Source organism: Polynucleobacter sp. TSB-Sco08W16, assembly GCF_018687455.1.
In the GTDB taxonomy this organism is placed as follows: Bacteria; Pseudomonadota; Gammaproteobacteria; order Burkholderiales; family Burkholderiaceae; genus Polynucleobacter.
Genome location: NZ_CP061291.1, coordinates 688,498 through 746,168, shown reverse-complemented (window position 1 = coordinate 746,168; position 57,671 = coordinate 688,498). Strand labels below are relative to the sequence as shown.

Genomic DNA, 57,671 nt, shown 5'->3' with positions numbered 1-57,671 from the left:
GCAGTACTTAAACTCCGGGATCTTGCCAAATGGATCCAAAGCTGAATTAGTAATCAAGTTTGCTGCAGCTTCATAGTAGGCAAAAGGAATGAAAATCACACCTCTTGGAGTACCGTCATCTCTACGTACATGAATACCTACCTCACCACGACGAGATTGAACGGTAATGACATCCCCAGCAGTAACGCCTAACTGGGTCATATCCTCACCATGCATAGATACAGTAGCCATTGGTTCAATAGCATCTAATACGGTTGCACGACGAGTCATGCTGCCGGTATGCCAGTGTTCAAGCTGACGGCCTGTAATGAGAACAAATGGGTACTCAGTATCTGGACGCTCATTTGCTGGAATGATGTCAGCAGGAACCAGTTTCACCTTACCATCCGGAGTATCAAAACTATCGTCAAATACGATCGGGCGACCCGGATCTTCTGCACTTAAGCATGGATAAGTCACACTCGATTCTTTTTCAAGACGCTCCCAAGTAATGCCATTGATAGCAGCGTGCATGGCTTGGCGCATTTCGTCATAAACGGCTGCAACGCCATCATCAGAACCCTGGTAATTCCAGTTCAAACCCATACGCTTGGCAATTTCTTGAATGATCCACAGGTCTGCCTTAGCATCACCTGGAGGATTAATTGCCTTCTTGCCCATCTGCACCATACGGTCGGTGTTGCTTGCTGTTCCCACCTTCTCTGGCCATGCACTTGCTGGCAATACAACGTCTGCCAGTAGTGCGGTTTCGGTCATGAAGATGTCTTGCACTACTAAATGCTCTAAAGACGCCAAAGCATGACGTGCATGATTTAAATCAGGATCGCTCATGGCTGGGTTTTCACCCTCAACATACATGCCGCGAATTTTGTCTGGATCACTATCGGGTGCAGTGATCTTATGCATGATCTCTACCACGGTATAGCCAGGCTTCTTATCCAGTGGTGTATCCCAGAACTTTTCAAACCAGGCATGCGCCTCTGGATTATCAACGCGTTGATAGTTCGGGAACATCATCGGAATCAAACCAGCATCACTGGCACCCTGCACATTGTTTTGACCACGCAATGGATGCAAACCTGAGCCAGGCTTACCAATTTGACCGGTGATGCTGACCAAGGCAATTAAGCAACGTGCATTATCAGTACCGTGCACGTGTTGGCTAACACCCATACCCCACAAAATCATCGCTGACTTAGTAGTAGCAAATTCTCTGGCGACTTCGCGCAAGGTCTCTGCCGGAATGCCACAGATCGGTGCCATTGCTTCTGGACTGTAGCCTTTAATATTTTCTTTTAAAGCCTCGAAGTTATTAGAGCGGTTCGCTATAAAGTCTTTATCCGCCAAGCCCTCTTCAATAATCGTGTAAATCAGGGCGTTCAGCATTGCCACATCAGTGTCTGGCTTGAACTGCATCGTACGCCAAGCATGCTTACTAATCTCAGTCTTACGCGGATCACACAACACAATCTTGGCGCCGCGTTTAGCAGCGTTCTTAAACCAGGTAGCAGCCACTGGGTGGTTGGCTGTTGGATTTGATCCAATCAAGAAAATCAAGCTAGAGTGCTCAACGTCATTCACCTGATTACTTACCGCACCAGATCCCACGCCCTCTAACAAGGCCGCTACGGATGAGGCGTGGCAGAGACGGGTGCAGTGATCAACGTTATTGCTACCAAATCCAGTACGGACTAATTTCTGGAATAAATAGGCTTCTTCGTTGCTGCCTTTTGCAGAACCAAAACCAGCAAGCACTTTATTGCCATACTGATCTTTGAGAGCCTTTAATTTGCCACCAGCAAAATCGAGCGCCTCTTCCCAAGTCGCTTCACGGAAAATGTCAGACCAATCTTGCTTCCCTTCGAGCATTGACTCATCTTTAGGAACGCCAGGCTTACGAATTAGCGGCTTAGTTAAGCGCTGTGGATTATGGATATAGTCCATACCAAAGCGCCCTTTTACACACAGACGATTGTGATTGGCTGGGCCATCACGACCTTCTACGCTAACAATCTTTTCATCCTTAACGTTGTAAGTAATTTGGCAACCGACACCGCAGAATGGGCAAACAGAATCAACCTTACGATCCACTGTTTGTGAGCCAATTAATCCTTTAGGCATTAATGCACCGGTTGGGCATGCCTGCACACACTCGCCACAAGCAACACAAGTACTCTCGCCCATAGGATCATTTAGATCGAACACGATCTCGCTATGAGCGCCACGCATCGCATAACCGATCACATCATTGACCTGCTCTTCACGACAAGCGCGTACACAACGATTACATTGAATACAAGCATCTAAATTTACAGCCATTGCTGGATGAGAAATGTCATTGGCAACCTTCTCACGACGTAAAGCTTTGAGTTCTGGGCGCACTGTCACATCCATACGGGTAGCCCAAGTACTCAGCTCACCATGTTGATTGTTTTGCTCCTCCTCTTTGCTATCCCCCACCCACTTAAAGCCTTCATCTGGCATATCAGAGAGCAACATCTCGAGAACAAGCTTTTGGCTCTTTACAGCGCGTTCGCTATTGGCCTTCACTTCCATGCCTGGCGTTGCGCTCCTACAGCAACTAGGTGCCAAGGTACGCTCGCCATTGATTTCGACTACGCAAGCACGGCAGTTGCCATCAGCGCGGTAGCCGTCTTTAAAGCATAGATGTGGAATATCAATACCGTGGCGTTTTGCAGCCTTCAGAATTGTTTCACCTTCATAGGAAACAATGGTCTTGCCGTCTAATTTGAACTCAACGGTTTGCAATTCGAGTTCTTTTGGATTGGTTGGTGCGTTCATATTTGTCTCGTTCTTCCCTGATCTCTGATTAAGCAACTTCTTGCGGGAAATATTTATGAATACAACGAATAGGATTTGGTGCGGCTTGGCCTAGGCCACAGATCGAAGCATCCACCATTACGGTAGCTAAGTCTTCAAGTGTTTCCTGATCCCAAGATTTGGCTTGCATCAACTTAGCGGCTTTTCCTGTACCAACACGGCACGGCGTACATTGACCACAGCTCTCATGCTCAAAGAAGTGCATCACATTCAAAGCCATATCGCGAGCTTTGTCTTTATCACTAAATACCATGACAGCTGCAGAACCAATAAAGCATCCATAGGGTTGCAAGGTATCAAAATCTAGCGGTATGTCATTCATGGTTGCAGGCAAAATACCACCCGATGCTCCACCAGGTAAGTAGCCATAGAAGTGATGACCCTCTTGCATGCCGCCACAATATTCATCAATCAATTCTTGAATGGTGATACCAGCGGGAGCCAACTTCACACCAGGCTTTTTCACGCGCCCGCTCACGCTGAAGCTGCGCAAGCCTTTGCGGTCATGGCGTCCATAAGAGCTAAACCACTCTGGTCCACGAGAAATAATGTCACGTACCCAATAGAGGGTTTCAAAGTTGTGCTCGAGAGTTGGTCTACCAAATAAACCCACTTGAGCAATATAAGGAGGACGCATCCGAGGCTCACCACGTTTGCCCTCAATACTTTCGATCATGGCGGATTCTTCGCCGCAGATATATGCACCTGCACCACGACGCAATTCAATATTCGGAATGGGGAATGGTGGATTTGCTTGGAGCTTCGCCAATTCTTTTTCAAGAAGCTCACGGCAACCATGATATTCATCGCGCAGATAAATATAGCAAGCATCAATGCCCACAACATTAGCTGCAATTAATAAACCTTCTAAAAAACGATGTGGATCGCGCTCAAGATAAGTACGGTCTTTGAATGTACCTGGCTCACCTTCGTCAATATTGACTGCCATCAGCTTAGGAGCTACTTGATCTTTAACAATACGCCACTTACGACCTGCTGGGAAACCTGCACCACCCAAGCCACGAAGGCCAGAGCTTTCCATTGCTTTGATGATGCTTTCAGCATCACGCTTTCCATCAACAATTTCTTTTGCCAGACTATAGCCACCTTTAGCGCGATAGACTTCGTAACCGACATAGTCAGGCGAAACCGCTTGATTCTCGCCCTGCTGAGATATGCCCTGCTCCGCCAACAATCCTGGCTCAAAGGCTCCATCATCTTTTGCCAAAGGTTGAGTGGTTAATTTATTGCTGACTGCGGCCTGAACTTTGTCAATACTTGCAAATAACACTGGATATTGATGTACTACAGCTACAGGAGCTTGCTCGCAACGACCTACGCAAGGAGCAGCAATCACTTTGACATTTGGGTTCCCTAAGATTGCAGGTAATTTAGTGAGCAGGTTTTGTGCGCCAGCTAATTCACAGGCAATGCCATCACATACGCGGACGGTGATATCAGCAACTGGATCATTGCCACGTACAACTTCAAAGTGGTGATAGAAAGTAGCTACTTCATATACCTCAGCCATTGGCAAATTCATTTCTTTTGCCAATGCAACTAAGTGACGATCATGCAATGCACGATATTCATCATTTAACTTATGCAGGTTTTCAATTAACAAATCACGACGATGTGGTGCATTACCAATCAGTTGTCGCACTTCGGCAACTGATGCGTCATCCGCCTGACGACCTTTAAGCTTGCTCTTACGGCGAATGGTCTCCCTTAAATCATCTGCAGTAGCAACCGCAACCGCTTTGACTTCTCCGGAAGGCTTTGGGTGATTCATAGTCTCTAGTCTCTAATTTTTATTCGTTTTTGTTGCATGCGGATACGCTGCGCCATTGGCGCAAGCGCAAAATAACAGTTAATTTTGGGTTATTTCCCAGTACATGTCCTTGACGGCGCTCAAGGACTTAAATTAAGGGTTAACCCTTATATTAAAGCAGGGATGGCGAAGGCTTGTCACCAGGCGGAAGGGAATAATCCAACTTACGCTCATAAAGCCTGGCCTTATAGCAATCCTGATAGCCTTTACTACCGATTTGCCAGCCTATCGAGGTGCAGTCATCTTGGGCAGCTTGCTCAATAGAGCCGCAGCCGACCAGAGATCCCGCAGCAAGGATGATGGAGATCAGGGAGAGGCGCATTTTTGGTGAATTCATGCCTCAAGTCTACTAGATTCTGAGCCCAACATCGAGGGAATGAAATACCGCCTTATTGCCGCATTTGAGGGAAAGCCTCTACTTGTATTTAGGGGTCAATATCAGCAACAATGAATTTCCTAAAAAACTATACAAATTGAATGGAGACCATGATGAGATCTACTAGATCATCTTTCAAATTCCTAAGCGCACTACTCTTTTGCATTCAAGCAGCCCTCTTCAGTGGTTCTGCTGCCGCTCAAAATCAAGATGGTTTTGTAGATCTCATTGATGGCGTCAGTTTGTCTGGCTGGAACATTATTGGCAATGCCAGCTGGGTGATTGGCAATGGGATAGTTGAGGGCAATAAACCCAATGGTTTTTTGGTTAGCACCAAGTCTTACAAGAACTTTGTAATCAAGGCAGAGTTCTGGGCAGACTCTGACACCAATAGCGGCATCTTTATACGCTGCCAAGACCCTAATAAAGTTAGCGCAAGTAATGCCTATGAAGTCAATATTTGGGATACACGTCCTGAGCAAGCTTATGCCACTGGTGCAATTGTCGATGTCGCCAAAGTTGACCCGGTTCCTAAAGCGGGTGGGCGCTGGAACACCATGGAGATCGTAGCCAATGGTTCACACTTTAAGGTCACGCTCAATGGCGTAGTCACTGTTGCTGATGGGCAAGACAGTAAATTTGCTGATGGTCCGATTGCACTGCAATCGGCTGGTGGTGTGATTAAATTTAAGAAGGTTCAAATTAAGCCAATTTAATGGCTAGATGATGGATCCAAAAAGCCACCCAAGGGTGGCTTTTGTTTTGCTCTGTGTTTCTTGTGAAAGCTGGGGCACTTACGCTGGTGGAAAGCCTGCCTTCTGTGCCCACATATTCGTAAACACATGAATCACTGGTTTTTCATAAACACCAGCTTTAGTGAATGGTTCATTGCTAAGCCATTCATCTACTGCTGCTCTGCTTGGGAAATCCATTGCCAACAAACTTCCAACAACAGTCTGGCCATCCTCTGAGGTCAGCGGCCCAGCAAAGGCCATACGGTCAGCTTGCTGAGCTAAATAAGCGCGATGCTCTGGGCGAATCTGCACACGCAGCTCGGCTGTACCTGGACGGTCCATTAATAGAATTGCAAAAATCATGTCTTCTCCACGTCTTTCTGTTTTGATTGTGAAATCTTACGCTAGAACTTTTACCAGGCTTGCTGCTTGCCGTCGATCCAAGTCTCTTTCACCTTAATGTTGCGAATTTGCTCAACAGGAGTCTTTCTTGGATTGGCTGATAGCACGACCAAGTCAGCCTGTTTACCTACTTCCAAGCTTCCCAATTTGTCGTCGGAGAACATTTCATAGGCAGCATTGATAGTCACTGCACGAATAGCATCATCAACAGTTACGCGCTCATCAGGACCCAATACTTTGCGAGGTGCTTTTTGCCATAAGCGCCCTGCACCCTCTGTGATGTAGTTTAAGGGTCCTACGTTCGATACAGGGGAATCGCTGTGATAGGCAAAGCGCGCGCCCTCCTTCTTAAATGAGGCAGAAGGGTCGATGCGATTAGCACGCTCTGGACCAACAATGTGATTATGAAATGCTTCACCCCAATAATCGACGTGGCCAATCGTGAATCCCGGTATTACCCCCATTTGCGCAGCTCTTTTAACTTGCTCGGGAGTATTGATTGTGAAATGCTCAATGCGCAAACGACGAGCCTTGGGATCAGGATTGCCGGCTAATAATTTGGCATAGTTATTTAATGTTTGCTCAACTGTGCGATCGCCATTGGCATGGATTGCTAGTTGCCAGCCTTGATCATAGAGTGGCTTCATTTGATTAAAGATCTCTTCGTCTTGGTAATCTAGATTGCCACGAAATTGAGTGCCCTTTGGATAGTCATATGGTTGATTTAGTGCGGCAGTAATTCCTTGGGTAGAGCCATCAGATACAAATTTGATTCCCACAAAACGAAGGCGATCATCGCCATCATTTGGCTTAATCGTATTGAAGCCTTTACTTAGTAAAGGGCCGTAAAGATAGGCCCTGACTCGAATTGGAAAGCCATCGCTGTGCGTAACGGCATTAAACAACTTCAACTCGTTATCTAAACCGAGCATCAGGCCTAAAGTAATTTCAGCAGAGGTAGTGACACCTTTAGAAGCAATGTACTTTGCTGTTTTTTGCATCGCTTTAGCTAAGTCAGCATCGCTGGGTGGTGGCATCTTTTTTACCAAGGACAAAATGGCAGAAGGCTCTACAACTACTCCCGTGAGTCGCCCTTGAGCATCTTTCATGTAGATTCCGCCGTTACCCGGATTTGGGGTCTTATCGTTAATGCCAGCAAGCTCAAAAGCCTTGTGATTTACGTAAGCAATATGCCCTGATTGATTCATGACCAGAATCGGAACATCGGTAGAGACCTTATCCAGAACATCAGCGGTCAATTCCGCCATAAAAGGTTTTGTACGCGAAGGGTCTACACCAAAACCAGCCAACCACTGTCCTTTTGGCAAGGTCTTCAGAGCAGCTTTTAGTTTTTGACTAAGTGTATCTAAGGTGTCATATTGATCTGAGAAGTTTGTTAGGTTCAGCCACATTTCTTCAGTAATCGCGGTCATCAGAATATGGATATGGGGCTCGACAAAACCTGGCATCAAGGTTTGACCTTTGAGATCAACTACCTTAGTGGTGCTTGCTTGCCATTCCTTAAGGACAGCATCTTTTTTACCAACAGCAACAATCTTTCCGTTTTGCACAGCAAGCGCTTGGACTTCCTCGTTCTTGGCATTGACTGTAACAATCGGCCCGCCATAAAAAATGGTGTCAGCAACCTGGACTGCAGATGCAATATGTGGCATCACGACCAATCCAGCTGAAATAATTGCTATTTGGATAAAACGTTTCATTGATAAAACCCCATTTGAAATTAACTCTGAGAAATAAAGCTTATCCGATATTTAGAACAATACCTATCAATGAATGCCCAAAATAAAAAGCCACCCGAAGGTGGCTTTTTTGATACTTGGCGGAAGAGGCGGGATTCGAACCCGCGGTAGGCTATTAACCTACGCACGCTTTCCAGGCGTGTGACTTAAACCGCTCATCCACCCTTCCGGAACCGTTGATTATACGATTGCCGAAAGGGCTTTGCCCTAAATGCCTGCAAAGTACCTTAGAGAGACTCTTTGAGTTGCTCCAAGATATGTGGATTTTCCAAGGTAGAAGTGTCTTGAGTGACCTCTTCACCCTTGGCAATAACGCGCAAGAGGCGGCGCATGATCTTGCCGGAGCGGGTCTTAGGCAAGTTATCACCGAAACGAACATCCTTAGGTTTAGCAATTGGGCCAATCTCTTTACCTACCCAATTGCGTAGTTCCATTGCCAGCTTTTTAGCTTCATCACCTGTTGGACGTCCGCCCTTCAGAACCACGAATACGCAAATTGCCTCACCAGTCAGCTCGTCAGGACGACCTACTACTGCAGCTTCAGCAACCAATGGGTTGGCTACTAAGCAAGATTCGATCTCCATAGTTCCCATGCGGTGACCGGACACGTTCAACACGTCATCGATTCGACCAGTAATGGTGAAGTAGCCAGTTTCTTTATTGCGAATTGCACCATCACCAGCCAGATAAAGTGTGCCACCTAATTCTTCTGGGAAATAGGATTTCACAAAACGATCTGGATCATTCCAAATGGTACGAATCATTGATGGCCATGGGCGTTTTACAACCAAAATACCGCCGTTACCATTCGGTACATCAACACCCGCTTCATCCACAATCGCCGCCTGAATACCAGGCAATGGCAAGGTGCATGAGCCAGGAATCATGGGGGTTGCACCTGGCAATGGGGAGATCATATGACCACCCGTTTCGGTTTGCCAGAAGGTATCAGCGATCGGGCAATTGGAATTTCCGACATGCTCGTAGTACCACATCCATGCTTCTGGATTAATTGGCTCGCCAACAGAACCCAAGAGTCGCAGTGAGGACAGGTCATAACTCTTTGGATGTACCGCCTCGTCATTGCTTGATGCTTTGATCAAAGAGCGAATTGCCGTTGGTGCGGTATAGAAAATGGTTGCATTGTGTTTTTGGATCATGTCCCAAAAACGGCCAGCATTAGGATAGGTTGGAACACCTTCAAACACAATCTCAGTAGCGCCAACTGCGAGTGGCCCATAAGTAATATAGGAGTGACCTGTTACCCAGCCAATATCAGCAGTACACCAGAACACATCATCAGGCTTGATGTCAAAAGTCCACTTCATTGTGAGAATCGCCCACAAGAGGTAGCCGCCTGTAGAGTGCTGAACTCCCTTTGGCTTACCAGTTGAACCGGATGTATACAGAATAAATAGAGGATGCTCAGCGCTTACCCACTCTGGCTCGCAAGTAGATGCTTCATTGGCAACAATTTCTTGCATCCAAACGTCACGACCTGCAGTCATAGGGATATCAGCACCAGTACGCTTGCTGACGATGACATGCTTTACGTTGCCGCACTCACCAGTAGATAGCGCTTCGTCACAAATCGCTTTTAATGGCAATGCCTTGCCACCACGAAATTGGCCATCGGCAGTAATCACTGCAACTGCGCCTACGTCGACAATACGATCACGCAAAGCTTGGGCAGAGAAGCCACCAAACACGACAGAGTGAATTGCACCAATACGAGCACAAGCTTGCATAGCGACAATACCTTCAATGGTCATTGCCATATAAATAATGACGCTGTCACCAGACTTGATGCCCATTTTGCGCAATGCATTTGCCATTTTGCAAACGCGTTCGAGCATCTCTTTATAGGAGACTTTAGTAACTGTTCCGTCATCAGCTTCAAAAATGATTGCCGTCTTATCGCCCAGGCCAGCTTCTACTTGGCGATCTAAACAGTTATAGGAAGCATTTGTAGTGCCATCTTCGAACCATTTATAGAAAGGCGCCTTAGATTCATCTAAAACTTTAGTAAAGGGCTTTTTCCAATAGATGTTCTCTTTGGCAAGACGACCCCAAAAACCGTCATAATCTTTTTCAGCTTCAGCGCAAAGCTTGTTATAGGCGTCCATCCCTGGAATGGCGGCATTCTTAACAAAGTCTGCAGGTGGATTAAAAACGCGGTTTTCTTGCTTCAATGGTTCCATGCTTCAAAGCCCTCTATCAAATAATCAGCGATCTTTACGGCTCAAAATGCGCAAAATGTCGCAAAATGGGTCATTTAGACTCTTTAGACCTTCGAAGATAAGTGAAAACACTCGGGATTTGCTCTATGGCAAACCCTTAAAATAGGGGAAACCTTACAAATTATGTGGAAATTAGCCTGAAACCATGACCAAAATTAAACAAAACGACCTCATTCAAAGCGTAGCTGACGCATTCCAGTTCATCTCCTACTATCACCCTAAGGACTTCATTGATGCCATGGGTAAAGCCTATGACCTTGAAAAAGGTGAGGCTGCTAAGGATGCAATTGCGCAGATTTTGACCAACAGTCGCATGTGCGCCGAAGGTCATCGTCCACTTTGTCAGGACACTGGTATTGCAGTTGTATTTCTGAAGATCGGTATGAATGTGCAGTGGGCCGATGCCACGATGAGTGTGAGCGAGATGGTAAATGAAGGTGTGCGTCGTGCTTACTTAAATCCAGAAAACATGTTGCGTGCATCAGTATTAGCTGACCCAGCAGGGAAGCGAAAAAATACTGGCGATAACACCCCTGCCGTGATTCATTATGAAATCGTTCCTGGCGATGATGTTGAAGTAATTTGCGCTGCTAAAGGTGGCGGCTCTGAAAACAAAGCCAAGATGGTCATGCTGAACCCTTCAGACTCTATCGTCGACTGGGTGGTAAAAACTGTTCCCACGATGGGTGCTGGCTGGTGCCCTCCTGGCATTCTGGGCATCGGTATTGGCGGCACCCCTGAAAAAGCAATGTTGATGGCTAAAGAAGCCTTGATGGGCCCAGTCGATATTCAGGAGCTCATTGAGCGCGGTCCCAACAATCGCGTTGAAGAATTACGTCTTGAGATCTATGACAAAGTGAATAAGCTCGGCATTGGCGCTCAAGGTTTAGGTGGCCTAGCCACTGTTCTCGACGTCAAGATTTTGGATTACCCAACACATGCTGCTTCATTGCCTGTTGCCATGATTCCAAATTGCGCTGCAACGCGTCACGTCCACTTCCATTTGCATGGCGATGGTCCAGCAAAACTAGAAATACCTACCTTAGCTGATTGGCCAGCAGTGACCTGGACACCAGATACCAAGAAATCCAAACGAATTAACTTAGATGCCCTTACTGCTGAAGAAGTGGCCAGTTGGAAACCGGGCGAGACTTTACTGCTCAACGGCAAGATCCTAACTGGTCGCGATGCTGCGCATAAGCGTATTCAAGACATGCTCGCCAAGGGAGAAGAATTACCCGTGAGCTTTAAAAACCGCGTCATTTACTACGTGGGGCCAGTCGATCCAGTGCGCGATGAAGTAGTTGGTCCAGCAGGCCCAACCACCTCAACTCGTATGGATAAATTTACAGAGATGATGCTGGCTCAAACTGGCTTAATTTCCATGATTGGTAAAGCGGAGCGTGGTCCTATTGCGATTGAAGCAATCAAGAAACACAAATCTGCTTATCTGATGGCTGTTGGTGGCGCCGCTTACTTGGTCTCTAAAGCTATTCAGCACTCTGAGGTAGTTGGTTTTGCTGACCTCGGCATGGAAGCAATTTACGAATTTGATGTGAAAGATATGCCTGTGACCGTAGCCGTGAATTCTGAAGGAATCTCAATGCACGAAACTGGTCCAAAAGAGTGGCAAGCAAAGATTGGCAATATTCCAGTCAAGATTGCGTAACTATCTTGTCATTGGCACTGACTTGTCACTCATAGGCGTTTTTGATTCTGGCGTAGGTGGCTTATCCATTTTGGATGAGGCTCTGCGCCAGCTTCCACAACATGACTATATCTACTTAGCTGATTCTGCCAACGCGCCTTATGGTGAAAAATCAGGCGAATGGATTACTGCCCGCAGTCTGAGTCTTTGTCGATATTTAGCAGACTCTGGGTGCGATGCCATTGTGGTTGCTTGTAATACCGCCACCGCAGAAGCGATTAAGCAAATTCGTGATGCATTAGCAGTACCGGTGATTGGGGTTGAGCCAGGAATTAAACCTGCAGCCATGCAATCTCAAAATGGCATTGTGGGTGTCTTAGCTACTGAAGCCACTCTCAAAAGCGATAAGTTCAACGCCCTATTAGCTACGCTGCCCAATCATTGTCAGTTCATCAAACAAGCAGGTGCGGGCTTAGTGCCGCTGATTGAAGCTGGTCATGCTGATAGCGAAGAAACCTTAGATCTTTTGGCAAAACACCTTGAGCCCATTCAGGATGCCGGTGCTGATACGATCGTTTTAGGATGCACCCACTACCCTTTTTTGCGTAAGTCCATTCGTAAATTGTTAGGTGAGTCAATTACCTTGATTGATACAAGTGAAGCAGTTGTAAGGCAACTCAAACGCCAATTAGAACTGCAAGGTCAAGCTCTGTTGGGCGATAGCCATGGATCGGTTAGTTTTATCAGTAGCAAAGATGATCACACCTTGCTGAATATGGCCCAAGATTTAATGCATAGCGATCTCAAAATACATCAAGTCAGTTCAGGCTTATTGGGCGCTATTCGATGAGCACTTTTTTACAAAAGATGGATGCTCACCTGCCGTTTAATAAGACTGAACGCATCATTATTGGCATCGTTCTTTTGCTGCATGCATTGCCTGCGCTGGATCTTTTGCATTGGACCTCGCCACCGCCAAAGATGGATGATGAACGGGTAATGGCAAATTTAGTGAGCCCTGAGGCAGCTGCTCAACAAGCACCATCCGCACCAAAGGCGCCACCACCAAAACCAAAAGAAGAGCCTAAGAAAAAGACGGTTCAAGAAAAGTCTTCTCAAGCACCAAGCCCAAAGCAGACGCAAGAGAAGCCGACACCCCCAAATCAGCAACAAAGCAAAAGTGAATCATCTCAAAGTCAGATGCAAAATACTGCCGTAGCACCGGCTACCAGCGGTGGTGCAAGTGGCACACCCATTCAGACGGACATTGGTAAACTAGTGGTCGTATACCAGCCAGATGCTGATGCCTACTACCCATCTTTCTCAAAGAGATCTGGCGAACAAGGTACTGTCGTTGTGCGTTTGATTGTTTCTGAAACAGGGGATGTTGAAGATGTGACTATATTGCAGTCAAGCTCCTTCCCTAGATTGGATCGCGCAGCAACGGATATTGGCAGACGTTATCGTTTTAAACCTTTTGTAGTAAATGGCTCGGCCCAAAGAATTTCTACTAATCTTTTAATTAAATTTAATCTCAAGAATTAACGACTATGAATACACCATTTGGAATTGCAAATCTTTGGCTTGAGGGCGATGCAATTACGCGCTTTGTAGCATTAGCTTTGCTCACCTGCTCAATCGTGACTTGGGTGATTTTGCTTACTCGCGTTTGGGAGCTGCGTAATTTGCGCAAACTGAAGCCTGAGCTAGAGCAATTCTGGCACGCCACTTCATATGAGCAAGGTCTTGAGGTATTTAGTAATCACGCATCTAACCCCTACTATCAGATCGCTAAATCGGCTAGCGGTGCCTCGGTTCATCACCAAAGTCAGTCAAATAATCACCGTGAACTTTTACAAACCCTAAACTACTCAGAATGGATGGCTCGTAGCATTAAGAACAGTATTGATTCTGTTGCAGCTAGTCTGCAAAAAGGTCTGACCTTCTTGGGCTCTACTGGTGCAGTTGCGCCATTTATCGGATTATTCGGCACTGTCTGGGGCATCTATCACGCCCTCATCTCTATTAGCAGCTCTGGTAGCGCCCAGATTGACCAAGTGGCTGGCCCCATTGGCGAAGCATTAATCATGACTGCATTAGGTTTAGCTGTTGCGATACCTGCTGTGCTGGGATTTAATGCCATCAATCGTGGCAATAAATTACTGGTAGCCGAACTCAATCGCTTTGGTAACGACCTACTTGCTTACTTTGTGACCGGCGCACGTGTGAAATCTGGAGAATAAGAATGTCCTTTCATATTCAGGACGATCAGAACGAAGACGCCATCATGGCGGAAATCAATATGACGCCAATGGTGGATGTTATGTTGGTGCTCTTGATTATTTTCATTATTACGCTGCCCGTAATTCAACAAGCAGTCAAGGTAGAGCTTCCAAAAGCCAATAGCGTTCGTAATGAAGTAAAGCCGGAATCCGTACAGCTTTCGATTGATGCTAAAGGCCAGATCTTCTGGAACAGTACCCCGATTGATTTAAAAACCTTTGATGGCTATGCTGAGAAAGCCGCACAAAAAGATCCGCAGCCAGAAATCAATTTACGGGCAGATAAGTCAGTGAAGTACGAGTATGTTGCACAAGTACTAGCCGCATCTCGCCGTGCTGGCTTAACCAAATTAGGCTTTGTTACTGAGCCTGATTAAGCTCAGTTAGCACTCTTACTTGGTTCTGTAAGGCATTTTTGAAGGTAGACAGAGCTCTTCGCTCACGTGAGTTCCATTACCCATTGCCTCACCCAAAATCCCGCCTTGGATTTTTTCTACCTTTTTTAGCTTGCCGCTTACTGGATCAAGCGTAATTTGCGTTGAAACTGTACCAGCTGGGTAAGAGACGCCCATGACATTTTCGGGATCAAAACTAGCCTCAACAAGTATCAAGATATTTGGGCGAGCTAGAGTGACACTCTTAACCACTTGCTTGCCATAAGCATCAGACTGATCTAGATCGCGATCATCTAAATACACTTTTGCTTTTTGCGTGCCAGAAGCAAGGGTGATCTTCATCTCGTATTCTTCGGTATACCCTTTTTCTGAACGCTTACAATTAAATTCCATCACATCAACACCCCAGGCAATAGCAGAGGTAGAGAGTAAAAAAGTACAAAGTAATAGCTTGAGTGTATTCATAATTAATACATTAAAGTGGGCTGGAGCCTATCCTAATCGGTGTTACAGGCGCCAATCTGATTTATATCTTTTGCGAACCACGCCATCATCACCCTCTTCACCCTCTTCGTCCTCTTCTGAGTCATCGGGTGATTTAAACCACTTGAAGACCACCAGCGCTACAGACAGCAAAGACATGATGAGACCGAATGCACCCTTGATTTGATCAACCATTTGCGCACTTATTAAGGGCTGCTTACTGGCGAGATACATTTCTGTTCCATCAGAAATGGGGAAACCAGATGGAGTCAAAATTCTATCTTCAGTAATAGGGAAACTAAAACGAGAGGCTACTTGAGGGCTATACAACACTGGCAACAATGCTGAGATGGCTCGAGGATCAACATTCTTGTTTGCTAGCAAATTGAGATTGACACCTACTACCCGAATATCAGTAGCAGGTACTGGTGGAGAAATTTGGTACATATACGCCAGTATCTTGGCATCTGCCACCCAACCCATACGCATCGCTAGTGATGGAGGGAAAGACATTTCTAGTAATTGATATCCGCGTTTCTGCACCAAGAAATCGACCGTAACCGAAGGGGCGTAAGAGACTTGCACAATAACATCCGGAAGCTTTTCAGGCTTCATGCTGAGCAATTGCTCATCGCTGTAGTTCGATTCTACGTAGTCGACTTCAGGAACCAAGCCAGAGAAGTGCAGGATTTGATTGGAAACAATACTAGGGCCACCATTTTTCTCGCCTAGATTTATTACCTTCCCACGAATATCCCGAATGGACTTCACGTCGGGTTTCACTAAAAACTGGATTAATTGGGGTGCGATTGACGCAACCTGTCTGACATCCTCATAGCCAATCGCATCTATCCCGCCCTGAACAAAGGCTAGATCTAATTTGCCATCATTGAGTTCATTAAGCGCTTGAAATGATCCAGCAGTAGGAACAATGCTCAAAGAAACGTTCCGACGAGCAGCTTCTTCTTGCAGCACCTTTGCCAAACGATGACTTTTGGTGAGCATGCCGCCACCACTAATCGTCAGTTCGTAGTGACGGGGAAATAAGTCATAGGCGAATTTTCCTGCCAAACCAAGCAAGAGTGCGATGACCACCAATGCCAAGCCTTTACGAATGTGATGCCTGCTTCTGAGCCAATCTAGGGCTGCATAGAGATATTCTTCTACTTCGTTAGTTGGGTCTGGATTTCTCATAACTTATATTCCTGCTGAGAAACCTGCGTGAGACCATACTTCACAAAAATGTCTTGTGCAGGGCCACTTAGACTGTAATGCACAAAATCTCTGGCTATCTGGCTCGATGTATTTTTGCTAACTAAGAACATATCCCTACAAAGTGGATAGAGCTTGAGCAATATAGTCTTATCGCTAATTTCCACACCATTAATAGCAATCGTTTTAAGCTTATCGCCCAAGTTACGCATGGTTAAATATCCAATACCATGCTGATCTTCTGCGATCGCATTAACAACTTCAACGGCGCTATCGCATAACTTTGCATCGTGACGGAATTTTGAACCCCGCAGAACCAAGTCCTCAACAAATGCCCTAGTGGTTGAGCCTTCATTTCGGTTATACACATTGATTTTTTTATTGGGGCCGCCCAATTGATCCCAATTATTAATGGAGCCTTGAAAAATGCCATCCAATTGCTCAAGCGAGATACTCTTAACGCTGGAGTTGGGGTGAACCACAATGGCAACACCCTCAATACCGATGAGATGGCTGTGTAGATCTAAATTAAATTCTTCGAAATTGAGATCTCGTGACATCATCGCTAGATCTATACCGCCGTTGTCCAAGGCCACTAAACCAGCGAAAGAGCCGCCCCCTTCAATGTCGATCTTGGTATGGGTAAATTTTTCAAGAAACGGGGGGATTAATAAGGCAACAAAACGTGATACGGCAACAGACCCTGAAATCATCAGCTCTTTACGTGCCTTGGCGATTAAAAAGGGATAAGCAACAAAACCTGTTGCTGCTGCGCCAGCAATGCCAGCAGAAATGATTCCTACATTACGGAGTAGTTGTCGGCGGTTCATCATCATTCACCTACCGCAGGGACTAAACCCATTTCTTTAATCATCATTTGACCCATGTTAGGATCTAAACAATAAGCAATGAAGTTATGAACCTCTTTGTGCGCTGAAGATTTAGATAATAGCTGCAGCTGATTGCGAATAGGATAGTGCTGCTGCTTGATATTGGTGTAGGTAGGCAAAAATCCGTCTATCGCCAAAGCCTTTACTTTTCCCTTACCTAGGAAAGTAGTGCCCACATATCCTATAGCCAAAGGATCAGAGCTAACAGCTTGCATCAAACTATCAAGGCCATTAACAACCTTAGCCTTTAAAGTAATGTGATCTTTCCCAGCAACCTGTCTCTTCCAGGGCTCATACGTTCCCAATTGGGGATCGTGACTCACTACATTAATAGCGCCCGAGAATTTACCCAAAGCATTCCAATTAGTAACGCTGCCGGTGAAGATGTCGTGGAGCTGCTCCAAAGATAAGTCATTAATTGGGTTAGCAGGATTGACAATGGCAGCAATACCATCAGTAGCGATACTCACTTCATCTATCGCTAATTTATGCTTGCTTGCCCATAATTGAATATTCTGAGGAATCTGCCCTGATGCCATACCAATATCAGCTGTGCCATCTAGGGCCGACTTATAGCCCATTGCAGTGCCCCCACCTAACAAAGGCAAACGAATATTGGGATGCTCATCCATATATTTCAAGCCAATGCGTTGCATCACCTTCATCACGGTACTGGAGCCACGCAACTGAATGAAATGAACTGCGTTTGCTTCTTGGGAATTACTGGACATCGTCACGCACCCAAGGAAGGCAATATATGAACAATGGCCTCTGGAGTGACTGAGCTCTCACCCAAAAACAAACCCTCTAATGCAATGACTAAGGTGAACAATACAGAGATACCAATTGTCACCCCACCTACATAGGCAACCATCTTTGGCAATGGATTTTGCAGCCATCCAAAGACGATCAACAGTGACACTGAGACAGCTAAAGCTTGCCACAGATATGAGGGTAATTGAAGTCTGGCCGCCGAAAGTCGGGCCTCTCTGACATCAGATAATTGATTCAGGGTTGTAACGATCTCAGCCCTCGCCATTTGTTGAACTGGATTTTTGGGATCTAAAAGTCGAATACCCTGAGTCAAGTCTATCAATAGATTGGAAGCCTCTTCACTTCTTTGATTCTTTGCCATCAGAGGCCACTCATCATCCACTACTGCGGTGGCATAGTTTTTTAAGTCCCCTTGCAGCTCTGCTGCATGAGCACCACCAAAGGCAGCAAGCGATCTATTGAGCTTCAAAATCAGGGCTGCTTCGCGAGAAACTAAATCCTCGACATTGCGATGATCGCCTTGTACGCGCACCAAAGAAAAAGCAATTAACAGTAAGGTAATTGAGGTAAATAATTTAAAGCCCTCTTCAGCACCTTTTGCAAGGTGTTCGTCTGGATTTAAAGAATACTTCCAACGAATATAAAAAGGAATGCCGGTAGAGAGCAACAAACCGAAACACATGATGCTAAGCCCAATCACCATATTGGGCAGAGTATGCAAGAAGTGAATCATGTATGACAAATCCTTAGATCAATTAAGGGACAATAAATAAATTCAGAGTAGACATGAGATTAACGGACTCAAGACTTTCATGATAATTTTCGGTATTCCGTGAGCGCCCTACATTTGCAACGCCCGAATTACGTATCGATGGTACATCATCATAGGACTGTGCCAAGCTATCCCCACCCCTGAGAGCGATGGGTGCAACCACTACATTAGCTGGACCTGGGGGAAAAGCAGAAATGTTTCCAGCAAATGGATTTTGCGCCATAGACGCAAGCATCGCTGGATTATTGTTCATCGCGTTAATCCGACTACTGTACTTGCCTTCCCTTGGGGGATTGGATTTGTTATCAGCCGTTTTGGTAGGGGCATCTCTGGGTGCCGGTTTATCACCATCACGGAACCCATTGGCGTATTTGCTGACATATTTTGATGGGCCTTCAACTGGTTTGGCTGGTCGATCGTTGGAATCAGCCTTCACCACTCCGTCTCTAGGAGCATCGCCTCTTCTCGCCTCTGAATTATTAGTGCCGTCTTTACTCGACCTCATAGATTCAGGCTTTCCGTTTGCATCCCTTGGGGAATCACCCCTTCTTGCCTCTGAATTATTGGCATTCTCCCTCGTTGCTGATGGGCGATCGCTTGGTGGAGGATTAACTCCTGATGGTGGAGGTTGATTTGATGAGGAGTTAACGCTTCCGGGCGGTGGAGGTGGAGGCGTAAATTGAATACTGCCGTCAGCCATAGCCATTAAAGGCGGGGTTCTAGCTGATGTTGATGTGGGTAGGTCTCCACCCATACTCGGAGGCGGCGGAGGCAATCCAACTGGTGGAGGCAATCCAACCGAAGACGTCATACCCATTCCAATTTCAGATTTTGCTGGGGGAGGCAACATCAGTGGCGAGCTAAATACCGAGGGTGGAGGTGGTGGCGGAGGTGGCGGCGTGGGCATGGTGGCGGTTGACGTGCCTGCAACTACAGTTCCAGATTGTGCAGCATCCACCATAAGGGCTGCGGGTACTGAGACGAGCATAAAACGGCCAGCATCTGCGCCACCCAATACTAAGCCGGTAACAAGTAAGTTTGAATAGCTACCAACACCCGTTGAATTCGTAATGGCACTGGCATTGCTACTATAACTAGGAGAGCCACTAATCGAAATATTTTTATAGTTTCCAACCCCAAGAGTAACCGGTGTACCTGAGATGTCCACTATTTCATAAGCTAAATTAAGAGATCCTGCGGTAGCAGATCTGACCGACTCTCTTATAAAAAGAATATTGCTGGCATCAATACCGCTGCTACTGATTCCACTTGTCAAAGCAGTGTTAGCTATCAACGATGACATTCCGGGCACTTGTGCACTTAAAGTGCCGCCTGAGCCAGTCCCTCCATTAACTGAAATAAGTCGACTCTCTAAACTCAAAAGAGTAGAGTTTGTAATCAATGAAATAGAACCGCCATCCGTAGCTCCATCTGCCGATACTTGGCCACCTATTGAGATGCCATTTGCCATCATCGCAATTGAGCCACCGACCCCAACCGTTCCATTAGCCTCCAGCAGACTTCCAGAAACAGTGTAAATACGTTGGGCAGTGAGATAAACGGAGCCACCTACAGTCCCATTAGCCAAGACCTGGGCAGTGCTCTCTAATCCTATAACCGCAGGACTTGTTAGATCAGTTTGTGTGGACGTTAAATAGATGACATTACTTGCCGCTTGTGTTGCAGGAGTATCGACCAGCGCGCTTGCATCATTAGCAGCGAAACTAGAATAAATTTTGTTGAGGTTCGTATCTACGACTGAATTCAGATTGGGCCCAACAAATCGGATCAAGGGATCGGAGGGTCGGCTTGAATACAAGCCCAAGGTTCCTGATATGTAAATTGCTTGGGCCAATAGTTCGATTGCGTTGCCAAGTGATCCTGCGGGCGCGCCCAAAAGATAGTTTGAGGCAAAAATTGAGCCATCACTATAAATTGCTGTTTGAGCTTGAATGGTCACCTTACTTGCGTTAATGGAAGTTCCCACGTCCAAATAGGCAATTGATGAGCGAATAATCACATCTAAATTTTGGCCGGTAATATTGGCTTTTAAATAAAAGTCACCCGATGCAGATAGGGTTAAAGTGGTGTATGTCAGGCTCGATTTTGCTATGTCAGCAGCGATGATTAACTTACCGTTACCACCAAGACTAGGACTTGAGCATATTCCCACTCCAGGGCAAGCAGTCGTGGAGTTAGTGACAGCAATCGTGACATTGCTGCTAGATAAAGCATTAGAAATAATGCCTGCAGCCGCACCATCGATTGTCAGATCAATTGGATCAAGCAACCATGTACCCGCCTGCCCATGAGACGCACTCGTATTGATGCTAACTGTGGAGGCGAGTGCAACCAACCCTTTAGAGCTTGTCTCAATGAAGCCGCCATTACCAGATAGCAGACCTCCCATCGACTTCAGAATGCCTGCGACCGTAGTTTTTACTTGTGACCAGATTGCAATTGAGCCCCCGTTACCATTTTGGGTAGCAGAAGTATCAATAGCGGCATTCTCTTGGATTGCCACAACCGTTGCTAACTTGTTATTTTGTGCGGCAGTGTTGGCGTTTGCTTTAATGGTGGCCTGATTTTCTGCATTAGTTAGGTTGCTGTTTTGGCTGTTAACCTGGGCCCCACCTGTCACTTGGGAATTTGCAAGGCCAACATTAACCTGGCCGCCACCTATAGCACCCATGGCAGTAGTTTTAGAATTTGTTGCCAACGTAATCTCTTGGCCGACTAGATTAACCTGCCCTCCTTGCGCTGTTTGACTATTGGCAGTGAGCTTGCCTGCCTGAGTAATAGTGCCAGCAACCAATTCAATAGTGCCGCCATTATTCACCACGCTGTTGGCTGAAATTCTGCCGGTATTCTTGATAACCCCTGCCATCAGTTCATTAACTGCACTAGTAGCTAATACCACCAGTCCACCAGGAGCTTCTATGATGTGCTTATTCGAAATCAGGCCGTTATAAACACCCTCTTCCACCCTAATTGCTACCAAGGATTGACCCTGGATGTTTAAAGTAATTTGTGAACCCGAGCCAATGGCAACTGAGCCGCCCTTTTGCGCCAAGAGATAACCTTGATTGCGCACCTCGGGGGCCAACAGGGCAATAAATCCACCCTCACTGCTTGTGTTATTGGTTTGGATCCTACCCTTATTGATGATCTTGCCTGCTTTTGACCCTTGTCCCGTGCCATCATCCCTAAAGTTAGCCTTACCATCCATAAATTCTTGATCGGCAGTATTTAAGGTTGAGGCCACCACCGCGGCAGCATTCACTTCGGCACCCTTGCCAAAGGTAACGCCATTGCTGTTAACTAAAATTATTTGGCCATTAGCGTTGATCGCACCATTAACTATCGAGGCTGACCCACTAGTGACACGATTGAGAGTGATTGCATTGCTATTGGGCTGATTGAAATTAAGAGTAGCATTTCTACCAACATTAAAACTATCCCAATTAATAATCGCACGTTGCGATGTTTGATTCACATTCATTACTGCAGAATTAGCATTGGAAGATGAACTAATCGATGCATTACCTGCGACAACCTGACCATTAGAGGGTAAGGCATTAAGAGCTGGTGGTGGCGATGCCGCATGAGCGCACTCAAACTGAATAAACAAAGAAAAAGAGAGTGTTAGTACAGCCCCAATTCTTGAAGAAAAGGCAGTGAAATGCTCGGCAGATTGGCGTGAGGTGGAAATCCCTCGTGTATTAATCAAAAGCATCCATTTAGTACGTTAGTACCTTGATTTTACGAGGATTTATCACCAAAAAGAGGTGACAGTTGTCAAAAACACTAATTCAAGAGTGATTTAGAGATGATGGAGGGGGTTTTGCATGGTTTTGAGGTGGTGCCCGAGGCCGGAATCGAACCGGCACGACTTTTTTGAGTCGGCAGATTTTAAATCTGCTGTGTCTACCGATTTCACCACTCGGGCTCGCATAAGCAATAAAGCCGTGCTAAATAAACCAAGACAAGCGAAATTTTAGCATGTAAGCATAAATGGTCATCAAGAAGAGCCAACACCAAAGACCTAGGGTATTCGCAGGGCAAAAATACTAAAATAAGTCCATGAAACCCATGACTCAATCAGCAGGACTTCGCAAATTTTTGCGCCCTCTTACCTGGGTCATTACAGGTGCACTGCTCCTGATTATCGTGCTCACCCTTATTTACCTCTATGCAGCACAATCAACCCCTTCTGGAAAATATCGCATTAAGACTCTCGGTGATCCTGTAGTCATCACCTTTGATGAAGCAGACATTCCTCATATCAAAGCGAATAACCAATCTGATGCTTTGTTTGCCTTGGGCTACCTTCATGCAACAGAGCGTTCTTGGCAAATGGAGATTAATCGTCGCCTTGCTAGCGGCCGCCTCTCCGAAATTTTGGGTCCCGAGACAGTCAGCATTGATCGCTTTATACGAACGTTAGGAGTAAAACGTGCTGCTGAACGTCAGTTTGATAAATACCCTGTTTCAGCAAAACGATTGTTACAAGCTTATGCAGATGGCGTGAATGCTGGTAACACCAACTTGGGTTGGGCGCTGCCTGTTGAATATTTTTTAACTGGATCTAAACCGGGTCATTGGTCGCCAACGGATAGTGTTGCATGGATGCTGATGATGGCCTATGACTTGGGTGGTAACTGGCAAAAAGAATTACAAAGGCTAGAGCTTTCTCAATACCTCAGTACCAAACAAATCTGGGAGGTACTCCCCCCTTATGAAATTGGTGAGCCACCGACGAATACAGATTTTGCGAAAATCTACCGCGATCTCAATGTATTCAACCCACAAGCTGGGCCTGCTAACAGTAAATCCAAAAATCTTCCAATAACAGAGTTGACTCAAATTGAGCTGCCCGGCGGAAAGGAAGGGATTGGCTCCAATAACTGGGCTTTAAGCGGCAAACTGACTGCTACTGGCAAGCCTTTACTGGCCAATGATCCCCACTTGGGTTTATCTGCACCCGCAGTTTGGTATTTTGCCCATCTGGATGCACCAGGCCTTAATGTGATTGGCGCAACTCTCCCAGGTATTCCGGCGGTGATTTTAGGCAGAACCGAGAAGTTCGCCTGGAGCTTTACGAATACCAATCCTGATGTCCAAGATAGCTATATAGAACAGATTGATCCAAAAAATCCTGGCATGTATCGGGGTCCAGATGGCATGTTACCTTTTAAAGTGCGCCAGGAGATCATCGATATCAAAGGTGCTTCACCGCTTAACTTTATTGTGAAAGAAACCAGGCATGGTCCAGTAGTATCCGATTCTTATGCACGTGCTCAGCGAGCAATTGATACCAGTCGTTTTGCATTAGCACTGCGCTGGACCGCTTTAGATTCTGAAAATCAATCTGTAGTCGGTCTCTTAGAAATGAATCGCGCCAAAGATCTAGATACCTTTAAAGATGCTCTGCGCAAAAATTACGCGCCGATGCAAAACGTTGTTATGGCAGATAGCGATGGCAATATTGCCTATCAAGCCGCTGGAGTTGCCCCTAAGCGATTGCTGCATCAAGGCCTTTATGGTGTCGCCCCTGCTCTAGGCTGGGAAAAGCAATATGACTGGGGTAGTTATGTACCTTTTGATCAGCTACCAGCAAGTAATAATCCTGAGCAAGGTTGGCTTGCCACAGCCAACCAACGCATTATTGCCAGCAATGATCCCAACCCACTTACCGCTGATTGGGATTTGTCTGCTCGTTACGATCGAATTGTTGAGCTCAGCAAATCTAGGGGTAGTCATGATCTCGACTCCATGAAATCGATGCAGGCGGATACACTTTCTTTGAGCTCAGTTCCTCTATTGGATCTTTTTAAATCCAGTAAGCCCACCCATCCTTTGGGGGCTCAAGCATTAGAAATGAGCAAGAACTTTGATGCGGATATGTCAATCAATAGTCCAGCTGCTCTATTGTTTAATGCTTGGGCTGATCAACTCACGCGTAATCTATTCTCTAGGTTAGGCTATGTCTTTACGCAAACCTACGGCGATCGCAACTATCGCGGGGCCCTACTCGCACAAATTAAAAATCCCAATAGTCCTTGGTGCGATGATCCCAAAACACAGCTAATCGAAACCTGTATTGATGCATCCAATAATGCATTTGATAAAGCACTTGATTATTTGAGTAAAGAATATGGAGATGATCCTAATAAGTGGTCATGGGGTAAAGCGCATATCGCCATCTCTGAGCATCGCCCATTAAGTAAGGTCCCTCTACTGGGTATGGCTTTCAATATAGAGACGCCGTTCCCAGGTGACAGCAACACGATTAATGTCGGTAGGCTGGAATTATTACGGTCCAAAAACCCCTACGAAACTCTACAAGCGCCCAGCTTAAGAACAATTTATGACTTCTCTGACCTTGAAAAATCCGTGTTCATTTACCAAACGGGTCAATCGGGTTGGGTGCAAAGCAAGCTTTATCGCAATATGAATCCCCTCTGGGCTAAGAATGACTACCTCCCGCTCCAAATGAAGCCAGAAAAGAGTAAGCACACTCTAGAGCTGATAAATAAGTAATTTCTCACATCTGGGGCGTATAAAATATTGCAAAAGCATTCGTATGCAACCTTTTTGAAAGTCTTTAAATGAAAAAAATTCTTCTTGCTAGCTTAACCTCCTCAGCTCTGCTCCTTTTTTATAGCAACGCTAATGCGGCCTGGAAAGAGTTGGGATCAAATGAATTGATGGTTGTATATGTGGATATTGATACCATTCAAGTGCAGGGCGAAAAAACCCAAATCGTTTCAATGCTTGATCTTAAAAAGCCTGGTCTTAATCCAACCAATAAAGAAGCTGTCAGCTCAATTGTTGGTCTCAATGAATTTAACTGCCCTACTATGAGTTATCGTCCGATTGCATACAAAGAGTTTGCTGGGAACAAAGCATCTGGCAAAGTGGTATCAGATAACAACACCCCCGACAGTAAATTTGAGCCCGTAGTGAGCGATACTTGGGCCGCTGGTGTGTTTAATTCTGTCTGCAAACTAAATAAGTAAACAGCACTCTGTCCATGCGGACAACTTGGTTTTGTATATTCTTGATTTCAAATGCGGCGCTGCAAGGGTGCATGGCGCCTTTGGCAGCCATCGGCACTACTGGCACTGCTGCAGCTAGCTCAGCTGGCACTACAGTAGCTGGCGCCGCAGTAGCAAATCCCATGACGGCTACCAGCATCGCCTCCTCTGTAACCACTGGGAAATCGCCCTTAGAGCACGCAGCTTCTGCGGCCACTAAAAAGGAATGCAGCTTTACCAATGTCCTAGGCTCTAAGCCTATTTGCGAAGAGGTAGTTCTACCTAAAATTACTGACAATAGCACCCCGCTGACTGGGCCTGCAGACCAAATAAAAGAAGCCTCTAAGCAATAGCTCCTCACAAACCCTGGAACACCAGCTTTCAGGGACTAAAATCATTGTTTACCAGCAATAAATCACTTTTGAATCGATCAATCTAGCAATGACTACTGAAAACTATTACCTGACCCTTACCTGCCCCAATAAACCTGGCATCGTAGCTGCTGTATCCACCTATATCTTTCAGGCGGGCGGTGACATTGAAGAAGCTCAACAGTTTGATGACAAAGCATCCAAGCGATTCTTTATGCGAGTGAGCTTTAGCTGCCCGACAGATGGCAACACATTACGCTCCGGATTTACGGAAATTGCGAAGCGATTTGAACTCACCTGGAATCTGCGTGCAGTCAAGGATTTAAAACGCGTACTCATCATGGCATCCAAGTTAGATCATTGCCTAGTGGATCTTTTGTACCGCTGGCGCATTGGTGAATTACCAATGATCATCTGCGGTATCGTCTCCAATCATCCGCGAGATGTCTATGCCAGTATTGATTTTGCTGACATTCCTTTTTATCACCTACCAGTTACACCCGAGACTAAGCCTGCTCAAGAAGCCAAGTTATTGGAAATCGTTGAGAAATCTAAAGTAGATATGGTGATTCTGGCTCGCTATATGCAAATCTTATCTGATGATTTATCCACCAAATTATCTGGCCGTTGCATTAACGTACACCACTCCTTTCTGCCAAGCTTCAAAGGCGCAAAACCCTATCACCAGGCCCATGCGCGCGGCATTAAGCTGATTGGAGCTACCTCTCACTTTGTTACTAGCGACTTAGATGAGGGTCCGATTATTGAACAGGACGTTACTCGCGTTACTCATGGCGACACACCAGAAGACTTGGTCCGCAAAGGTCGAGATTTAGAGCGCACCGTTTTATCTCGTGCATTGCGCTATTACTTGCATGACCGTGTATTGATTAATGGCACAACTTCAGTCGTCTTCTCCGACTAAGAAATAGTTGTTTTGATATCCGTTTTAGTTAAGGCCTAACCCCTGGAGATTCTAGGGGAAGCCCTCTTGCACGCCACGCTAAGAATAATTCTAGTTGTGCCATTTCTGGCGAACCATACTCATACTGCTGCGCTCTGACACCACTCATGCAGTTACGTAGTCGACGCTGTAATGATCCCAGGGTTTGCCATTCCAGGCGATAAATAGGATAAGCATTAGGATGGCCCTGCGGTATTGGGGCGCCACCCAACTTCAAGCCCGCCCTATCTTCATGGCATTGGGCACACGATAAGTTCAACTGACCCATTCGCTCATAAAAAGATTGACGCCCTTTTTGTAGTTCAGCTTTATTTTGAGGCGTTTCTTTAACGGAAATTGGCATTCCTTTGGATTGGTATGCGACCAATGCTGTGAGCGATAAAAGATCCTTGCTTTCGTAAGCAAGTGATGAAGTTCCTTGCGCACCGACGCGGCATTGATTGATTTGACCCTCGAGAGTTTGCAACTTCCCGTTCATGATTTTTGGAAATTGAGTGGCAACTCCCCGCATGGATTTTTTAGGATCACCATGGCAACTGGCACAGGACTTATTGCTCTTGCCTACCTGCGTATCCCAAAGCGCTTGGCCATCACCCACCCAAAACATGGCTGGATTAAGACTGGGATCATCTTGCATTGCTTTATTTTCTGCAGACATCAATTGATAGCTCGATTGAAGCGCTTGCTTACCATTATCAGAGGCAGCTTTTACCTGGGGGGCGAAAAATAAGATGCTATAGCTGCAAACCAGGGTGAGCAGTAGATTTCTCATGAAACTGTAATGTGCGCTTGATTGATGGCCTCATAGCCATCATCGCCAGACCACTTAAATTCTAATGTTCCAGTCTCGCCAGCAATCGTTGTAAAAATAATAAGGGGGTTAGCGCCAATACCGGGGTAAAAATCTGCCTTGAATACTTCGACATCGTTATAGGTGCAAGTAAAGACACGAATAATATCGCGTGGAATTAATTTGCCGCCCTCACTATATCGAAAGCCAGACTCCATATCGTGCTGTGCAATCGCTCGAATCTCAATAATGGCACCTTTCTTGGCGCTCGATGGCATGGTGATAGAGGTGCGTGATGTTTTACTCATACCAACTCCGTGCAAGCAGACAGCGTGACCAAGGTCTCTGCACTGCCTCTATAAAAACTACCATTATTCATTTGCGCAATCGCCCACACGGTTTGACTATCAGCCAAGCGAACACGCGTGGTAATGGTTGCCGAACCCGAACGCGGGCTCAAGTAGGCGGTGAAGATATTGGGTAGTGGGTTACCTTCTGCAATCACATGAATCACTTTAACGTAATCATTGGCAGTCATAGGGCTATCTACACTGACCTTCAGCACCACCAGATTACCGTTCTCCACCAAAGGAGGAATGACTAGATTCACCTTGCCGTCTTGCACTAACTTGCCACCGGTAATCTCTTGAATGGCTTTTGCTGCATCTTCCTTTTTAGCGAATACAGTTAAAGGGCTAAACCAAACACCTAAAGCAAGAACGCCAAGGTTCTGTAATTGCTTAAACCAATTACGGCGACTAGTTTGATGGGCTAATGTTGGTTCAATCATGGCTTACTAGAATTTAATGTTAATAAAAAGGCGACAACGTCTTCAATCTCCTGCTCATTCAAAATGGTTTGACCCATGAACTTAGGGGCAACGCGATTGAGATGGTCAACGCTGAAGTACGCCGGCATGATGGTATTGGGATGAAAGTAACTAGAATTCACAATTCGCGCCCTGAGTTGAGGCGCCGTATAGCGTGCAACACTGGCACTTAATTCAGGAGCTAGATTTCCCTGAAAACGCTCCTCCGGAAATGGTCCGTTATGACACAGTAAACATAAACCAGTTTGACGACTGGTAACAATAGCGCGCCCGCGCAGCGGATCACCTGGCATTGCTGTTAAGGGTTGCGCAATTTCTCCTGCAAAAATGCTCACATTACTTTGTGCACTGGCCTGACTGAGATTGAGGGCGACTAGCAAGAAAACTGCCAGTGCGCACCCCTTTCTCATAAATACTTCACAGTGCTTTGATGATTAAACGAGCTTAATGCCGCTATTTTTCAAAGGAACTGTGCGATAGCGTTGGCCAGTAGCACGATAGATCGCATTCAGTACCGCTGGAGCAGCTACTGCAATCGTAGGCTCACCCACACCGCCCCACTCCTTACCGCCACCTTGAATAATGATGGTTTCAACTTTTGGCATCTGCGACAAGCGAATGGAGTTGAAGGTATCAAAGTTCTTTTGTACTACAGCGCCTTTTTCAATAGTGATTTCTTCTTCAAAGAGCGCCGATAAACCATACACAAATGAACCTGCAACCTGGCGTTCAATTTGCGCAGGATTCACTGCATAACCCGGATCAGTAGCGGCAACGATACGATGAATTTTGACCTCATTACCATTCATAACTGATAACTCGCATGCTGCTGCCACATAACTTCCATACGAATGCATCTGTGCAACACCTCGGAAGACGCCAGGTGCTGCAGGTTTAGTCCAGCCAATGCCGTCAGCTACCGCATTGAGCACCGCTATTGCACGTGGGGAATCCTGCATATGCTGCCTACGGAACTCTACCGCATCCTTACCGGTTGCCTCTGCTAACTCATCCATAAATGTCTCTAAGAAAATAGCATTTTGATTGACGTTAACGCCGCGCCAGAAACCTGGAGGAACATGCGTGTTACGCATCGCATGGTCAATATTTAAATTCGGGAATTTGTAGGTTATGCCATGCTCACCATTCTCATCAACACCCTGAAAGGCTGCAGGATCTTTTCCCTTATTGGAAGCTACCACTGCTGGACGTACTGCGGCCAGAATAGATTGCCCAGATAAACGCATATTTAAACCAGTAACGTTTTTCTTATCATCAATAGATGCGGACATTTTGCACATCATCACTGGGTGATAATGATCATGCGTCATATCCTCTTCACGAGTCCAAATCAACTTGATAGGAGTGCCTGGCATTTGCTTGGCAATATTGACAGCCTGGGTAGTAAAGTCCTGAAAAGCACCGCGACGACCAAAGCCGCCTCCAAGGTTTACTTTATAGACATTACATTTTTCAGCCGGCAATCCGGATGCCGCTATGAGTGCAGCTAAAGATGCTTCACCATCTTGGGTTGGAACCCAGGCTTCGCACATCTCAGTAGTCCATTTCGCAGTAGCAGTTTGTGGCTCTAATGTTGCATGACTTAAAAATGGATAGAAATAGGTAGCCTCCATTGTTTTAGTTGCACTTGCAAAAGCGGCCTTTACATCGCCGTTGCCACTACCTACAAAAGCGTCATCGGCAGACAAGCCCTCAACTAAATTTTTCTTGATTGAGGCACTAGAAACAGAAGCATTTGCACCCTCATCCCAAGTGATATCAACCTGCTCAAGACCAGTTTTCGCGTGCCAAAAAGTATCAGCAATAACGGCGACCGCGTTATCACCAACTTGCACCACCTTCTTAACACCCTTTACATTCATTGCCTTAGCAGAGTCGTAGGACTTGACCTTGCCACCAAATACAGGGCACTGCTTAATAGTTGCGACCATCATGCCTGGCATCTTCAAGTCAATTGCATAGACTTGTTTACCAGTTACCTTATCAGACACCCCATCGATGCGATCCACTGATTTGCCAATAAGCTTCCAATCCTTAGGATCCTTAAGCGGTACCTCTTTTGGAACCTCCAACTGTGATGCCGCTACAGATACTTTGCCAAACGTGGTTTTCTTACCAGTTGGTGTATGAGTAATTACGCTATTTTGAGCAACGCATTCTGAAGCGGGAACATTCCATTGATTAGCAGCGGCCTGTATGAGCATCATGCGGGCAGCAGCGCCGCCTTTACGCACATATTGCTCAGAGGTACGAATACCACGACTTCCGCCCGTAGAAAAACTACCCCAAGCTGCTTTACGCGTCAAACTCTCAGCAGGGGATGGATATTCATAGGTGACTTTTTTCCAATCACATTGGAGTTCTTCAGCAACCATTTGCGCCAAACCAGTAATCGTGCCTTGACCCATTTCTGAACGAACAATACGCACAACCACATCATCATTTGGCTTAACCACTACCCACACACCAATTTCGGGAGTTGCTAATGGAGTCATGGCTGTAGTACCAGTACCCATGGCTGCATTGGCTGCAGACATAAAAGAAAGATCGAAGCCAATTGCTAAGCCGGCTGCAATTGCGCTTGAGCCAATAACGAAATGACGGCGGGAGGTATTAATAGTAGTAGTCATGTTTCCTCCTTAGGCTTTGCTAGCAGCATGAATAGCTGCACGCACTTGTTGGAATGTGCCGCAACGGCAGATATTGGTGATCGACTCATCGATTTGAGCATCTGTTGGCTTTGGGTTATTACGCAACAAAGCAGTTGTTGCCATCACCATGCCAGATTGACAATAGCCACACTGTGGCACCTGATTGTCTACCCACGCTTTTTGAACTTTAGAAAGCTGTCCGCTCTTCTCTAAGCTTTCAATAGTTTCAATTTTTTTACCTTCCGCAGCCGCAACCGGCAATGAGCAGCTGCGCATGGCTTGACCTTCGAACAGAACTGTACAAGCGCCACATTGACCAACACCACAACCGTATTTCGTTCCGGTTAAGCCAATTTGCTCGCGGATCACCCACAACAATGGGGTATCGGGATCAACATCTACTTTGTACTTCTTACCATTGACGTTTAACTCAGCCATGAGTGGTCTCCTATTAGTCTCTGTTCTTGTTACTTGTTCTTATAAGCTAGGCGGTATTACAAAAACCCTAGTTTTTTCGTGTCTTTATCTTACTGAAGAAATAAGTTATTGCGATGCAACATAAATGAGTGCCTGTAAGATCGGGGCATGATTTCAGGGCTCGTACAAATCCTTCTATTTCAAAGCATTGGTGAACTCGTTTCCAAGCTTTTACTGCCCACCCTTCCTGGACCCGTGATTGGTTTGGTGCTGCTAGTTGGATGGCTGGTTTTGCGCAAAGGAATTAACCCAGAATTAGCGGCTGTTGCAGACGGCTTTAGTCAATATCTTGGATTACTCTTCGTGCCTGCTGCAGTAGGGGTAGTTTTATTTCTACCGCAGTTAAAGGCAAATGCCTTTGCCATCATTACCGCCTTAGTGGCCAGTGTCATTTTGACTATTGGTTCGAGCGCTGTTGTTGTGCGCTTCTTAAGCAAGAGAGCTAGCGATGAATGAGAAACATTCCATCGTAGAAATTTGGGTATACCTCTCGGGTAGCCCGCTCTTCGCACTCTTTATTACCTTGGCCGCTTATCAAATCGGCTTGACGATTTATCGTCACGCAAAACAAAATCCTTTGGCTAACCCAGTAGCCATTGCCATCCTCATCGTGGCAACATCGATTCAACTTATTGAGATGCCTTACTCAACCTACTTTGAAGGCGCCCAATTCATTCACTTCTTGCTGGGCTCTGCGACTGTTTCCCTGGCAATCCCGATTTATCGCGGGCTTGATAGTCTCAAAGGTAGATCCCTTCCCTTGATTGCAGCCCTTTGTACCGGGGGTTTGGTGTCGATTGTGAGCGCAGTAGAGATAGCCACTCTCTTGGGTGCTGATAGCAGCATTACTGGTGCGATGTATCCAAAGTCTGTCACCGCACCTATTGCCATGGGTATTGCTGAGCGTATCGGAGTCTCACCAACTTTGACTGCGATCTTTGCTGTAAGTACAGGCATTCTTGGGGCAATTCTGGCGCCCTTTGTTTTGAATGCGCTCGGTATGAAAGCTTGGTGGCAAAGAGGCTTTGCCATTGGTATTGGTGCCCATGGTATCGGCACATCACGTGCCTTTAGCATCCATCCAGAAGCAGGAACTTATGCCAGCCTTGCAATGGGAATGAATGGTGTGATCAGCGCCATTGCTATTCCCATCATCTATCACTTATTTAATAAGTAATTCTCTTTAAAGAGAATTACTTTATTTTCATTGCAGCATCTACTGCGTCACCTAAGACACTGCATAAGAATTCAACTTCTTTTGGTTCTGAAATGAACGGTGGGCCTACAGCAATCACATCTCCAGCAACACGCACTAGTGCACCTCTTTCAATGCAGGCCTCCAGTACCTTGAGCGCTCTTAGGCCTGGCTTACCGGGCACGGGCTCAAGCTCTACCGCACCAGATAAACCAAAGTTACGAATATCTAAGATTCCTGGCTTGCCTTTCATAGCATGGAGGCTATTTTCGAGAACGGGCTCTAATGCTTTGGCACGATTAATGAGGTCATCAGACTCAAAAATATCCAGGACCGCATGCCCTGCGGCTGTTGGTATTGGGTGGCCAGAATAGGTATAGCCATGAAAGAACTCAATCGCTTGCTCTTGCCCGCCATGCGAGATGATGCTGTCATAAATATCATCACGCACAATCACGCCCCCTAATGGAATGACGCCATTCGTAATTGCCTTAGCAAATGTAATCATGTCAGGCACTACGCCAAATCGGTCAGCACCAAAGTTAGCACCCAATCGACCAAAGCCAGTAATAACTTCGTCAAATATCAACAAGATACCGTGCTTAGTACAGATCTCACGAATCTTTTGTAAGTAACCTTGTGGCGGAACAATCACACCCGTTGAACCCTGTACTGGTTCCAGAATCACTGCTGCAATCGTATTGGCATCATGAAGCGCAACAATCTTTTCCAACTCATCTGCTAGATGTGCACCCCAAGTAGGCTGCCCTTTTGAATAAGCCATTTGTGAGAGATTAAGCGTGTGCGGTAAATGATCTACCCCGGGCATCATCATACTGGCAAACATTTTTCGGTTCGCCACCATTCCGCCAACAGAGATACCACCGATACCAACACCGTGATAAGCACGGTCACGACCGATCATCCGAATGCGCGAGGCATTACCCATCACGCGGTGATAGCCAATCGCAATCTTCAATGCAGTATCGACCGCTTCTGAGCCGGAGTTCGTAAAAAATACTTTATTAAGACCTTCTGGGGCCATCTTTGCAATGCGGCTTGCCAAGCTAAAAGTAGCCTCACTTGCCATCTGAAATGCCGGGCAATAGTCCATGGTTTCATATTGTTTGGTGATGGCTGCACCAATACGTGGATCAGCATGCCCCAAGGGAGAGCACCACAGCCCCGAAAGGCCATCAAATAACTTACGACCATGGTCATCGTAGTAGTAAGCTCCCTTGGCAGACTGCATGATCTTAGGATGCTGATGAAAGTAGCGATTGGGAGTAAATGGCAGCCAGTAGGCCGACATATCAATCCCATTGGAAGTTTTATTTGATTCGCTCATCGATTTCTCTTGTAGTCTTAATGCAGTGATTTGCTTTTGAATATCCAATACTATATTAACCACTGAACGAATGAACCTTGAAATGACTATTACCAAATCCCTATTTCTGAGCATCTGCACTCTTTTTGGTTTATTGAGCACTGCTTTTGCTGCTAATGAAGCCGATTGGCCCAAAAAACCAATCGTGGCTATTCTTTCTTTTCCGGCCGGCGGATCTACCGATACATTCGCACGCGCAGTTGCAGCACCTCTTGGCGAAGCTTTAGGTCAGTCAGTGATTGTTGAGAACAAGCCTGGTGCTGGCGGGATGATTGGACTGCAAGCAGCTGCCAAGGCAGCGCCTGATGGTTACACCATTCACATTAGTGCCCTCACCAATCAGTCTATAGCCTTAGCTTTATTTAAAAATCCGCCAGCAGATTTGCAAAAGGATTTTGTACCAGTTGCTCTCATTGGCACCATTCCCCACCTCATTGTGGTTAATCCCAGTGTTCCCGCAAAAAATCTTCCCGAACTGATTGCTTTTATTAAATCAAAAAAGGGTGATTTCAATTACGCATCTCAAGGCAATGGCAGCCTGTCTCATCTTGAGGCCACTTTATTTATGCAGCGTATTGGGGCAACGGGTACTCACATTCCTTACAAAGGCAGCAGCTTTGCCCTTCCCGACTTAATCGCGGGCAATACCTTAATGATGTTTGATAGTGTGACTGCCTCACTACCTCATATTCAAAGCGGCAAATTGCGCCCGATTGCGATTGCTGCAGCCGAGCGCTCACCACTGATGCCTAATGTTCCAACACTCGGACAAGATGGCATGAAGCAGTTTGATGTAGAGAACTTTTATGCGATTTATGTTCCCAAAGGGACGTCGCCAGCAATTGTTAGCAAACTGGAGCATGAGATTCGGAAAATTCTGACGAATCCAGACTTTAAGGCTCGCATGGCAAACCAAGGCATCCATCCTCAGTTTGCTAATTCAGAGAAGCTTTCTGAGATTACTGCTAGCGAGGCAAGCAAGTGGGAGAAAATAGTGAAGTCCGCGAATGTTAAAGTGGACTAATCAATCTCCAATCTTTGAATAAGTAAACCCATGATTATTTCTCCTCCATTTGGTGGTGGTCGCGCCCCAGTACTCGCCAGAAATACCGTTGCGAGCTCGCAGCCCTTAGCTACCCAAGCGGGTATTGAAGCGCTTCAAAGTGGTGGCAATGCAGTTGATGCCGCACTAGCTACGGCGATTACGCTCACTGTGGTTGAGCCTACGATGAATGGGCTTGGGGGTGATGGGTTTGCGATTTTGTGGGATGGCAAGCAAATCCATGGACTCAATGCCTCTGGTCGTGCGCCTGCGGCTTGGACGCCCGAGTATTTTGCTGGCAAATCTGCCATGGACCTCATTGGTTGGAATACTGTCACTGTTCCAGGCATGGTGGCAGGTTGGATTGCCCTGTCAAGAAAATTTGGGAAGTTACCTTTTGCGCATTTATTCAAGCGAGCGATCGCTTATGCAGAGAACGGCTTTCCTGTTTCTCCAGTCATTGCACGTCAATGGCGTGAAGCCATTCCGATTCTCAAAAATCAACCAGGCTTTAGTGAATCCTTTTTAATTGAGGGCAAAGCACCTCAAGCTGGACAAATCTGGAAATATCCCGCGCAAGCTAAAACCCTCAAAGAAATTGCCGCTACTGAAGGCGAGTCTTTTTACAAAGGCCCCTTGGCCCAAAGCATGGTGGACTTTGCACAAGCATCAGGCGGCTGCTTCACAATGCAAGACTTTGCTGACAACCAACCCGAGTGGGTTGAACCCCTCGCCTTTGATTATGGTGATTACACTCTTCTCGAGATTCCACCCAATGGCTCAGGCATTGCAGCGCAGATGGCCCTCGGCATCTTGCAAGCAGCCAATGTCAAACAATATCCTGCTAATTCAGCACAACGCATCCATTTACAAATTGAGGCTATGCGTCTGGCGTTTGCTGATGCCTATGCTCATGTATCTGATGCAAACTCGATGACGACTCCAGCATCTAGCTTGCTAGATCGTGGTTACTTAGCAAGTCGGGCTGCATTGATTGATCACAACAAAGCTGGTAGTTATGGTCCTGGGGACCCCCACTCTGGCGGCACTGTCTATCTTTGCGCCGCTGATGAGTCGGGCATGATGATTTCGTATATTCAGTCAAACTTCAAGGGCTTTGGATCTGGCGTGGTTGCCCCTGGCGGTATCGCATTCCATAACCGCGGCATGAGCTTTAGTTTGGTTGACGGACACCCCAACCAAGTCGCCCCTGGTAAACGCCCTTTCCACACCATCTTGCCTGCTTTTTTAACTAAGGATGGTAAGCCAGCAATGGCTTTTGGTGTGATGGGTGGCAATATGCAACCCCAAGGCCATATTCAGTTTGTGATGCGCTTTGTTGACGAGTATCTCAATCCGCAAGCGTGCTCTGATGCCCCACGTTGGCGTATCGATGATCTAGGCAAACTTACTGTAGAGGCTGCGATGCCACAAGGTGTTGTGGATGGACTTAAAGCAATGGGTCATGAAGTCGCTGTACAGCCTGCTAATAGCCTTGACTTTGGTAGCGCTCAAGCAATTGCTAGATTAAGTGAAGATCCTGATTCTGCTTATATTGCTGGTAGTGATCACCGCCGCGATGGTTTGGCGGCTGGCTTCTAATCCAACTAAATTGGAAAAGCCTCTTGAAGTACGGCCAAACTGGTGGATAAGGTTTTAGGGTTACCTTTTCCTAAGCTGGGCTCAGTCAAATAAGCACAAATAACCCTAGCTCGCAGGCAAGCAATTCAAATAAAACCGCTTGATCTCTTGATCGCAGCTGACATCTCTGGGTTCGATCGGTCGTTGCAAAGAAATACCCTCAATCGTTTTGCAACGACTAAGCGCTACATAGACCTGCCCTGAGGCAAAGGCGCCAGAGGAGAGATCTACTTTCACCTTATCCAATGTCTTGCCTTGGCTCTTGTGAATAGTCACAGCCCAAGCAAGCATCAATGGAATCTGTACATAGGTACCAATAATGCTGGGGGAGATTTTTCCAGACATCATGTCGTGATCGTAGCGATAAGACTCCCACTGATGTCCAGTGACTTCAACTGTATTTGAGTATGGTCCGTTTTGGACCATGACTTTGATCTTGTCTGGAAGTAATTCACGCACAACACCAATCGTGCCGTTGACCCAACGCTTCGGAAACCCTGGATCAGTAGCCGTAAACATGACCTTGGCACCCACTTTTAAGACTAAGTTATTCGGGGAAGGCAAATTACGTTCATCGACATTGAACTTGCCGGTAGTTTTACCTGCATAAACCTTACCTTCAGCGGTAATAGCTCGTAGCCCCGCTCCATTAATCTGATCGGCCCGAGCATTAGTCGTTGTAAGAGTAATAGTCTGCTCATCAACCTCCGCATCCTTTCGATAACACTGAGCATTGAGGGTATCAATGACTTCATCCACATCATGGTTGATTCGGATGCGGTTAAGCAGGCTTGCAAAATGCTCATCCTTTTGACGGAAGATCTTTGATAACTCAACCATCGTCACATCTTTGCGATGCAATGCCATGGCGCAGAAAAAATATGGCCCCTCATAGCCGCGATCCGCAAGTACTTGCATATCTGCACTCGAAACAACAGGCGGCAACTGAAACAAGTCACCCACAAACATCACCTGAATACCACCAAAAGGCTGACTCTTATGTGGGCCGTTAGCGCGCAAAAATAAATCCATTGCATCAACTACATCAGCTCGCACCATCGATATCTCATCAATGATGAGCAAACGAATATCTTTATAAAGTCGCTTATCTTTTAATGGCTTGATGTCTTCTTCGGGAAATATCAGTCGTGGCGGCAATCTAAAGAATGAATGAATGGTGACACCCTTCACCTGTAATGCGGCGACACCAGTTGGAGCAACGACAACTACGTTACCCGGAATATGTTCCCGTAGATAACCAATTAAAGTAGTTTTGCCCGTACCTGCCTTACCGCTCACAAAGATATAGGGATCATGGCGGTCAATGGCTTCGATTACCGCCTGGTAATCTGGGGTGATTTCAATTTCAGAGGCTTGGGCAGTTGGGATAGACATACCCTATTGTTTCATGCTCGAGAAAAACTAGGGTCCAACTGAGAGCTTGCACTGATTTCTCCCTGCCGTTTTAGCCTGATACATAGCCCGATCACATTCTTCGTAATATCGACTCATTATGTTCGGTGCAAAACCATCGTGCCTCTGGGCGGGGTCAAATACTGCAATACCAATGCTTATGGAGATGCGGATTTCCGTATCAGCAACTTTGGCAAGCACCTCTTTAGCAACATGTTTCCGGAGACGCTCCGCAACCTCGAAAGCTTGAGCTTGATCGGCACCTGGAAGTACCACCAAAAATTCTTCGCCACCCACTCGCCCAAAAATATCAATCACCCTCAACTCTGCTTGACAATATCTTGCAAGGTTTAGAAGCACAGTATCACCAACGGAATGCCCATAGGTGTCATTGACAAGCTTGAAATGATCAATATCAATCATCAAAAGCGCTAGTTTATTTTTAGTTCTAAGGCTTCTTTCAATCTCTAATAAGGTTCTTGAAAATGTCTCTGGACGACTGAGTGCACCAGTTAACGAATCTGTTTTGTTAATTTGCAAAAGCGTTAGATTTAAACTCTCTAAATTGCTCAGTAAACGCTTGATGTAGAGAGTGCCCAACAAGATAAGCGTTGAAATCATTGCAGCAAGCGCCGCATCTAATAAATTAAGATTGCCATCATTCGAGAAATCAAATAATGGAGTAATTCGTCTTCCAAGCATTAAAATGTATGCAATAGAAAGATATGAAAAAGTTTTACGATAAGACTTGGTCCGCAATAGCAAGTAAATTGAAAAACCAACTGCAGTGGCTTGCGTAATGAGCGCTAAGAGATAGAGCCCAATACCCGCGATCATGATTTATTTAGCCTCAAGAATTTTTTGCAAAACTTGCTCGCCCTCAAGCGCGAATGCCGCATCAACAATGGAGACATCTAATTTACTACCAGCTTCAGCGCGAATCTCTTTCATGGCCGCATCCAATCCCAATCCTGGGCGATAAGGGCGATGTGAAGACATTGCTTCAATAGTGTCTGCTACAGCTAGAATTCGACCCTCTGGGCAGATCTGATCCCCTTTTAAGCCTTGAGGATATCCGCTTCCATCTAAACGTTCGTGATGTTGTCTGACCATATCGGCGATTGGCCATGGGAAGGGGATATCTTTTAAGATTTGGTATCCAGAATCTACGTGCCCCTGAACTAATTGCATCTCGATATTTGTTAGACGTGATGGCTTAGTCAATATCTCTGAGGGGACAGACATCTTGCCAATGTCATGCACCATAGCCGCCATGTACAGAGCTTGCACCCTTTCTTCAGCCCATTGCAATTTTCGAGCAATCGCCATTGAAATTTCTGCAACTCTTTTTTGATGGCCTGCAGTGTAGGGGTCTCTCCACTCCATTGTCCTGGACATCGCTTCAATGGTGGCTCGCAGCGATGTTGCAAGGCGCTCTTGAATCAGCTCTTTTTCATGAATCTGATCATCTAATTGATGTTGACGTTCAATTGATCTGAGGCCAAATCCAATTTCTTTTGCCAGACTTTCAAAAAGAATGACATCAGTGGGAGCAAAAGCGCTAGGAATTTTTGAGTAAACCAGCAAGACTCCGAATGGATGATCACCACCATCGGGTATGGGTGCGCCCATTGCGGAGCGAATGCCGAAATTTTCACTGAGTTTGCGCCAAGCTAAAAAATTGTCATCTGCTTGGGTATCCTCAATAATGCAGGACTTTCCAGTTCGAATCACAACACCCGCAGGACCAAGGCCGCTTGCCTGCTGATCCGACCAGCTCACTTGAATTTCATTGGTATAGGCAATAGCCTCACCAGCAGCACCTAAAAATCTGACTGTCTTGTTTTCATCATCTTCTGCCTTGCCAACCCACGCCAAGACATACGGTCCTTGCGCCGCAATCGCAGAGCAAACTTCTTGAATCAGCAAATTGGTTGACTCTGCCCTCGCTAGGGCCGCCGCTGCTTCCGCAAAAGCTGATAAAGCCAACCGTTGTCTCTGCAAATCGAATGCAGGAATACTCTGGACTGGGCTAGATGCGATTTCTTTTGAATTGCTCATTTATTCATTATGAATCTAAAAAAGTGCTATTAATATTTATTTAAATTCAAGTTATATATTTGATCAAGAACAAGTAAATAACTTGCAAGACGAATCAAAAAGACTAGATACTGAAAGGGGTAATTAAGAGAGTACAAAATGACCAGTGAAATTGAAAAAATTTATGCCAAATTACTTAGCCTAGAAGCTGAGGTGAGCAATCTGCGGCAGGGATATATTGTTGTGAATCAACGATATACAGAGGCTATTGGGGCGCTAAAACTCCTCACTACTAGCGCCTTAGAGGCTGCAAAACGTGCCTCTATTGCAGCTGAAAAAGCCTTGGTAGCAGCCAAAAAATCGTCTGATGCAGCTAATCTAGCCGCTTCAAAACAAGTGATTGATGCTGCTGAGGCCGCCGCAGACGCAGCAGGAGCTTCAGCTCAGGCAGCAATTGAAGCAGCTGCGGCAGCAGCGGCTGCGGCTGCGGCTGCGGCTGCGGCAGTTGCTCATCAAGCTGAAGAATCCTCTATCCAAGCTTCCGCTGAGGCTGCCGAGGCTACTAAAAGGGCTGCCGAAGCAGCAGCCGAGGCCGTCAGAATCTCAAATACCACTTTTGAAAGTATTCGTTTAGCTCGCAATAAAATTTGATTAAAGTGCCAAAGGTTGTCTATATAATCTTATAAGTTATTGTTATATATGACTTATTTATAAAAATTACCAAATATCATCACGGTAAATTACCGCAACCCCCTTCATCCCGATACCGCTGCCACAATATGCCGAAGATCCTCATTGTTTGTGGCACCCGCCCCGAAATCATCAAATTAGCGCCGGTCTACCATTATTTAAAAAAACAGTCTTGGGCTGATGTTCTTTGGCTTCATACAGGCCAACACGATGAGATGTCCAAAAAAATCTTGGCTTGCTTCGATATAAGTCCTGACATCACTTTAGTTAGAGAAGGCGAAAGCCTTTCTGATTTCACAATTGGTCTGCGTAGACAACTCGACAAAGTGCTCCAAGAATTGCATTGCGATATGGTGATCGTACAAGGCGATACCGAGAGCGCATTCGTTGGCGCTCTTGCTGCTTTCTATCAAAGAATTCCAGTTGCGCACGTTGAGGCAGGTCTGCGTACTTACAACCTCGACCGCCCCTTCCCCGAAGAGGGGCTACGCCAGATGATCACCAGAATTACCGCCTTGAACTTTGCGCCTACTCCTGGGGCAGAGGCCGCCCTCCTGAAGGAGGACGTCAAACCCTCCACAATCGTTTTGACCGGCAATACTGTGATCGATGCGCAATATTGGGTTATTGAGCATCACCATATTCAAGCACAGAAACTAGACCACAAACAAATATTGATCACGATGCATCGTCGTGAAAATTGGGGCGATGAAATTGAGCAAGCCTGTCATGCCATTGCCCATTTAGCAAGACAGCATTCTGAAATGCAATTCCTATTTCCGGTTCATCTCAATCCATTGGTTAAAAACCAGGTCTATCCCATACTTAGAGAGCTAAACAATGTGCGCCTTGTTGCCCCTTTGGATTACTTAGAAATGCAACAAGCAATTGCGAATTCTTGGCTCATTCTTACTGACTCTGGTGGCATCCAAGAGGAGGCGCCTACCTTTGGTGTCCCCGTTCTAGTTTTACGAAAAGAAACTGAACGGCCCGAGGCGATTAATGCTGGCTGTGCCAAGATTATTGGTACCAATCAATCAGACATCATCAATGAAGTGCAGGCACTTTGGAACAACTCGGATCTATACAGCTCAATGCAAGCGAAGCAAAATCCTTTTGGCGATGGTAAAGCGAGCGAGCGAATTGCAGACACTATTCATCGGCACCCATGCAAAAGCGAATCTAAAAGCTAACCTTGATTTCTGATATTCAAATTTGGCTAGTCGATCTTGTATCGATCTATATGTATGGCTTGAAGTATGTTGCCATGACAATAGCCATCATCATTTTTTTTAGCAGCATCGATGATGTATTAATCGATATCACCTACTGGATCAGGAAGGTTTGGCGCTCACAAACAATTTATAAGAAAAATGAGCATCTTCAGTACACCGCTCTAAATGAAATCCCTGAAAAACCGCTAGCCATAATGGTTCCCGCGTGGAATGAAACTGGTGTTATTGGCAAGATGGCTGAGTTAGCAGCTACCACTATGGAGTATGAGAACTATCACGTCTTTGTTGGCACCTACCCTAATGATCCCGATACTCAAAAAGATGTGGATCGCGCATGCGCCATCTTCCCTAATGTGCATAAAGTCATATGTGCACGACCAGGCCCAACCAGCAAAGCAGATTGCCTAAATAACGTTTTAGATGCCATCTTGCAGTTTGAGCGTCAAACGAACCTCGAATTTGCTGGGTTTATTCTGCATGATGCAGAAGATGTTATTTCTAGTATGGAGCTCAAACTCTTTAATTACCTAGTTAATAAAAAAGATCTGATTCAGGTTCCCGTTTATCCATTTGAGCGCAAGTGGAACAACTTCACCAGCATGCACTACCTAGACGAGTTCACGGAGCTGCACGGCAAAGACATTCCGATTCGTGAAGCAGTAGCTGGACAAGTACCGAGTGCAGGGGTTGGAACCTGCTTTAGTCGACGCGCAGTTCTGGCATTACTGGCCGATGGTGATGGCATTGCCTTTGATATCAAGAGTCTGACGGAGGACTATGACATTGGTATTCGTTTAAAAGAAAAAGGGCTTAAAGAAATCTTTGTACGCTTTCCCGTCCTCAAGCCAGAAGAACTGCAAGGTGAAACATCTAAACCATTTGGACAAGACATTCTGGATGCCAATGTGATTTGTGTCCGAGAATATTTTCCAGATACGGTTGAGACTGCCGTAAGACAAAAGGCTCGCTGGATTACTGGCATCGTTTACCAAGGCTACAAAACGCATGGCTGGACCAAGGATTGGTTACTTAACTATTTTTTGTGGCGTGATCGTAAAGGTGCAGTTACGAACTTCATTAGCTTTGCTGCAACGCTGATTTTGATGCAGCTCACCCTCCTCTGGCTTTATCAGCATTTATGGCCAGATGCTTATCACTTTTTATCTATATTCTCAGATGACAAGTGGTTTGTTGCTATCTTGATGATTAATCTCTACCTCATGATTAATCGCATGCTGCAGCGAGTCTATTTTGTCTCTAGATATTACGGCTTAAGAGAAGGGCTTATGTCCATTCCTCGCCTATTTTGGGGAAACTACATTAACTTTATCGCCAATTGGCGCGCGCTCAGAGCCATTATCAAACAGGGCGACCCTCATCGAGTAGCTTGGGATAAAACTATGCATGACTTCCCCTCGCTCGGACAAGAGAATCACGAGCGCCAGATGTTGGGTCAAATATTGATTGAGCAAGGTGCTATTAGTGAAGCAGAATTAAATACCGCGCTACTGAAGAAGACGAGGGGTCTCAAGATTGGTAACTGGTTGATTCATACCGGCAAGATTAATTCAGAGGAATTGGCTCAAGCCCTATCCACTCAATCAGGCGTGAGCTCTGAATCAGTGGATGCGTATGCCATTCCCCAAAATATCATCAAGTTACTACCCCAAGCGCTTGCCCTTCACTACGCAGCTTTACCGGTTCGCAAAGAAGGTGGCAAGCTAGTCTTGGCGTCGGAGTCCAATATCGACCCCGTCTCTTTAGCTGCGATTGCTCGCAAGCTCAAGATGCCAGTCAAAAATGTACTAGCAAGGCATGGTGAAATTACCGTCGGCCTTAGACACTGGTACGCCAATATAAAAACGGAGGATCCCAAGCAACTGCTTGAAAATGCGATTAGTGCTGGAAAACTTACCAAAGCCCAAGCAGACAAAATTTGGGACTACTTTGTCCCTCGACAATTTTTGTTTGCTGAAATCTTAATGTCTCTTGGTCGCATTGATAAAGCTTCCTTGAATGCCCTACTTCTTCAGCATGAGAATAGCGAGGAGAACTTAAGTCAATTCTTGGTTGGGAACAATATTATTTCTGATGAGACTCTAAGAGAAGCGCTGGACCTCCAAAAGGAGTTGCAGCCTAATATCAAGGACTTGATTGAAAAAGAGGCCTTAGCCAGATGAAGTTCAATCTCAAAGCCCTTATTCTTCTCTCTCTTGTGACCTTGCCAAGTTTTTTTCACATAGCAAGCGCAGAAAATACTCCGGAAGAGGCTCGCTCTTTTCAAGAATTCCTAACTTATCCGCATGTGGAAAAAGGCTTATCCGCAATTGCGAATTATGATTACGGTAGAGCAGTAGCAGAATTCAAGCAAGCCAGATCTTGGTCAACCGAGAGTCCGGAGACCGCACTGTACTTGGCAAATGCCTACAACCTTGATGGTCAGTATCAAAATGCAGTCGAAGTACTAGAAGCGCAATTGATATACACCCCTAAAAATTCCAACGTTATAAGCGCGCTTGGCAATAATCGCAAAGCCTACGATCTCCAACTGCTCGAAAAGGGTCGCGCACTAGAAAATAATATTTCCGAACTTCAAACATATCTTACTGATAACAAGCCTTTTTTCTTCGATGCTTATGACGAACATGGCTGGGTTGATCTATTAGCCAAAGCCTTCGCTAAAGAGCCTGAGCGCATATTAAGTTTCACTCCACACTTTGTCTCTAATCAAGCATATCAAGACCAGATCGTATTAGAGGCTGCTCTCGCCTCAGGAAATAAAGTTTTTGCCTCTGCTTACATCAAAGAACTTGCCTCAAAACTAAATAAGGATCCTCAGCTTGTTGAATTTCTGAGTTATCAACTGGCAAAGGATGGAGGAACCGCGCAAGCTATTCAAATTTTGATGCAGGCATACCCTTTTGTTGATGCTAGCCCTCAACTACAAAAGAAGTTGGTTCTCCGTTTAGCAACTATGATTGAACAAAACCCCAAACTGGTGAGCACCACCGAGCTGGGCATTCTGGCTAAGCCGATGAATTCCTTTGATCTCAGAGGCATACAAGCCAATTTATTTGCTGCACTTAAAAACTGTAGCGTAGTCCGATCTCTCTTGAGCGATTTTTCAATTCCGCATAGCGAAACCGAGTGGCGCCTGCTTGGACAATGTTATCAAGTCAACCAGCCGGGATTGGCTGAATACGCCTACCAAAAAGCAATGGCGATGAACCCCAACATTGTCAATACTCGCGCTTATGCCTATCAAGCATTTGCGGTTAAAAATTATTCTCAATCACTTTCAGCATGGCGCTCAATGGATATTAAGGAAATGTCCAATCGAGATCTTGAAAGTGCCGCCCTGACTGCGATCAGCGCGCAAGAGCCGCAATACGCTTTGGACTATCTGACTCAACTTGATCAACGCAATGCCCCAAAAGATGCGCTCTATTGGTGGCTTGAGGCCCAACTTGAACTCAAAGCGCATCCCAGTATTGCAGCTGAAGATCTCAAAAAAGCGATTGCGCTTGCTCCAACGGTTGCTTACTACACACAACTCGCCTCAATTCAACAAGAATTAAATCAAACCGCTGAAGCCACCAGCTCTTTGGAGACTGCCCTCAAGCTTGATCCAAGCAACACCAGCACCCAAGAGTCTTTAGCTTATGCGTATTATCAAAATAGGCAGATGGCTCAGGCACGCACGCTCTTTATATCGGCAAACCAAGCTCAACCTGAAGACTCTCGAACTATTAAGCAACTAGCCTATACCGATCAAAAGCTTGGCCTCAATGAGGAGGCACTGAAGTACACCGAACTCGCAATCGATGATTACCATCTCCAAGCACCGGATGATTTAACTGCTGAAAACCAAAATCAGCTATTTGGCCTGCAGCGCATGCATGAAGATCTGACTCGCCGCTGGACATTCTCAGTAGATGCTACAGGCGGAAATCAAGTTACTACCGTTCCTAACTCTGGTCAACCAGGTCTCACATCTCGGAGCTATTCTCAAGCTGAGGCTGCTTATCGCCTGGGGGATCCTGCTATTGATGATGGCAAAACCTTCTCGGCTTACTCAAGAGTCTTTGCAGGAAGCGGAACTTTAAATACCGCACTTCCTCTTTATGCGCCAATGGCTGCTGCAGGCTTCAGATGGAAACCCATCGGTAGTCAAAACATCAATCTTGCTGTTGAAGAACAAACTCCGCTAGATCACGTAGCCGGCAACCAAACTCAGGCTATGCTTAGAGCCAGCGCCTCTTTTTTAAATAGCGGAGCCTACAGCGATGATTGGCATCCAACTGGACCAGGCTGGGTTGCTCAAAACCTATATCTCGATGCAGCTCACTATATGACCAGCGGGCTTACATCCCTCACCTCAGATTACCGGATCAGTTACCACGACAAAATTGAAATAGGACAAACAATTGAGCCTTATACCCACCTGCAATTTAATACACTCAATAATCAAGTGAATCATGATTTACGCTTAGGTTTAGGAGTGCGCTGGAACTACTGGAGTGGCAATACCCAGTACAACGCCTATCCCAGCAAGGTTTATATTGGACTTGAGGCTCAGCATGCTTTCACTACCTACTTAAATGAAAAGAATGTGATCTTTTTATCTCTTGGGGGTAGGTGGTGAAAAAGTTTAGCGTTCAGATCCTCTTACTAATTGCCCTATTCTTACCCTTTAGAACTATGGCTGTAACAGCTATTTTTTACCAGCCCCAAGAGTCTGATAAAAACATTGCTTCTCAAGAATGGCAGATCATTTTTCAACAGTTAAAGAAAAAGGGATTTGATACTCTAGCTATCCAGTGGACGCAATACGGAGACTTTCTCAAGAACCCAGAAAATCAAGCTTGGCTCAAAGAGCGCTTAGATCAAGCAACTGCAGAAAAATTGCAACTGATTATTGGTCTCTCTAGTGACGCAGAAATATTTAATCGCTTAAAAGAACCGTCAAATGCCAGCGAGGAGTATTTAAAAAAACTCAGTAGAAAAGATGCCTTATTGGTAGATTATTGGAAGAAGAATATCCCGGAGGATAAGTTAGCGGGCTGGTATCTGCCACTGGAAATTGATGACCGCGCTTGGCGCGATCCAAAGGTATTTGCAATTCTGAAGACACATCTTGAGGAAGAGAGTCAAAAAATTCATTCGTTATCAGAAAAGCCGATTTATATTTCAAGCTTTTTTACTGGAAATATGTCACCAAATGACTACAGCAAAATGATCTTAAGTCTGCAGCAGACATCTGGTCTTCATATTTGGATCCAAGACGGTGCTGGCACTGGCAAGCTGAATCCATCTGAGAGGGCTTTATATTTGACGCCACTCACAAAATGTAGCACGCCAACAGCTTCAGGCTTAATCTTCGAAGCCTTCAAGCAAACCCAACATGACCAGACCTTTGCCGCTGAGCCGCTACCACCACAACTACTGGAGCAAAGATTAAAGCTGAGGGCGCCTTGCCGACTTGATAGTGTTTTCTTTGAATTGCGCTATCTATTCGAGAGCAGCTTTAAAGCGAAGAATTGATTGGCTTAGATCCGCTATAGATTTGAATATTATTCTTGCCAGCATTCTTAGCAAGATACATTGCAGCATCGGCATTCTTCATCAACTCAGCTTCATCTAAGGCGTGATCAGGGTAAAGCGCTATCCCGATGCTGACCGAAGTATGTAGTACCAAATTATCTAATGTAATTGGCATCGATATTGCAGAACGAATTTTTTCAGCAACAACATAAGCATCTTTTTCGGAATCAATCTTTGGCAATAGCACAACAAACTCATCTCCCCCCACTCGACCGATAATATCCACATCACGTATAGAGCCCATCATGCGCTTTGCAACAGTAATCAGTAGGCTATCTCCAACGTTATGGCTGTAGATATCATTCGTTGTTTTAAGGTTATCTAAATCAATAAATAAGAGTGCAAGTTTTTCATTATCTTTTCTTGCTCGATCTAAGGCTTGCTCAAGACGATCAGAGAAGAACAATCGATTAGGTAACTTAGTCAGAACATCATGATGCGCAAAATACTGTGCTTGTGCATTACGTTTATAGGCGCGAATCAGCAAGTAAGCACCCAGGCAAATAATGGCAATACTGAAAAGTGTCGTATAGGCCAAGCTAATGAGTGCGCTATACCAACGCGCTAAATAAACTTGCTTACTGACAATAGCTCCGACAATGAGCGGGTAACCCTCAACCTTGCGATACGAGAGCATTCGCTCGCCCGGATTACTGCCCCGCGTAAATCCAGGTAAATCAGTAATAATGACTCCATTATCGATATTTTCTTGGGATAATGAAGACTGAATTAGACCCCCCGTGTTAAGCCCGCCGATGAGGTTATCCACCAATGGCCATCTAGTCAGAAGGCGATGGTCGTCTCGATACAGCACAACTGAGGATCCCTCCCCAAGGCTCATGCCAATCTTTTCATAGAGAGAAGAAAAAATTTCTACAGAAACACCAACCAATATCAAACCCAAAAATTCATGTCTTGCACCGTTCACTCGTTTGGCAAGATAAAAAACCCATTTGCCCGTTCCCTTATTTCTGACGGGTAGACTAAAAAATGTAGCTTGGTCATCATGCTTGCTTAACCATTGAAAATAATCTCGATCGGCTAAATTGATGTCTGGGGGCGGGAATGATCTTGTGAAATTGAGAATCTTGCCATTTTTATCTACAAAAGTAGCCACATCAAGAACTGGGTTTGATTTCACCTTATCCAAAAGCAAGTTGTATTGCTGCTTTTGAGAAGCAAAGTGTATAAATTCTTTCTCGGTAGAGATCTCGGAAAACCTTTCAATTTCATCTAAGCTTTGCAGGGCTGTATTGGCTGAATAGATCGTTTGCGTCGTATGGGTAGATAGAATTTCAGTCAGATTAGCAACCTGATCAATACGCGCTTTAATGATGTTGTCGCGCAAGATCAGGGCAGAAATGAATCCATTAACAACAAAGATAGAAATGAGGGCAACACTGACTAAAGTGATGAGCTTGATATTTCTGCTTACTTTTTCTTGTGTAGCATGATCGATTGATAATAGCTCTGCCATTGCTACTTACTCCTCAGCATACTGTTGAGCAATTTCATAGAAAAATGGCTTTTCCAGAATAAAGGCTTCCACAACCGCTGGATCAAAGATCTTCCCTTTATGGCGCGCTATCTCTTCGCATGCGGCCTCATGTGTCCATTTTTCTTTATAGGCACGTTCGTTGACTAAAGCATCATACATGTCTGCGAGCGACATAATGCGTGCTGCCAGAGGAATACTTTCGCCAGCAAGACCGCGTGGATAACCACTACCATCCCATTTTTCATGATGTCCGCCAGCGACATCTATTGCCATTTCTAAGACCTTTAGGCTCTTATCGCTATCTGCGTTGGCAGCTCTTAATACCTGCTCACCTAGAGCAGCATGCGTCTTCATTACTTCCCACTCTTCTGCATTCAGGGGACCATTTTTTCTCAAAATACTATCGGGAATACCCACCTTACCAATATCGTGGAGAGGGGCTGCCTTTACCATATGTTCGATATCAGAAGGGGTCAGTTGGGCTTCGTATATGCCCATACTTTTAAGTCGCTCTGCTAATCTTTGTACGTATGCTTTCGTCCTTATGATGTGGTCACCTGTCTCATTATCGCGAGCCATCGACAGTGCATTCAAGCTGTGTAGTAAACCACTTTCAATTGCCCTGGAGCTGCTTCGGTGTAGCTTCCATAGAGTATCTAAATAGTAGTGGGTAATGACCATACAAGAAAGGATGATGCATAAGGAAGATAGGATCCGAATTGAAAATCCTACAGCACCTTCGTGGAATAAATACTCAATATGCTCGTCTGGCCACTCGCGTAAAACGATTAATCTTGCTGCGCGTAAAATAATCTGTAAGGTAATGATGCCAATCAAAATCTTGATTTGCTGAGCTGAATTATGTTTTTTAACTGCGCGTAATTCCCATAACTGCCAAACAGAAAATCCCGTTATGAAAGCGCTAGCAATATAAATTCGACTTACTGGATCAGCATATCCAAATAAGATGAAAAAGGCGATGGATAGGATAGCAAATCCACCCCAAACATATGGGCTAATTTCTTGAGAAATATTTGGTCGCCAAGATCTGAATAACAGTGCAAGGCAAAGCATTCCAACAAATAACAGAAAATTAGACAATACTAGAAAAAATAAGCTTTCCCAAGAGGCAAAAAAGAAAGAAAGGGCTGCCAGCGATAAGAATGAAAGACTGGCTGGCCAATACCAAATTTTCTGGGTTTCTTTATATTCATCACGATGAGAAAGAAAGCCCAGCGTCAACCCCATCAAAATAATAAAGGCGGAGAAGTAAAAGGTCTGGTTAACAAGATCCATAAAACCTATTCTAGCGTTACCGCCTAGAAAAGTGCTCCCACTAAGATGGGCAGTTGGGAGGCGGGAGGGAATTGATGGGGCGAACGACGGGGCTCGAACCCGCGACAACCAGAATCACAATCTGGGACTCTACCAACTGAGCTACGTCCGCCGTTGTAGAAGTGAAGATTATAGCCTTTTTGGGCAAAAACCTGCCAAAACAGTCTTATTCTGCCGTTTCCAGCTCAAAAGCAGCCCAATCTCCAAGGCACAAGCTGGCATCAAGAAAGAAGTCGGCGATGGCAGCTTTACTCTGCACTTTAGCTAAAGCATGGTGATCGGAGAGTCGTTGACGCCAGTAGCGAGAACCCGCCCTGCCGTGGGCCAGTCCTAAAATATGCCTTGTGAATGCACCAATATAAAAAGGCTTATTTTTATATCGACATTCATCAAACCACGATTGCACTTGCTTTACTAAAGCAATCTGAATGCGATGCCATTCGGTTTCGCTGAAAAGGTAGCCCGCAGCATCCCCATTCGTGTTGATCAAGTCATCCCAACCTAACAGTAATGCCGGAAAATGATATGCAGCCCTTCCGACCATAAAGCCATCAAAGTCATCCCAATGACCTGCGATTTGTTCATTCGTTTCTAAGCCGCCATTAAGCAGTACTTTGAGATTAGGAAATTGCTTTTGCGCATCTAGTCTCAGCTTTTTAGCAACTTCATAACGTAACGGAGGTTTACTACGATTCTCTTTTGGCGACAATCCTTTGAGCACTGCATTACGAGCATGAATCGTTACCTGGCTTGCCCCTGCATCTGCCACAGCCAAAATGAAATCAAGTGCAAACTGATAATCTTTTTCAGAGTTAGCAGCATCCATTGAGTCCAAGCCCAAGCGATGCTTTACCGAGATCGGAATGCTGACTGCATTCTTCATCGCTGTCACGCATTGAGCAACTAAATTGGGCTCAGCCATCAGACAAGCTCCAAATGCACCGCGTTGCACACGCTCGGATGGGCAACCACAGTTCAAATCAATCTCGTCATAGCCCCACTGCTTCGCCAACTCAGCAGACCTTGCTAAATCATTGGGCTCAGAACCTCCCAGTTGCAGGACAACAGGATGTTGATCTTGCGAGTAATCCAAATGACGTGGTACATCACCATGCATCAATGCCCCTGTGGTTACCATCTCGGTATAGAGAACAGCCTCCTTAGTCAGCGCACGATGAAAAGAACGGCAATGGCGATCGGTCCATTCCATCATGGGAGCGACTGCTAAGCGTTTCTTAGGGGGATTTGTCATGAACTTCAATTCAGTAGCGATTTGAGACCATTTTAAATGCATAAGGGCAACCGAAGTTGCCCTTGATTTGAGTTAAAAGATTCAACCTACTTGCTTAACTTTGCTTCCAATTCCACGGCCAGATCAAGTGCCCCCATATAGCCGGACTTCAGATGGCTTGGTAGATCAGGGTCGCCGACCATGGATCCAAGTGTTTCGACCAGACTGTAGACGATGCCTTTGGCTGCACCTATTGCAATAGTCTTATTGGCTACTGCTTCATCAATATGGTTTACAGCATCCAAGAAATAATCATGGCCTGGCAGCCCGTCTGGACCTAGTGCCTCTTTGGTTTCTTTACTCATGTTCGCTATCCTTATTACTCTTGGAGCATTTGATCTACTTTATAGAAAAACTTACGTGCATACGCCAGAATTTCTTTATCCGTAGGATGATCAACGGTTTCAACGCCAACAATCTTTTCAGCGATCTTAGCATCATGATGATGGGCATGCTTAATCAGCTCCAACTTTGCTGAGCCAGGCCCAAGAATCAAGATTTCCTTGGATTCATTTACTGCCTGAAGCACAGAATGGAGATATTTAGAATCCAGAGCTGCTCTACCACTACCAACTTCATTTGCCTTGTGATGCAAATGGGTATGAGTAGATTTACTTCTAATGATTTCAGCTTCGCTAGCATCTGCGCTCAAAAACATAACATGCGCTTCTTGATGGTCTATCCAAATAACGGCGTGATTTAATGACATATTCTTCCTATTATTAATAATGACTACCCTATCAGGATACTCCAGACCCTTTGATTATTTATGTCAGGATTTGATTTAAGTCATCATAAAGGCTACATATTTAATGCTTATACTCAATTAAAGACAATAATCTCCCTAAAAGACCATGAGCAAAAAATCTAATCCCTTCTTCCCCATCAGACTGATTACCTTTTCACTCTGTATTTTAGGTCTCATTATTAGCGTAGCTATTCATATGATGGGAGTAATCGATTGGCTTGCATTACTTATTTTTGGTTTTCTAACAGCATTGGGTACTTATGACTGTCTTCAAAAAAGACATGCCATTTTGCGCAATTACCCTGTTTTGGGACATATGCGTTTTTTACTGGAATTTATCCGCCCAGAAATACGTCAATACTTTATTGAAGGAGATAACGACAAAACTCCTTTCTCTAGAGAACAAAGGACCCTGGTCTACTCCCGCTCAAAAGCGGTCGCCGATGAAATTCCATTTGGCACCACTCTCGATGTCATGGCTCCTGGTTATCAATGGATTAATCAGTCCTTAATGCCAACCCATTTACCAAACCATAATTTTAGAGTTGAAATTGGCGGCAAAGACTGTATACAAAAATACTCTGCCAGTATCTTTAATATCTCTGCAATGAGTTTTGGGTCCTTAAGCGCCAACGCAATCATGGCATTAAATCTAGGGGCAAAAAAAGGTGGTTTTGCGCATGACACCGGTGAAGGCTCTATCTCCCAATACCATCGCACCCATGGTGGTGACCTCATTTGGGAAATTGGCTCAGGTTACTTTGGCTGCCGCAATGAAGATGGGAGTTTTAATGCAGACAAGTTTGCCCAAAACGCATTAGATCCCCAAGTCAAAATGCTAGAGATCAAGCTCAGTCAGGGCGCCAAACCTGGACACGGCGGGATATTGCCGGGACCTAAAGTCACTGCTGAAATAGCAGCTGCTCGGGGAGTAAAGGAAGGTGAAAGCTGCATCTCCCCCTCCTCGCATAGCGCTTTCTCAACCCCTATTGAAATGATGCACTTTATCAAACGCTTGCGTGACCTTTCTGGCGGTAAACCGGTTGGGTTTAAGTTATGTATTGGCCATCCCTGGGAATGGTTTGGAATTGTTAAAGCCATGCTAGAGACCAATATCTATCCAGACTTTATTGTTGTCGACGGCTCAGAAGGCGGAACCGGTGCTTCACCAGTGGAATTTACCAACCATGTTGGAACGCCTCTCCAAGATGGTTTACGCTTAGTTCATAACACTTTGATGGGCACTAATTTGCGCGAACACATCAAAATTGGTTGTTCAGGAAAAATTATCAGCGCCTTTGATATGGCAGTAGCTTTTGCATTGGGTGCCGATTGGTGTAATAGCGCTCGTGGCTTCATGTTCTCGGTAGGCTGCATACAAGCACAGGTTTGCAACACAGGCTTCTGCCCTACTGGTGTTACTACACAAGATCCGCAACGCCAAAAAGCACTTGTTGTTCCCGATAAGTCAGAGCGCGTTTACAACTTTCACAATGAAACACTCAAAACTTTAAAAGAATTAGTCGAAGCAGCCGGTTTACATCATCCAGGTGAAATCGATGCGCCCCATATCGTTCGCCGCATTAGTAAAAATGAAGTTCGTCTACTCTCTTTTTTACTCCCCGAAATGCCCAAGGGCCTGTTACTCAAAAATGAAGGGATTGATCCATCACTGAATTTACCGAGAGTATTCGAGTTGTACTGGCATAAAGCTCAAGCGAGTAGCTTTGCTGCCCTCAAGGATTAGGGCTCGCTAAAACTCCAGTTTTTGCTGACTGGCAAATGATCTCATCTGTTTTGTAATGGGATCATCAAAAGCGATTTCCTTAGCGAGTAATTGCAATGGCTTAGAAAAATCTAGTTCATATTCTTGATATGGTGTCAGGATTGGGTAGATCTGATCATGCTTGATTGGTGCCCCTAATACATTGAGGTGGCACCTCAATTGATGCTTCTTACCACTTCCAGGTGTTAGGCGATATTTAGCCCAAGGTTGATTGATTTGAATAAGCTCAATAAGTGTGTCTGTATTGGGCTCGCCTTCAACCTCTTGCATCTGCAAAAAATGCTCCGATTCTTCTATTTTGCTTTGATAGGTCATCGGCAATCTCTTAATCAGCGCATCAGAGTATGGTGCAATCGCTTCATAGACCTTCTTCACAACACGATCGCGAAACAGATTTTGGTATTGCGCCCTCTCATCAGGATTGACTGAAAAAATCACCAGGCCTGCAGTATCACGATCAATGCGATGAATGGGACTTAATGTTGGAATGCCGGTTTTTTTCTTGAGTCGATTGAGTAAGGTTTGATGTAGGTAAAGCCCGCTAGGTGTCACTGGTAAGAAATGGGGTTTATCAGCCACCAGAATATGTTCATCTTGAAAGAGAATCTGTTCCTCAAAGGGAATTTCTGGTTCGCGCGCCAACCTTCTGAAGTACATCAAATGGGTATTGGGCTGATAAGGATCTTTGGCTGAGAGGGCTTGTCCTTCTATGTCCAGAATCAGCCCTTCGTCAAACCTTTGTTCCCACTCTACTGCCCTAATGTGTGGAAACTGAGTAATAAAGAATTCAAGTAAATTGGAATGCGTTTGATCAGCAGGCAAAAAGACCCGTGATGCAGAAACCCCTTCTGAATTAACCTGAATACTCATAGCGCCCCGTGGATAGGAGCCTTATTTTAACTACTTGGCTTGGCCGAACACAGGATCACGTTTTTCTAGGAATGCAGTAATACCTTCACGGTAATCACTACCCATATAGACGTTCTTGCGCAAGGACTGAAGATGCTCGAATACCGCAGGGTTCATCACCGCAGCATCTGAGAGCATTTGTGCCTGGGCTTTGAGCACTGAGTTCGCTTGTGGTGAGCGCGATGCAATCGTTCTCGCCATTTGATAAGTCTTTGCCTCCAGCTCGCTAGATACGTATAGATGATTCAAGATACCAATCTGTAATGCACGGTCGGCACCTATTGGGTCTGCTGTTAAGAACATTTCTTTTACGACATTCAACGGCATGCGTGACATGAAATGCAAAATGCCGCTCGCAGTATAGGGAAGGCCTAACTTTGCAGGAGTAATCGCAAAGGTTGAATCATGATCTCCCATCGCAATATCGCAACTCATAATTAAATCGGTAGAGGCGCCCCAAACCGATCCATCGACCATTGCAATCACTGGTGCCCGAAAGGCACGTATTGATTTGAGCAATACCATGACAGGATCATCGGCTGGCAAAGGGTCACGCTCAGACCTTGGTAACTCCATGACATCATGACCGGCTGACCAAACTTTATTCTTTTGATCCGATCTGAGTACTAATACCCGAACATCTTCTTTGCCAAATACCTCAAGCGCATGATGCATCTCTTCAATCAAGCATTCGCTTAGGGCGTTGCGTTTTCCGTAATGATTAAAGCGGATGGTAGCGATTAAATCTGCCTGCTCAGTTTTAATGTATTGATAGTTCATTTTTATGTTTACGCCCTGTCTTCGCTATCCATTCATTAGGCAGCAATCAAGATATCTCCGATTTCCATCTTTTCCCACCAAATGAACGGTAGCAGATAAACAGGCTCTCCTGTACTTTGCAAAATCTCTAATGCGCCGTCATTCGTTTTATTGGCTTCATATTTGCCTGGGTGCAATGGATAACAGCCATTATCAGTGCCATCATTTCTGCGCATTCTGGCGATGATATTTCGAGTGATATAGACAACCATATTTACCTCTCTTGAAGAAAGTAGATAAAGACCTGTACCCTCAACTTATCCCCTTATTTATAGGGCAAATTGCTGGAATGCCCTGTTTTTGTGGCCTTTTGCCCGATAATGGGCATAGTGACTGTTGGCGCACTAAACTTGTGCGCCGCAATAATGCACCCTTCTGGGGAACTTATAGACTTTAGCCATGTCAATACACGCCGCCCTGCATCACGTTACTGAATATGACTATGACCGCTTGGTCGAGCTCGGGCCGCAGGTAGTCCGTCTCCGCCCAGCTCCCCACTGCCGCAGTCACATTCTTTCTTATTCACTCAAAGTAGAGCCAGAAGGTCACTTTGTGAACTGGCAACAAGATCCTTACGCCAACTACCAAGCGCGTTTGGTTTTTCCTGAAAAAACGAAGAAGTTCAAAGTAACGGTTGATCTGGTTACCGAGATGGCGGTATACAACCCATTTGATTTCTTCTTAGAGCCTGATGCAGAGAATTATCCCTTTACATATAACTCTGACCTGAAAAAAGAATTGCGCCCTTACCTCGGAAGAATGCGCAATGCAACTTTGAATAAGTATTTCAAAACGATTGATCGTAGTGAAATGCGTACGATTGATTTTTTAGTCAAACTAAATCAACAAGTTCAACAAGATATCAATTACCTCATTCGCATGGAGCCAGGTGTTCAGACTCCCGATGAGACTTTGGATTTGCGCAGCGGCTCATGCCGTGATTCTGCATGGTTGATGGTAAACCTATTACGCTTATGTGGCCTGGCCGCACGCTTTGTATCGGGTTATTTAATTCAGCTAAAGCCAGATGTCAAAGCACTGGATGGCCCTAGCGGAACAGAAGTTGATTTCACTGACCTGCATGCATGGTGCGAGGTATATCTGCCAGGTGCTGGCTGGATTGGCCTGGATCCTACCTCTGGTCTCTTTGCTGGTGAAGGCCACATCCCGGTTGCCTGCACTCCAGAACCTTCTGGTGCGGCGCCCATTGAAGGTGGCGTAGATCCTTGCGAAGTGGAATTCAAGCACACGATGG

The 57,671-nt window shown here is 45.5% G+C and carries 51 protein-coding genes and 3 tRNA genes (2 of these 54 only partly in view); 21 read left to right on the top strand and 33 right to left on the bottom strand.

What is annotated here, in order from left to right; translation table 11 throughout:
- The 3 genes from fdhF to FD961_RS03795 all read right to left on the bottom strand — a co-directional run.
- Window positions 1–2,802, bottom strand: partial view of a formate dehydrogenase subunit alpha gene (fdhF, locus tag FD961_RS03805; RefSeq protein WP_215394173.1) — the 5' portion only. Its footprint begins 93 nt before the window's first position; only the first 2,802 of its 2,895 coding nucleotides appear in the window; the start codon lies at window positions 2,800–2,802; its stop codon lies off the left edge, out of view.
- 28 nt (window positions 2,803–2,830) lie between these two features.
- The gene (locus FD961_RS03800; RefSeq protein WP_215394172.1) at window positions 2,831–4,633 is read right to left on the bottom strand and encodes an NADH-ubiquinone oxidoreductase-F iron-sulfur binding region domain-containing protein; all 1,803 of its coding nucleotides are present in this window, start codon (window positions 4,631–4,633) and stop codon (window positions 2,831–2,833) included.
- 151 nt (window positions 4,634–4,784) lie between these two features.
- Window positions 4,785–5,009, bottom strand: a complete 225-nt coding sequence (locus tag FD961_RS03795) for a hypothetical protein (protein ID WP_215394171.1) — start codon at window positions 5,007–5,009, stop codon at window positions 4,785–4,787.
- 149 nt (window positions 5,010–5,158) lie between these two features.
- On the opposite strand from FD961_RS03795, the gene FD961_RS03790 reads away from it, so the two are divergent.
- Entirely contained in the window at window positions 5,159–5,764 is a 606-nt protein-coding gene (locus tag FD961_RS03790) for a DUF1080 domain-containing protein (protein WP_251371325.1), read from the top strand.
- Between the two features lie 78 nt (window positions 5,765–5,842).
- Here FD961_RS03790 and FD961_RS03785 read toward each other — a convergent pair whose 3' ends face one another.
- The 4 genes from FD961_RS03785 to acs form a co-directional block, all read right to left on the bottom strand.
- Window positions 5,843–6,145, bottom strand: coding sequence for a YciI family protein (locus tag FD961_RS03785; RefSeq protein ID WP_071465989.1), 303 nt, complete (start codon window positions 6,143–6,145; stop codon window positions 5,843–5,845).
- A gap of 50 nt (window positions 6,146–6,195) precedes the next feature.
- Window positions 6,196–7,905 carry an amidohydrolase gene (locus FD961_RS03780; RefSeq protein ID WP_215394170.1) on the bottom strand — a complete coding sequence of 570 codons (1,710 nt, stop codon included), beginning with the start codon at window positions 7,903–7,905 and terminating at the stop codon, window positions 6,196–6,198.
- Window positions 7,906–8,022: 117 nt separating this feature from the next.
- A tRNA-Ser gene (locus FD961_RS03775) sits at window positions 8,023–8,113 on the bottom strand.
- 58 nt (window positions 8,114–8,171) lie between these two features.
- On the bottom strand, window positions 8,172–10,145 hold the full coding sequence (gene acs, locus FD961_RS03770) for an acetate--CoA ligase (protein ID WP_215394169.1): 1,974 nt from the start codon (window positions 10,143–10,145) through the stop codon (window positions 8,172–8,174).
- Between the two features lie 184 nt (window positions 10,146–10,329).
- On the opposite strand from acs, the gene FD961_RS03765 reads away from it, so the two are divergent.
- Genes FD961_RS03765 through FD961_RS03745 form a run of 5 tightly spaced genes read left to right on the top strand, consistent with a single transcriptional unit; the run spans window position 10,330 to window position 14,491 of the window.
- Window positions 10,330–11,853 (top strand): fumarate hydratase, encoded by a 1,524-nt coding sequence (locus FD961_RS03765; RefSeq protein ID WP_215394168.1) that lies wholly within the window; start codon window positions 10,330–10,332, stop codon window positions 11,851–11,853.
- The gene (gene murI / locus FD961_RS03760) at window positions 11,846–12,682 is read left to right on the top strand and encodes a glutamate racemase (RefSeq protein WP_251371324.1); all 837 of its coding nucleotides are present in this window, start codon (window positions 11,846–11,848) and stop codon (window positions 12,680–12,682) included. The genes FD961_RS03765 and murI overlap by 8 nt, the downstream gene beginning before the upstream one ends.
- Window positions 12,679–13,377, top strand: a complete 699-nt coding sequence (locus tag FD961_RS03755; protein WP_215394167.1) for an energy transducer TonB — start codon at window positions 12,679–12,681, stop codon at window positions 13,375–13,377. Before murI ends, FD961_RS03755 begins: the two co-directional genes overlap by 4 nt.
- Window positions 13,378–13,382: 5 nt before the next feature.
- Entirely contained in the window at window positions 13,383–14,075 is a 693-nt protein-coding gene (locus FD961_RS03750; RefSeq protein ID WP_215394166.1) for a MotA/TolQ/ExbB proton channel family protein, read from the top strand.
- Between the two features lie 2 nt (window positions 14,076–14,077).
- Window positions 14,078–14,491, top strand: coding sequence for a biopolymer transporter ExbD (locus tag FD961_RS03745; RefSeq protein ID WP_071465067.1), 414 nt, complete (start codon window positions 14,078–14,080; stop codon window positions 14,489–14,491).
- Between the two features lie 15 nt (window positions 14,492–14,506).
- Here the strand turns inward: FD961_RS03745 and FD961_RS03740 are convergent, their stop codons facing one another.
- From FD961_RS03740 to FD961_RS03710, 7 genes are all read right to left on the bottom strand, one after another.
- The gene (locus tag FD961_RS03740; protein WP_251371323.1) at window positions 14,507–14,974 is read right to left on the bottom strand and encodes a hypothetical protein; all 468 of its coding nucleotides are present in this window, start codon (window positions 14,972–14,974) and stop codon (window positions 14,507–14,509) included.
- Between the two features lie 42 nt (window positions 14,975–15,016).
- Window positions 15,017–16,186: a TAXI family TRAP transporter solute-binding subunit gene (locus tag FD961_RS03735; protein ID WP_215394165.1), complete on the bottom strand. Its 1,170-nt coding sequence runs from the start codon at window positions 16,184–16,186 to the stop codon at window positions 15,017–15,019.
- The gene (locus FD961_RS03730; RefSeq protein ID WP_215394164.1) at window positions 16,183–17,040 is read right to left on the bottom strand and encodes a phosphate ABC transporter substrate-binding protein; all 858 of its coding nucleotides are present in this window, start codon (window positions 17,038–17,040) and stop codon (window positions 16,183–16,185) included. The genes FD961_RS03735 and FD961_RS03730 overlap by 4 nt, the downstream gene beginning before the upstream one ends.
- On the bottom strand, window positions 17,037–17,825 hold the full coding sequence (locus FD961_RS03725; protein WP_215394163.1) for a phosphate ABC transporter substrate-binding protein: 789 nt from the start codon (window positions 17,823–17,825) through the stop codon (window positions 17,037–17,039). The genes FD961_RS03730 and FD961_RS03725 overlap by 4 nt, the downstream gene beginning before the upstream one ends.
- Before the next feature lie 2 nt (window positions 17,826–17,827).
- A complete protein-coding gene (locus FD961_RS03720) occupies window positions 17,828–18,601 on the bottom strand; it encodes a DUF4239 domain-containing protein (protein WP_215394162.1) in 774 nt (257 codons plus the stop codon).
- A 22-nt stretch (window positions 18,602–18,623) separates the two neighbouring features.
- Complete coding sequence (locus FD961_RS03715; protein ID WP_215394161.1) at window positions 18,624–22,376, bottom strand: filamentous hemagglutinin N-terminal domain-containing protein; 3,753 nt, start codon at window positions 22,374–22,376, stop codon at window positions 18,624–18,626.
- A 124-nt stretch (window positions 22,377–22,500) separates the two neighbouring features.
- A tRNA-Leu gene (locus FD961_RS03710) sits at window positions 22,501–22,589 on the bottom strand.
- Window positions 22,590–22,723: 134 nt separating this feature from the next.
- Between FD961_RS03710 and FD961_RS03705 the strand changes: the two genes are divergently transcribed.
- The 4 genes from FD961_RS03705 (at window position 22,724) to purU (ending at window position 26,976) form a co-directional block, all read left to right on the top strand.
- On the top strand, window positions 22,724–25,183 hold the full coding sequence (locus FD961_RS03705; protein WP_215394160.1) for a penicillin acylase family protein: 2,460 nt from the start codon (window positions 22,724–22,726) through the stop codon (window positions 25,181–25,183).
- Between the two features lie 68 nt (window positions 25,184–25,251).
- Window positions 25,252–25,662: a surface-adhesin E family protein gene (locus FD961_RS03700; protein WP_215394159.1), complete on the top strand. Its 411-nt coding sequence runs from the start codon at window positions 25,252–25,254 to the stop codon at window positions 25,660–25,662.
- A gap of 71 nt (window positions 25,663–25,733) precedes the next feature.
- Window positions 25,734–26,033 (top strand): hypothetical protein, encoded by a 300-nt coding sequence (locus tag FD961_RS03695; protein WP_215394158.1) that lies wholly within the window; start codon window positions 25,734–25,736, stop codon window positions 26,031–26,033.
- Between the two features lie 88 nt (window positions 26,034–26,121).
- Window positions 26,122–26,976, top strand: coding sequence for a formyltetrahydrofolate deformylase (purU, locus tag FD961_RS03690; RefSeq protein WP_215394157.1), 855 nt, complete (start codon window positions 26,122–26,124; stop codon window positions 26,974–26,976).
- A gap of 28 nt (window positions 26,977–27,004) precedes the next feature.
- Here the strand turns inward: purU and soxA are convergent, their stop codons facing one another.
- From soxA to FD961_RS03660, 6 genes are read right to left on the bottom strand one after another with little or no spacing between them, the layout of a single operon-like run.
- On the bottom strand, window positions 27,005–27,787 hold the full coding sequence (soxA, locus tag FD961_RS03685) for a sulfur oxidation c-type cytochrome SoxA (RefSeq protein ID WP_215394156.1): 783 nt from the start codon (window positions 27,785–27,787) through the stop codon (window positions 27,005–27,007).
- Window positions 27,784–28,113, bottom strand: coding sequence for a thiosulfate oxidation carrier complex protein SoxZ (locus tag FD961_RS03680; protein WP_215394155.1), 330 nt, complete (start codon window positions 28,111–28,113; stop codon window positions 27,784–27,786). The genes soxA and FD961_RS03680 overlap by 4 nt, the downstream gene beginning before the upstream one ends.
- The gene (locus FD961_RS03675) at window positions 28,110–28,595 is read right to left on the bottom strand and encodes a SoxY-related AACIE arm protein (protein ID WP_215394154.1); all 486 of its coding nucleotides are present in this window, start codon (window positions 28,593–28,595) and stop codon (window positions 28,110–28,112) included. Before FD961_RS03675 ends, FD961_RS03680 begins: the two co-directional genes overlap by 4 nt.
- Entirely contained in the window at window positions 28,592–29,044 is a 453-nt protein-coding gene (soxX, locus tag FD961_RS03670) for a sulfur oxidation c-type cytochrome SoxX (protein ID WP_215394153.1), read from the bottom strand. Before soxX ends, FD961_RS03675 begins: the two co-directional genes overlap by 4 nt.
- A gap of 24 nt (window positions 29,045–29,068) precedes the next feature.
- Window positions 29,069–31,285: a molybdopterin cofactor-binding domain-containing protein gene (locus FD961_RS03665; protein WP_215394152.1), complete on the bottom strand. Its 2,217-nt coding sequence runs from the start codon at window positions 31,283–31,285 to the stop codon at window positions 29,069–29,071.
- 9 nt (window positions 31,286–31,294) lie between these two features.
- On the bottom strand, window positions 31,295–31,744 hold the full coding sequence (locus FD961_RS03660) for a (2Fe-2S)-binding protein (protein ID WP_071465052.1): 450 nt from the start codon (window positions 31,742–31,744) through the stop codon (window positions 31,295–31,297).
- Window positions 31,745–31,891: 147 nt separating this feature from the next.
- Between FD961_RS03660 and FD961_RS03655 the strand changes: the two genes are divergently transcribed.
- Together FD961_RS03655 and FD961_RS03650 are read left to right on the top strand one after the other, a co-directional pair.
- A complete protein-coding gene (locus FD961_RS03655; protein WP_215394151.1) occupies window positions 31,892–32,239 on the top strand; it encodes a CidA/LrgA family protein in 348 nt (115 codons plus the stop codon).
- Window positions 32,232–32,960: an LrgB family protein gene (locus FD961_RS03650; RefSeq protein ID WP_071465050.1), complete on the top strand. Its 729-nt coding sequence runs from the start codon at window positions 32,232–32,234 to the stop codon at window positions 32,958–32,960. Before FD961_RS03655 ends, FD961_RS03650 begins: the two co-directional genes overlap by 8 nt.
- A 16-nt stretch (window positions 32,961–32,976) precedes the next feature.
- Here FD961_RS03650 and FD961_RS03645 read toward each other — a convergent pair whose 3' ends face one another.
- Window positions 32,977–34,326: an aminotransferase class III-fold pyridoxal phosphate-dependent enzyme gene (locus FD961_RS03645; protein ID WP_215394150.1), complete on the bottom strand. Its 1,350-nt coding sequence runs from the start codon at window positions 34,324–34,326 to the stop codon at window positions 32,977–32,979.
- A gap of 70 nt (window positions 34,327–34,396) precedes the next feature.
- On the opposite strand from FD961_RS03645, the gene FD961_RS03640 reads away from it, so the two are divergent.
- Together FD961_RS03640 and FD961_RS03635 are read left to right on the top strand one after the other, a co-directional pair.
- Window positions 34,397–35,389 carry a tripartite tricarboxylate transporter substrate binding protein gene (locus FD961_RS03640; RefSeq protein WP_215394149.1) on the top strand — a complete coding sequence of 331 codons (993 nt, stop codon included), beginning with the start codon at window positions 34,397–34,399 and terminating at the stop codon, window positions 35,387–35,389.
- Between the two features lie 30 nt (window positions 35,390–35,419).
- A complete protein-coding gene (locus FD961_RS03635; RefSeq protein ID WP_215394148.1) occupies window positions 35,420–37,009 on the top strand; it encodes a gamma-glutamyltransferase family protein in 1,590 nt (529 codons plus the stop codon).
- Window positions 37,010–37,114: 105 nt separating this feature from the next.
- Here FD961_RS03635 and FD961_RS09535 read toward each other — a convergent pair whose 3' ends face one another.
- The 3 genes from FD961_RS09535 to FD961_RS03620 form a co-directional block, all read right to left on the bottom strand.
- Entirely contained in the window at window positions 37,115–38,443 is a 1,329-nt protein-coding gene (locus FD961_RS09535) for an ATP-dependent RecD-like DNA helicase (RefSeq protein ID WP_215394147.1), read from the bottom strand.
- Between the two features lie 27 nt (window positions 38,444–38,470).
- On the bottom strand, window positions 38,471–39,220 hold the full coding sequence (locus tag FD961_RS03625; RefSeq protein ID WP_215394146.1) for a GGDEF domain-containing protein: 750 nt from the start codon (window positions 39,218–39,220) through the stop codon (window positions 38,471–38,473).
- An 81-nt stretch (window positions 39,221–39,301) separates the two neighbouring features.
- Window positions 39,302–40,522 (bottom strand): HD domain-containing phosphohydrolase, encoded by a 1,221-nt coding sequence (locus FD961_RS03620; protein ID WP_251371322.1) that lies wholly within the window; start codon window positions 40,520–40,522, stop codon window positions 39,302–39,304.
- A 138-nt stretch (window positions 40,523–40,660) separates the two neighbouring features.
- On the opposite strand from FD961_RS03620, the gene FD961_RS03615 reads away from it, so the two are divergent.
- From FD961_RS03615 to FD961_RS03595, 5 genes are all read left to right on the top strand, one after another.
- The gene (locus FD961_RS03615) at window positions 40,661–41,152 is read left to right on the top strand and encodes a hypothetical protein (protein ID WP_215394145.1); all 492 of its coding nucleotides are present in this window, start codon (window positions 40,661–40,663) and stop codon (window positions 41,150–41,152) included.
- Window positions 41,153–41,280: 128 nt separating this feature from the next.
- Window positions 41,281–42,384 carry a non-hydrolyzing UDP-N-acetylglucosamine 2-epimerase gene (wecB, locus tag FD961_RS03610; protein ID WP_215394144.1) on the top strand — a complete coding sequence of 368 codons (1,104 nt, stop codon included), beginning with the start codon at window positions 41,281–41,283 and terminating at the stop codon, window positions 42,382–42,384.
- A 2-nt stretch (window positions 42,385–42,386) separates the two neighbouring features.
- Complete coding sequence (locus FD961_RS03605) at window positions 42,387–44,606, top strand: glycosyl transferase family protein (RefSeq protein ID WP_251371321.1); 2,220 nt, start codon at window positions 42,387–42,389, stop codon at window positions 44,604–44,606.
- Window positions 44,603–47,071 carry a tetratricopeptide repeat protein gene (locus FD961_RS03600; RefSeq protein WP_215394143.1) on the top strand — a complete coding sequence of 823 codons (2,469 nt, stop codon included), beginning with the start codon at window positions 44,603–44,605 and terminating at the stop codon, window positions 47,069–47,071. Before FD961_RS03605 ends, FD961_RS03600 begins: the two co-directional genes overlap by 4 nt.
- Window positions 47,068–47,970, top strand: a complete 903-nt coding sequence (locus FD961_RS03595) for a DUF4434 domain-containing protein (protein ID WP_215394142.1) — start codon at window positions 47,068–47,070, stop codon at window positions 47,968–47,970. The genes FD961_RS03600 and FD961_RS03595 overlap by 4 nt, the downstream gene beginning before the upstream one ends.
- Here the strand turns inward: FD961_RS03595 and FD961_RS03590 are convergent.
- The 6 genes from FD961_RS03590 to FD961_RS03565 all read right to left on the bottom strand — a co-directional run bounded on the left by FD961_RS03590 (window position 47,954) and on the right by FD961_RS03565 (window position 52,863).
- A complete protein-coding gene (locus FD961_RS03590; protein ID WP_215394141.1) occupies window positions 47,954–49,507 on the bottom strand; it encodes a sensor domain-containing diguanylate cyclase in 1,554 nt (517 codons plus the stop codon). The genes FD961_RS03595 and FD961_RS03590 overlap by 17 nt on opposite strands.
- Before the next feature lie 6 nt (window positions 49,508–49,513).
- The gene (locus FD961_RS03585) at window positions 49,514–50,824 is read right to left on the bottom strand and encodes an HD-GYP domain-containing protein (protein ID WP_215394140.1); all 1,311 of its coding nucleotides are present in this window, start codon (window positions 50,822–50,824) and stop codon (window positions 49,514–49,516) included.
- A gap of 75 nt (window positions 50,825–50,899) precedes the next feature.
- Window positions 50,900–50,975 (bottom strand) — tRNA-His (locus tag FD961_RS03580).
- Window positions 50,976–51,029: 54 nt separating this feature from the next.
- Window positions 51,030–52,115, bottom strand: coding sequence for a tRNA dihydrouridine(20/20a) synthase DusA (dusA, locus tag FD961_RS03575; protein WP_215394139.1), 1,086 nt, complete (start codon window positions 52,113–52,115; stop codon window positions 51,030–51,032).
- An 86-nt stretch (window positions 52,116–52,201) separates the two neighbouring features.
- A complete protein-coding gene (locus FD961_RS03570; protein WP_071465035.1) occupies window positions 52,202–52,459 on the bottom strand; it encodes a hypothetical protein in 258 nt (85 codons plus the stop codon).
- A gap of 14 nt (window positions 52,460–52,473) precedes the next feature.
- Window positions 52,474–52,863, bottom strand: a complete 390-nt coding sequence (locus FD961_RS03565) for a translational machinery protein (RefSeq protein ID WP_215394138.1) — start codon at window positions 52,861–52,863, stop codon at window positions 52,474–52,476.
- 145 nt (window positions 52,864–53,008) lie between these two features.
- Between FD961_RS03565 and FD961_RS03560 the strand changes: the two genes are divergently transcribed.
- Window positions 53,009–54,649 (top strand): FMN-binding glutamate synthase family protein, encoded by a 1,641-nt coding sequence (locus FD961_RS03560; RefSeq protein ID WP_215394137.1) that lies wholly within the window; start codon window positions 53,009–53,011, stop codon window positions 54,647–54,649.
- 6 nt (window positions 54,650–54,655) lie between these two features.
- Here the strand turns inward: FD961_RS03560 and FD961_RS03555 are convergent, their stop codons facing one another.
- The 3 genes from FD961_RS03555 to FD961_RS03545 are packed head-to-tail and all read right to left on the bottom strand — an operon-like array spanning window position 54,656 to window position 56,628.
- Window positions 54,656–55,558, bottom strand: coding sequence for a pseudouridine synthase (locus FD961_RS03555; protein WP_251371320.1), 903 nt, complete (start codon window positions 55,556–55,558; stop codon window positions 54,656–54,658).
- A 30-nt stretch (window positions 55,559–55,588) separates the two neighbouring features.
- Window positions 55,589–56,377, bottom strand: a complete 789-nt coding sequence (scpB, locus tag FD961_RS03550; RefSeq protein WP_071465031.1) for a methylmalonyl-CoA decarboxylase — start codon at window positions 56,375–56,377, stop codon at window positions 55,589–55,591.
- A 35-nt stretch (window positions 56,378–56,412) separates the two neighbouring features.
- Window positions 56,413–56,628 carry a hypothetical protein gene (locus FD961_RS03545; protein WP_071465030.1) on the bottom strand — a complete coding sequence of 72 codons (216 nt, stop codon included), beginning with the start codon at window positions 56,626–56,628 and terminating at the stop codon, window positions 56,413–56,415.
- A 187-nt stretch (window positions 56,629–56,815) separates the two neighbouring features.
- Here FD961_RS03545 and FD961_RS03540 point away from each other — a divergent pair, with 187 nt between their 5' ends.
- Window positions 56,816–57,671: the 5' end (the start) of a DUF2126 domain-containing protein gene (locus tag FD961_RS03540; RefSeq protein ID WP_215394136.1), read on the top strand. It continues 2,579 nt past the right edge of the window; only the first 856 of its 3,435 coding nucleotides appear in the window; its start codon is at window positions 56,816–56,818; its stop codon lies beyond the right edge, outside the window.

What these genes read in the sequence shown, in the direction of transcription:
- FD961_RS03800 (WP_215394172.1), bottom strand. Translation starts at nt 4,633, where the DNA reads ATGAATCACCCAAAGCCTTCCGGAGAAGTCAAAGCGGTTGCGGTTGCT.
- FD961_RS03795 (WP_215394171.1), bottom strand. Translation starts at nt 5,009, where the DNA reads ATGAATTCACCAAAAATGCGCCTCTCCCTGATCTCCATCATCCTTGCT.
- FD961_RS03790 (WP_251371325.1), top strand. Translation starts at nt 5,159, where the DNA reads ATGATGAGATCTACTAGATCATCTTTCAAATTCCTAAGCGCACTACTC.
- FD961_RS03785 (WP_071465989.1), bottom strand. Translation starts at nt 6,145, where the DNA reads ATGATTTTTGCAATTCTATTAATGGACCGTCCAGGTACAGCCGAGCTG.
- FD961_RS03780 (WP_215394170.1), bottom strand. Translation starts at nt 7,905, where the DNA reads ATGAAACGTTTTATCCAAATAGCAATTATTTCAGCTGGATTGGTCGTG.
- acs (WP_215394169.1), bottom strand. Translation starts at nt 10,145, where the DNA reads ATGGAACCATTGAAGCAAGAAAACCGCGTTTTTAATCCACCTGCAGAC.
- FD961_RS03765 (WP_215394168.1), top strand. Translation starts at nt 10,330, where the DNA reads ATGACCAAAATTAAACAAAACGACCTCATTCAAAGCGTAGCTGACGCA.
- FD961_RS03755 (WP_215394167.1), top strand. Translation starts at nt 12,679, where the DNA reads ATGAGCACTTTTTTACAAAAGATGGATGCTCACCTGCCGTTTAATAAG.
- FD961_RS03750 (WP_215394166.1), top strand. Translation starts at nt 13,383, where the DNA reads ATGAATACACCATTTGGAATTGCAAATCTTTGGCTTGAGGGCGATGCA.
- FD961_RS03745 (WP_071465067.1), top strand. Translation starts at nt 14,078, where the DNA reads ATGTCCTTTCATATTCAGGACGATCAGAACGAAGACGCCATCATGGCG.
- FD961_RS03740 (WP_251371323.1), bottom strand. Translation starts at nt 14,974, where the DNA reads ATGAATACACTCAAGCTATTACTTTGTACTTTTTTACTCTCTACCTCT.
- FD961_RS03735 (WP_215394165.1), bottom strand. Translation starts at nt 16,186, where the DNA reads ATGAGAAATCCAGACCCAACTAACGAAGTAGAAGAATATCTCTATGCA.
- FD961_RS03730 (WP_215394164.1), bottom strand. Translation starts at nt 17,040, where the DNA reads ATGATGATGAACCGCCGACAACTACTCCGTAATGTAGGAATCATTTCT.
- FD961_RS03725 (WP_215394163.1), bottom strand. Translation starts at nt 17,825, where the DNA reads ATGTCCAGTAATTCCCAAGAAGCAAACGCAGTTCATTTCATTCAGTTG.
- FD961_RS03720 (WP_215394162.1), bottom strand. Translation starts at nt 18,601, where the DNA reads ATGATTCACTTCTTGCATACTCTGCCCAATATGGTGATTGGGCTTAGC.
- FD961_RS03715 (WP_215394161.1), bottom strand. Translation starts at nt 22,376, where the DNA reads ATGCTTTTGATTAATACACGAGGGATTTCCACCTCACGCCAATCTGCC.
- FD961_RS03705 (WP_215394160.1), top strand. Translation starts at nt 22,724, where the DNA reads ATGAAACCCATGACTCAATCAGCAGGACTTCGCAAATTTTTGCGCCCT.
- FD961_RS03700 (WP_215394159.1), top strand. Translation starts at nt 25,252, where the DNA reads ATGAAAAAAATTCTTCTTGCTAGCTTAACCTCCTCAGCTCTGCTCCTT.
- FD961_RS03695 (WP_215394158.1), top strand. Translation starts at nt 25,734, where the DNA reads ATGGCGCCTTTGGCAGCCATCGGCACTACTGGCACTGCTGCAGCTAGC.
- purU (WP_215394157.1), top strand. Translation starts at nt 26,122, where the DNA reads ATGACTACTGAAAACTATTACCTGACCCTTACCTGCCCCAATAAACCT.
- soxA (WP_215394156.1), bottom strand. Translation starts at nt 27,787, where the DNA reads ATGAGAAATCTACTGCTCACCCTGGTTTGCAGCTATAGCATCTTATTT.
- FD961_RS03680 (WP_215394155.1), bottom strand. Translation starts at nt 28,113, where the DNA reads ATGAGTAAAACATCACGCACCTCTATCACCATGCCATCGAGCGCCAAG.
- FD961_RS03675 (WP_215394154.1), bottom strand. Translation starts at nt 28,595, where the DNA reads ATGATTGAACCAACATTAGCCCATCAAACTAGTCGCCGTAATTGGTTT.
- soxX (WP_215394153.1), bottom strand. Translation starts at nt 29,044, where the DNA reads ATGAGAAAGGGGTGCGCACTGGCAGTTTTCTTGCTAGTCGCCCTCAAT.
- FD961_RS03665 (WP_215394152.1), bottom strand. Translation starts at nt 31,285, where the DNA reads ATGACTACTACTATTAATACCTCCCGCCGTCATTTCGTTATTGGCTCA.
- FD961_RS03660 (WP_071465052.1), bottom strand. Translation starts at nt 31,744, where the DNA reads ATGGCTGAGTTAAACGTCAATGGTAAGAAGTACAAAGTAGATGTTGAT.
- FD961_RS03655 (WP_215394151.1), top strand. Translation starts at nt 31,892, where the DNA reads ATGATTTCAGGGCTCGTACAAATCCTTCTATTTCAAAGCATTGGTGAA.
- FD961_RS03650 (WP_071465050.1), top strand. Translation starts at nt 32,232, where the DNA reads ATGAATGAGAAACATTCCATCGTAGAAATTTGGGTATACCTCTCGGGT.
- FD961_RS03645 (WP_215394150.1), bottom strand. Translation starts at nt 34,326, where the DNA reads ATGAGCGAATCAAATAAAACTTCCAATGGGATTGATATGTCGGCCTAC.
- FD961_RS03640 (WP_215394149.1), top strand. Translation starts at nt 34,397, where the DNA reads ATGAACCTTGAAATGACTATTACCAAATCCCTATTTCTGAGCATCTGC.
- FD961_RS03635 (WP_215394148.1), top strand. Translation starts at nt 35,420, where the DNA reads ATGATTATTTCTCCTCCATTTGGTGGTGGTCGCGCCCCAGTACTCGCC.
- FD961_RS09535 (WP_215394147.1), bottom strand. Translation starts at nt 38,443, where the DNA reads ATGTCTATCCCAACTGCCCAAGCCTCTGAAATTGAAATCACCCCAGAT.
- FD961_RS03620 (WP_251371322.1), bottom strand. Translation starts at nt 40,522, where the DNA reads ATGAGCAATTCAAAAGAAATCGCATCTAGCCCAGTCCAGAGTATTCCT.
- FD961_RS03615 (WP_215394145.1), top strand. Translation starts at nt 40,661, where the DNA reads ATGACCAGTGAAATTGAAAAAATTTATGCCAAATTACTTAGCCTAGAA.
- wecB (WP_215394144.1), top strand. Translation starts at nt 41,281, where the DNA reads ATGCCGAAGATCCTCATTGTTTGTGGCACCCGCCCCGAAATCATCAAA.
- FD961_RS03600 (WP_215394143.1), top strand. Translation starts at nt 44,603, where the DNA reads ATGAAGTTCAATCTCAAAGCCCTTATTCTTCTCTCTCTTGTGACCTTG.
- FD961_RS03590 (WP_215394141.1), bottom strand. Translation starts at nt 49,507, where the DNA reads ATGGCAGAGCTATTATCAATCGATCATGCTACACAAGAAAAAGTAAGC.
- FD961_RS03585 (WP_215394140.1), bottom strand. Translation starts at nt 50,824, where the DNA reads ATGGATCTTGTTAACCAGACCTTTTACTTCTCCGCCTTTATTATTTTG.
- dusA (WP_215394139.1), bottom strand. Translation starts at nt 52,115, where the DNA reads ATGACAAATCCCCCTAAGAAACGCTTAGCAGTCGCTCCCATGATGGAA.
- FD961_RS03570 (WP_071465035.1), bottom strand. Translation starts at nt 52,459, where the DNA reads ATGAGTAAAGAAACCAAAGAGGCACTAGGTCCAGACGGGCTGCCAGGC.
- FD961_RS03565 (WP_215394138.1), bottom strand. Translation starts at nt 52,863, where the DNA reads ATGTCATTAAATCACGCCGTTATTTGGATAGACCATCAAGAAGCGCAT.
- FD961_RS03560 (WP_215394137.1), top strand. Translation starts at nt 53,009, where the DNA reads ATGAGCAAAAAATCTAATCCCTTCTTCCCCATCAGACTGATTACCTTT.
- FD961_RS03555 (WP_251371320.1), bottom strand. Translation starts at nt 55,558, where the DNA reads ATGAGTATTCAGGTTAATTCAGAAGGGGTTTCTGCATCACGGGTCTTT.
- scpB (WP_071465031.1), bottom strand. Translation starts at nt 56,377, where the DNA reads ATGAACTATCAATACATTAAAACTGAGCAGGCAGATTTAATCGCTACC.
- FD961_RS03545 (WP_071465030.1), bottom strand. Translation starts at nt 56,628, where the DNA reads ATGGTTGTCTATATCACTCGAAATATCATCGCCAGAATGCGCAGAAAT.